Origin of the sequence: Pseudomonas poae (assembly GCF_001439785.1) — a bacterium.
GTDB lineage: Bacteria > Pseudomonadota > Gammaproteobacteria > Pseudomonadales > Pseudomonadaceae > Aquipseudomonas > Aquipseudomonas poae.
Genome location: NZ_JYLI01000013.1, coordinates 56511 through 113058, shown reverse-complemented (window position 1 = coordinate 113058; position 56548 = coordinate 56511). Strand labels below are relative to the sequence as shown.

Annotated in this window: 51 protein-coding genes and 1 pseudogene (1 of these 52 running past the window's edge); 28 read left to right on the top strand and 24 right to left on the bottom strand. The window is 62.6% G+C overall.

The annotated features are described in order from the left end of the window. Window positions 1–2751, bottom strand: the 5' portion of a protein-coding gene (locus TU75_RS16795) for a hypothetical protein (protein ID WP_083362200.1). The gene continues 819 nt to the left of window position 1, outside the view; 2751 of the gene's 3570 nt are visible here — the first part of the coding sequence; the start codon lies at window positions 2749–2751; the stop codon falls past the left edge of the window. 48 nt (window positions 2752–2799) lie between these two features. Here TU75_RS16795 and TU75_RS16790 point away from each other — a divergent pair, with 48 nt between their 5' ends. Continuing rightward, a complete protein-coding gene (locus TU75_RS16790; protein WP_003237052.1) occupies window positions 2800–3393 on the top strand; it encodes an LON peptidase substrate-binding domain-containing protein in 594 nt (197 codons plus the stop codon). Here TU75_RS16790 and TU75_RS16785 read toward each other — a convergent pair. Both TU75_RS16785 and TU75_RS16780 read right to left on the bottom strand, forming a co-directional pair. Further along, window positions 3387–4703, bottom strand: a complete 1317-nt coding sequence (locus TU75_RS16785; RefSeq protein WP_060549546.1) for a bifunctional DedA family/phosphatase PAP2 family protein — start codon at window positions 4701–4703, stop codon at window positions 3387–3389. The genes TU75_RS16790 and TU75_RS16785 overlap by 7 nt on opposite strands. Before the next feature lie 178 nt (window positions 4704–4881). Continuing rightward, entirely contained in the window at window positions 4882–5565 is a 684-nt protein-coding gene (locus TU75_RS16780) for a DNA-3-methyladenine glycosylase (protein WP_060549545.1), read from the bottom strand. Between the two features lie 175 nt (window positions 5566–5740). Here TU75_RS16780 and TU75_RS16775 point away from each other — a divergent pair, with 175 nt between their 5' ends. The 13 genes from TU75_RS16775 to TU75_RS16715 all read left to right on the top strand — a co-directional run bounded on the left by TU75_RS16775 (window position 5741) and on the right by TU75_RS16715 (window position 18222). After that, window positions 5741–7006, top strand: coding sequence for a glutamate-5-semialdehyde dehydrogenase (locus TU75_RS16775; protein ID WP_060549544.1), 1266 nt, complete (start codon window positions 5741–5743; stop codon window positions 7004–7006). Continuing rightward, a complete protein-coding gene (gene nadD, locus TU75_RS16770) occupies window positions 7006–7650 on the top strand; it encodes a nicotinate-nucleotide adenylyltransferase (protein ID WP_003237043.1) in 645 nt (214 codons plus the stop codon). The genes TU75_RS16775 and nadD overlap by 1 nt, the downstream gene beginning before the upstream one ends. Window positions 7651–7719: 69 nt before the next feature. Next, complete coding sequence (rsfS, locus tag TU75_RS16765; protein WP_003237041.1) at window positions 7720–8214, top strand: ribosome silencing factor; 495 nt, start codon at window positions 7720–7722, stop codon at window positions 8212–8214. A gap of 9 nt (window positions 8215–8223) precedes the next feature. Then, on the top strand, window positions 8224–8691 hold the full coding sequence (gene rlmH, locus TU75_RS16760) for a 23S rRNA (pseudouridine(1915)-N(3))-methyltransferase RlmH (protein ID WP_003237039.1): 468 nt from the start codon (window positions 8224–8226) through the stop codon (window positions 8689–8691). Window positions 8692–8706: 15 nt separating this feature from the next. Next, on the top strand, window positions 8707–10605 hold the full coding sequence (gene mrdA, locus TU75_RS16755) for a penicillin-binding protein 2 (RefSeq protein ID WP_060549543.1): 1899 nt from the start codon (window positions 8707–8709) through the stop codon (window positions 10603–10605). A gap of 31 nt (window positions 10606–10636) precedes the next feature. Further along, window positions 10637–11740: a rod shape-determining protein RodA gene (gene rodA, locus TU75_RS16750; protein ID WP_060549586.1), complete on the top strand. Its 1104-nt coding sequence runs from the start codon at window positions 10637–10639 to the stop codon at window positions 11738–11740. A gap of 17 nt (window positions 11741–11757) precedes the next feature. Then, entirely contained in the window at window positions 11758–12768 is a 1011-nt protein-coding gene (gene mltB, locus TU75_RS16745; protein ID WP_003237033.1) for a lytic murein transglycosylase B, read from the top strand. Beyond that, a complete protein-coding gene (locus TU75_RS16740) occupies window positions 12768–13778 on the top strand; it encodes a septal ring lytic transglycosylase RlpA family protein (protein WP_003237032.1) in 1011 nt (336 codons plus the stop codon). Before mltB ends, TU75_RS16740 begins: the two co-directional genes overlap by 1 nt. 177 nt (window positions 13779–13955) lie before the next feature. Beyond that, window positions 13956–15113 carry a D-alanyl-D-alanine carboxypeptidase family protein gene (locus TU75_RS16735; RefSeq protein ID WP_003237030.1) on the top strand — a complete coding sequence of 386 codons (1158 nt, stop codon included), beginning with the start codon at window positions 13956–13958 and terminating at the stop codon, window positions 15111–15113. An 85-nt stretch (window positions 15114–15198) separates the two neighbouring features. Then, on the top strand, window positions 15199–15474 hold the full coding sequence (locus TU75_RS16730; protein WP_003237028.1) for a DUF493 domain-containing protein: 276 nt from the start codon (window positions 15199–15201) through the stop codon (window positions 15472–15474). Beyond that, window positions 15474–16121, top strand: coding sequence for a lipoyl(octanoyl) transferase LipB (gene lipB, locus TU75_RS16725; protein WP_003237025.1), 648 nt, complete (start codon window positions 15474–15476; stop codon window positions 16119–16121). Before TU75_RS16730 ends, lipB begins: the two co-directional genes overlap by 1 nt. A gap of 26 nt (window positions 16122–16147) precedes the next feature. Continuing rightward, complete coding sequence (gene lipA, locus TU75_RS16720) at window positions 16148–17152, top strand: lipoyl synthase (protein ID WP_162276090.1); 1005 nt, start codon at window positions 16148–16150, stop codon at window positions 17150–17152. A 152-nt stretch (window positions 17153–17304) separates the two neighbouring features. Beyond that, window positions 17305–18222 carry a S66 peptidase family protein gene (locus TU75_RS16715; protein WP_060549542.1) on the top strand — a complete coding sequence of 306 codons (918 nt, stop codon included), beginning with the start codon at window positions 17305–17307 and terminating at the stop codon, window positions 18220–18222. 109 nt (window positions 18223–18331) lie between these two features. On the opposite strand, the gene TU75_RS16710 is transcribed toward TU75_RS16715, so the two are convergent. The 5 genes from TU75_RS16710 to leuS all read right to left on the bottom strand — a co-directional run bounded on the left by TU75_RS16710 (window position 18332) and on the right by leuS (window position 24364). Further along, on the bottom strand, window positions 18332–19657 hold the full coding sequence (locus TU75_RS16710; protein WP_060549541.1) for a lytic murein transglycosylase: 1326 nt from the start codon (window positions 19655–19657) through the stop codon (window positions 18332–18334). Window positions 19658–19718: 61 nt separating this feature from the next. Continuing rightward, the gene (gene arfA / locus TU75_RS16705; RefSeq protein WP_003237016.1) at window positions 19719–19883 is read right to left on the bottom strand and encodes an alternative ribosome rescue factor ArfA; all 165 of its coding nucleotides are present in this window, start codon (window positions 19881–19883) and stop codon (window positions 19719–19721) included. A 101-nt stretch (window positions 19884–19984) separates the two neighbouring features. Then, on the bottom strand, window positions 19985–21022 hold the full coding sequence (holA, locus tag TU75_RS16700; protein ID WP_003237014.1) for a DNA polymerase III subunit delta: 1038 nt from the start codon (window positions 21020–21022) through the stop codon (window positions 19985–19987). A gap of 39 nt (window positions 21023–21061) precedes the next feature. Then, a complete protein-coding gene (locus TU75_RS16695; protein ID WP_003237012.1) occupies window positions 21062–21667 on the bottom strand; it encodes an LPS-assembly lipoprotein LptE in 606 nt (201 codons plus the stop codon). A 90-nt stretch (window positions 21668–21757) separates the two neighbouring features. Next, the gene (gene leuS, locus TU75_RS16690) at window positions 21758–24364 is read right to left on the bottom strand and encodes a leucine--tRNA ligase (RefSeq protein WP_060549540.1); all 2607 of its coding nucleotides are present in this window, start codon (window positions 24362–24364) and stop codon (window positions 21758–21760) included. A gap of 262 nt (window positions 24365–24626) precedes the next feature. On the opposite strand from leuS, the gene TU75_RS16685 reads away from it, so the two are divergent. Continuing rightward, window positions 24627–24944, top strand: a complete 318-nt coding sequence (locus TU75_RS16685) for a hypothetical protein (RefSeq protein ID WP_060549539.1) — start codon at window positions 24627–24629, stop codon at window positions 24942–24944. A 72-nt stretch (window positions 24945–25016) separates the two neighbouring features. Then, window positions 25017–25778 (top strand): YdcF family protein, encoded by a 762-nt coding sequence (locus TU75_RS16680; RefSeq protein ID WP_060549538.1) that lies wholly within the window; start codon window positions 25017–25019, stop codon window positions 25776–25778. A 58-nt stretch (window positions 25779–25836) separates the two neighbouring features. Here TU75_RS16680 and lnt read toward each other — a convergent pair whose 3' ends face one another. From lnt to miaB, 5 genes are all read right to left on the bottom strand, one after another. Next, complete coding sequence (gene lnt / locus TU75_RS16675) at window positions 25837–27360, bottom strand: apolipoprotein N-acyltransferase (RefSeq protein WP_060549537.1); 1524 nt, start codon at window positions 27358–27360, stop codon at window positions 25837–25839. Window positions 27361–27368: 8 nt separating this feature from the next. After that, window positions 27369–28208: a CorC family transporter gene (locus TU75_RS16670; protein WP_015373027.1), complete on the bottom strand. Its 840-nt coding sequence runs from the start codon at window positions 28206–28208 to the stop codon at window positions 27369–27371. A gap of 45 nt (window positions 28209–28253) precedes the next feature. Then, complete coding sequence (gene ybeY / locus TU75_RS16665) at window positions 28254–28712, bottom strand: rRNA maturation RNase YbeY (RefSeq protein ID WP_003236998.1); 459 nt, start codon at window positions 28710–28712, stop codon at window positions 28254–28256. Next, entirely contained in the window at window positions 28705–29709 is a 1005-nt protein-coding gene (locus TU75_RS16660) for a PhoH family protein (RefSeq protein ID WP_003236996.1), read from the bottom strand. Before TU75_RS16660 ends, ybeY begins: the two co-directional genes overlap by 8 nt. Before the next feature lie 229 nt (window positions 29710–29938). Beyond that, complete coding sequence (gene miaB / locus TU75_RS16655) at window positions 29939–31267, bottom strand: tRNA (N6-isopentenyl adenosine(37)-C2)-methylthiotransferase MiaB (protein WP_003236994.1); 1329 nt, start codon at window positions 31265–31267, stop codon at window positions 29939–29941. 131 nt (window positions 31268–31398) lie between these two features. Between miaB and TU75_RS16650 the strand changes: the two genes are divergently transcribed. Then, window positions 31399–31725: a DUF1820 family protein gene (locus TU75_RS16650; RefSeq protein WP_003236992.1), complete on the top strand. Its 327-nt coding sequence runs from the start codon at window positions 31399–31401 to the stop codon at window positions 31723–31725. A 128-nt stretch (window positions 31726–31853) separates the two neighbouring features. Here the strand turns inward: TU75_RS16650 and TU75_RS16645 are convergent, their stop codons facing one another. The 4 genes from TU75_RS16645 to TU75_RS16630 form a co-directional block, all read right to left on the bottom strand. Continuing rightward, the gene (locus TU75_RS16645) at window positions 31854–32408 is read right to left on the bottom strand and encodes a tetratricopeptide repeat protein (protein WP_003236991.1); all 555 of its coding nucleotides are present in this window, start codon (window positions 32406–32408) and stop codon (window positions 31854–31856) included. Window positions 32409–32633: 225 nt separating this feature from the next. Next, window positions 32634–33917, bottom strand: coding sequence for a glutamate-1-semialdehyde 2,1-aminomutase (gene hemL / locus TU75_RS16640; RefSeq protein ID WP_060549536.1), 1284 nt, complete (start codon window positions 33915–33917; stop codon window positions 32634–32636). A gap of 17 nt (window positions 33918–33934) precedes the next feature. Beyond that, window positions 33935–34558: a thiamine phosphate synthase gene (gene thiE / locus TU75_RS16635; RefSeq protein WP_060549535.1), complete on the bottom strand. Its 624-nt coding sequence runs from the start codon at window positions 34556–34558 to the stop codon at window positions 33935–33937. Between the two features lie 44 nt (window positions 34559–34602). After that, window positions 34603–35400, bottom strand: coding sequence for a hydroxymethylpyrimidine/phosphomethylpyrimidine kinase (locus TU75_RS16630; RefSeq protein WP_003236985.1), 798 nt, complete (start codon window positions 35398–35400; stop codon window positions 34603–34605). 274 nt (window positions 35401–35674) lie between these two features. Here TU75_RS16630 and TU75_RS16625 point away from each other — a divergent pair, with 274 nt between their 5' ends. The 4 genes from TU75_RS16625 (at window position 35675) to TU75_RS16610 (ending at window position 42188) form a co-directional block, all read left to right on the top strand. After that, the gene (locus TU75_RS16625; protein ID WP_060549534.1) at window positions 35675–38068 is read left to right on the top strand and encodes a hybrid sensor histidine kinase/response regulator; all 2394 of its coding nucleotides are present in this window, start codon (window positions 35675–35677) and stop codon (window positions 38066–38068) included. Window positions 38069–38173: 105 nt separating this feature from the next. After that, window positions 38174–39826, top strand: coding sequence for an acyl-CoA dehydrogenase family protein (locus TU75_RS16620; RefSeq protein WP_060549533.1), 1653 nt, complete (start codon window positions 38174–38176; stop codon window positions 39824–39826). A gap of 182 nt (window positions 39827–40008) precedes the next feature. Beyond that, window positions 40009–41481, top strand: a complete 1473-nt coding sequence (amn, locus tag TU75_RS16615; RefSeq protein WP_162276120.1) for an AMP nucleosidase — start codon at window positions 40009–40011, stop codon at window positions 41479–41481. 71 nt (window positions 41482–41552) lie between these two features. Next, entirely contained in the window at window positions 41553–42188 is a 636-nt protein-coding gene (locus TU75_RS16610; protein ID WP_003236977.1) for a pseudouridine synthase, read from the top strand. A gap of 146 nt (window positions 42189–42334) precedes the next feature. Here the strand turns inward: TU75_RS16610 and TU75_RS16605 are convergent, their stop codons facing one another. Then, the gene (locus tag TU75_RS16605; protein ID WP_003194418.1) at window positions 42335–42814 is read right to left on the bottom strand and encodes an Lrp/AsnC family transcriptional regulator; all 480 of its coding nucleotides are present in this window, start codon (window positions 42812–42814) and stop codon (window positions 42335–42337) included. A 427-nt stretch (window positions 42815–43241) separates the two neighbouring features. Here TU75_RS16605 and TU75_RS16600 point away from each other — a divergent pair, with 427 nt between their 5' ends. Continuing rightward, a complete protein-coding gene (locus TU75_RS16600) occupies window positions 43242–44252 on the top strand; it encodes a DUF6515 family protein (protein WP_060549532.1) in 1011 nt (336 codons plus the stop codon). Here the strand turns inward: TU75_RS16600 and TU75_RS16595 are convergent. Beyond that, window positions 44249–45142, bottom strand: a complete 894-nt coding sequence (locus TU75_RS16595) for a cation diffusion facilitator family transporter (protein WP_060549531.1) — start codon at window positions 45140–45142, stop codon at window positions 44249–44251. The genes TU75_RS16600 and TU75_RS16595 overlap by 4 nt on opposite strands. 9 nt (window positions 45143–45151) lie before the next feature. Further along, a complete protein-coding gene (locus tag TU75_RS16590; RefSeq protein ID WP_003236969.1) occupies window positions 45152–45571 on the bottom strand; it encodes a hypothetical protein in 420 nt (139 codons plus the stop codon). Between the two features lie 191 nt (window positions 45572–45762). Here TU75_RS16590 and hrpB point away from each other — a divergent pair, with 191 nt between their 5' ends. Beyond that, window positions 45763–48273 carry an ATP-dependent helicase HrpB gene (gene hrpB, locus TU75_RS16585; protein ID WP_060549530.1) on the top strand — a complete coding sequence of 837 codons (2511 nt, stop codon included), beginning with the start codon at window positions 45763–45765 and terminating at the stop codon, window positions 48271–48273. A 65-nt stretch (window positions 48274–48338) separates the two neighbouring features. Here the strand turns inward: hrpB and TU75_RS16580 are convergent, their stop codons facing one another. Together TU75_RS16580 and TU75_RS16575 are read right to left on the bottom strand one after the other, a co-directional pair. Then, window positions 48339–49427 carry an endonuclease/exonuclease/phosphatase family protein gene (locus TU75_RS16580; protein ID WP_060549529.1) on the bottom strand — a complete coding sequence of 363 codons (1089 nt, stop codon included), beginning with the start codon at window positions 49425–49427 and terminating at the stop codon, window positions 48339–48341. 40 nt (window positions 49428–49467) lie between these two features. Next, window positions 49468–50127, bottom strand: a complete 660-nt coding sequence (locus TU75_RS16575; protein WP_015373017.1) for a DUF7847 domain-containing protein — start codon at window positions 50125–50127, stop codon at window positions 49468–49470. Window positions 50128–50307: 180 nt separating this feature from the next. On the opposite strand from TU75_RS16575, the gene TU75_RS16570 reads away from it, so the two are divergent. From TU75_RS16570 to TU75_RS16560, 3 genes are all read left to right on the top strand, one after another. Further along, a complete protein-coding gene (locus TU75_RS16570; RefSeq protein WP_060549528.1) occupies window positions 50308–51036 on the top strand; it encodes a DUF2076 domain-containing protein in 729 nt (242 codons plus the stop codon). 117 nt (window positions 51037–51153) lie between these two features. Then, window positions 51154–51630, top strand: a complete 477-nt coding sequence (locus TU75_RS16565; protein ID WP_003236960.1) for a LabA-like NYN domain-containing protein — start codon at window positions 51154–51156, stop codon at window positions 51628–51630. A 21-nt stretch (window positions 51631–51651) separates the two neighbouring features. Beyond that, complete coding sequence (locus tag TU75_RS16560) at window positions 51652–52263, top strand: 3'-5' exonuclease (RefSeq protein WP_060549527.1); 612 nt, start codon at window positions 51652–51654, stop codon at window positions 52261–52263. Window positions 52264–52462: 199 nt separating this feature from the next. On the opposite strand, the pseudogene TU75_RS28115 reads toward TU75_RS16560, so the two are convergent. Then, window positions 52463–52546: pseudogene (locus TU75_RS28115) on the bottom strand (DUF3077 domain-containing protein); the annotation flags it as partial. A gap of 368 nt (window positions 52547–52914) precedes the next feature. On the opposite strand from TU75_RS28115, the gene yedA reads away from it, so the two are divergent. Next, entirely contained in the window at window positions 52915–53811 is an 897-nt protein-coding gene (gene yedA / locus TU75_RS16555; RefSeq protein WP_003236955.1) for a drug/metabolite exporter YedA, read from the top strand. A 48-nt stretch (window positions 53812–53859) separates the two neighbouring features. Then, window positions 53860–55197 (top strand): RNA helicase RhlE1, encoded by a 1338-nt coding sequence (gene rhlE1, locus TU75_RS16550; protein ID WP_060549526.1) that lies wholly within the window; start codon window positions 53860–53862, stop codon window positions 55195–55197. A gap of 119 nt (window positions 55198–55316) precedes the next feature. Here rhlE1 and TU75_RS16545 read toward each other — a convergent pair whose 3' ends face one another. Further along, window positions 55317–56543: a TIGR03862 family flavoprotein gene (locus tag TU75_RS16545; RefSeq protein ID WP_060549525.1), complete on the bottom strand. Its 1227-nt coding sequence runs from the start codon at window positions 56541–56543 to the stop codon at window positions 55317–55319. Between the last annotated feature and the right edge of the window lie 5 nt (window positions 56544–56548).

Genomic DNA, 56548 nt, shown 5'->3' with positions numbered 1-56548 from the left:
CCTGTCGGTTTTAGTGACCGGGTTTTCTATCATCGGGTTATGGATAAAAAGCAAACTGTCATTCAAGCGGATCCTGTAGGAAAGGCTTGAATAACTGAGAGCGGTATTGAGGTGTTTTTTTACGTCCACCGTGTAAGTGGCGTCGACGCCCTGAATTTCGCTGCTATCGAAGTCCAGATAAAGGGTGCAGGGTGGCGCGGCAGATGCTTGGTTGACTCGCAGGTGCCTGCTCGTCGTGCCGCGATCCATAAAATATTCTGCGGCGTTGATCTCACGACTGTCGTTGAGTAACACCGGCGAGGGTTTGGCAGTGCCTTGCACAATCACCAGCACCTCAATCCCGACATCCTCGGTGCCTGCAATTTCGCCGGGCAAGTCCGGTTGAAGGTAATAACCGTCCTCGGTGATGAATAACCATTTGGCATTGAGCAATGAGCGCTTGCCTTCGCGCTGTTCGTAGACATTCTTGATGAGCACTTCTCGTTGGGGCGACTCCAGCGCAGCATCCCGCAACGAATGAATCACCAGGGCTTGCCCCTGGATCTTCCAGGCTTGCACCAGCTCCAGCGGCACCCCCAGATACACCAGGCTTTCGCTTTTTCCGTCTTCGCTGATAGCGATATGGCGGCTGGCCTTGTGCAAGTAGTAGGTATCCAGGCCGGGACCGCCCTCGGCCCTGCAGTCAGTGCCGCGCAGGCTGATGTGGTCGTTGCCATCACCTGCCTGGATAGCGTCATCTCCGTTGGCCATTATCACATCGGCCTTATCGCTGCCGACCACCGTATTGCTTGCCCCGGCCAGGGTCTCGACTTTCTCGATAGAGGTCATGCGAGTGTGCAGCACCGGTTCGGCATTCTTGTCCACAGGCATCAGCTCGAGGCGTTGCGCCTGTAGATCAATGTTGTAACCCCGGTAAGGCGTGGGGTCCGTCCCGTGAACGATCGCCTGGTGCTTTCCCTGTAACCACAACAGGTCGGCGCCATTGCCGCCGTCCAGGGCGCCCGGTGCTTGCTTATAGCCGTCGGTGAGTGTCTGGGCCGCGGACTGAAAGACGAAGGCATCATCTTTATTGCCACCCTTGAGTTGCTTGCGTCCTGAGCCGAGACTGAAATGATTGGGCTGAGCACCCACGCCTATGACGTAGTCGTTACCGTCCCCAAGCTGCCAGAACACACCTTTTGCAGCGTCGCGATGGCCGAAAACCACACGGTCCTTATCATTGGGGGCGCCGTCCCAGGCGGCGAGCACATCGTCGGTTTCCCTGACGGTGGGGCTATTGACCGGATCATAGGGTTGTTCACCGTCTTTCCAACTGAAGCGGTGAATCCTGCGTGGCTCAAGTGTTACCTCGAAGCGACCGAGGTAGACGGCTTCAAAACGATCCTTGAACTCGTTTTCGAGCCATTGGAGGCTCCGGCTCTTGAGCAGTTTTTCGTAGTCGCTGTAGGTTTTGGCCGCTTTGAAGCGATCCATGAGTGCTGTGTCCTGCTCCACTGCCCAGAAGGCCAGCCAGCCTGCGCGCCAGCGCTCGCCTACCGTGAGCTCGATGTAGTCGTCGATATCGTCGACCACGCGCACTGCCTGGTAGATAGCGGCCCCGGCGATCATCAGGCCGGCCGCGACAAGCCCGATGGGGCCGGCGTACTGCAAGCCCATCAGCGCGGCGACCCCGAGTGCCAGCGAGATGCCGGCGCTGGCCACACTCAAACCGCCGGTGACGTACAGGTCCTGGGCTTTTTTTCCCTCTGCACTGGCGGCGTCGTTGAACGATTTGATTGCGGTGTACACATCAAATGGCAATGTGAGGACCGCAGCGACCATCCCGGAACTGCGCGCCAGCCACTTGCCGGCGGCGGTCTTGCGAAAGAGCTCCAGGTTCTGCGAGCCTTGCTGGATCATGTGCTGGCCGGTTTTGCTCATTGCGTACTCGATGCCCATCGAAGCGACTTCCGTCACCCCGCCGCCCAGATTGAGCGCCACTTCGCCCGCATCACCTCGCTTGAGCGCCTCTATCGCCCCCCGGTAAGCGCTGTATAACCCATACAGCTGCATACCGACGCCGACGACACTCATGGCGCGGGTCTTTGCTCGATTGACCCAATGCGGCAGCGAGTCGGACCGTGCCGTGCGGGTGATGTCCATGCGCTGTACCGAGCCTAAAACCTTGCTGACCGCATCCATGTCTGCGTCGGCAATGCTTTGCGTGGTCTCGCCAAACAGCGGCGTAGCGCCAGGGGACCGACGGGTGGCGATTTCATACATCAAGGTGGCGACAAGCTGCGCATCCTGGGCAACTGCTGACGTCATGCGGCGTTTTATCTCACCCGGATCGAACACCAGTGCATCAATGAAGCCTTGCTCGGCATCGGCAAAGTAAGTATTGGCGCCCGTGATTTCCTTGCCGTTGAGGGTCGCGCTCATGGCGTGGAGTTCTTTTCGGCTCACTGTGCATTCACCGAACTGCAAGGGGCCGAACAAGGCGTCCACATCGCCAAGGCCGGGCGTGGTTTTAGCGGAAGAATTTGTTACAGAATTTGATAAATGACTGGCATCGATAATGTCAGTGATGAGTACCGGATCTGCCGAAGGGGTGTCTATGCTGACGTCAATGAAGGGTTTCGCCACGTTGTTGCTCTCGTCTTGTGAACAGTGTTTGCGGTCGTCGCGTTGTTGATTGTGTGTGCGGTGTGCGAGAGGGTGGCGGTGAATATGTACGGCGGCGTAGCCGTAAAAGCCGAACAGATCAGGCATGATGGCCGCCTGTCGGTAATCGTTTAAATCAGGGTTGAGGAAACCTTTATGAGTTTGGCGCTGTTCCCGCTCAATACCGTGCTGTTCCCCGGCTGCACGCTCGATCTGCAGTTGTTCGAGGCACGCTACCTGGACATGATCAGCCGCTGCATGAAAAAGGGCGAAAGCTTCGGCGTGGTGTGCATCCTCGACGGCCGGGAAGTCGGCATGGCGCCGGACGGCTATGCGCTGATCGGCTGCGAGGCCTTGATTCGCGACTTCAAACAGCAGGACAACGGCTTGCTGGGGATTCGCGTCGAAGGCGGGCGCCGGTTTCGGGTACGCGAAGCGGGTGTGCAGAAAGACCAGTTGCTGGTAGCCGACGTGCAATGGCTGGACGAGCAACCGGACCTGCCACTCGAAGAAGAGGACGCCGACCTGCTGGCGCTGCTCCAGGCCCTGGCCGAGCATCCGATGGTCGCTTCTCTGGACATGGGCGGCAATGCCGAAGGCCAGCAGGCGCTGGGTAATCAGCTCGCGTATCTATTGCCGTTCACTGAAGCGGACAAGATCGACCTGCTGCAAATCGACGACCCGCAGCAGCGTCTGGACGCGATCCAGATGCTGCTCGATGAGTTGCAGGGCGAGCTGTTCACTCAATAGGCGTAGCGCAACAGCGCATGAGGTGTGCCGGTGAGGGCGATAAAGCTCATCACCGCCGCCAGCGCTGGCAACAGCAACCACCAGGTTCTGCGCGACAGGGCCGGCAGGGGGCTGCGGTATTCGCTGATCGCAAGGGAGAACGCACACACGGTCATGGCCAGCAGCGTGCCGGCAAGAATGTCCGATGGCCAATGAGCGCCCAGGTACACCCGCGACAACGCGATGAACGCGGCCGGAATGCAGCCCATCAGCATCCAGGTCAGGCGCAGCCGCGCAGGCTGGCCGCGCCCTGCCAGCACTGCCAGCGCGAGGAAAAACGCGAAGGCGCCGGAAGCATGTCCGCTGGGCATGCTGAAACTGGTGAGCGGTTCGGTGAGTATTTCCGGGCGGCCTCGGGCAAAGAACAGCTTGGTGCCGGTATTGACCACGGCTGCTCCGGCCAGCGTGGCACCGACGAACAGCGCATGGCGCCATTGTCGCGCCAGTAACAGCAGGCCGGTGAACACCGCACTGGCGACGAACATTTTCTTGAACTCGCCCAACTGCGTGATCCGCACCATCACCTCGTCCAGCCACTCGCTGCGATGCTCCTGCACCAGTGCGCTCAGGCCCTGATCAAAGTGATTGAGGTGTGGGTAGCCGATAAACATCGCGACCAGTAGCACCAGGCTCGCGCAGCCGATCCAGAGCGTTGCGCGGCGATGGCCGCGCAGGCTGCTGTTCAAGCTCAGGCCGAGCAAGACAGCCAGGCATCCTGCGACGACCGCCGCCTCAGGCCAGAAGCCTTCCGGCAATGGCAGGCGGAACGCGGCGCCCGTCGCCCAGCCCGGCAGCAGGTAAGCCACCGACCAGCCTGCCGCCGCCACAATGCTCACGGCGGCAAAACGTGGGAAGGGCATGTCGCACATGCCGGCCACCATGGGCAGCATCGGGCGCAACGGGCCAATGAAGCGTCCGACCAGCAGGCTGGCGATGCCGTATTTGTGGAAGTAGGTTTCGGCGCCGTTCATCCATTCCGGGTGGTGACGCAAGCCGGGCAATCGCCGGATATTCTGGTGGAAATGTCGACCCAGAAAGTAGGAAACGCCGTCGCCCAGCAGCCCGCCGAGAAACCCCAGCAGCAACGTCTCGCTCAGCGACAACGCCCCGCTGCCAGCCAGCGCGGCAATGGCGAACAGCAACACCGTGCCCGGCACGATCAGCCCGGCAATCGCCAGGCACTCCACGCACGCGACGATAAACACCGCCACGGCCAGCCACTGCGGATTTACAGTCAGCCAGCCGGTAATGCTATCGAGCCATTGGCCCATACACTTCACTCCCTCTATGCACTACGTAAACCGGAACACTAAAGATCAACTGTGGGCGCGGGCTTGCCCGCGAAGACGTCGGCCCAGCAAACATTGACGTTGACTGATCCACCGCTTTCGCGGGCGGGCCCGCTCCCACAAAGGGCTGCGGCGATATAAGCGCTCATGCCCGGTCGGCTCAAATCAAAAAATAATCCCGGCCTTCGACCTGGCCTCGGCGCAGCGGGTTCCGCGTGCAATAAGGCGCATAGCCTGCATCGACAAAACGGTACATCAAGTGCTCATCGCGTCCGCTCGGGATGCCCAGGCGGGTGGTCTGGATAATTTGCGTGGGCGTCTGTCCCACGTCCTGCACATAAAGCAGCTCCTGATCGAACCGCTTGGCGTCCCACATCGGCACCTTCAGGCCCAGTGCCTTGCACAGCAGCGTCTGGCCGGCGCAGAGCTTTTGCGAGGCGCGCGGGCTGCCGTCGGGGTTCGGGTTATTGAGCAGCATCTGCGCCAGGCTCGCGGGGCCCGAGACCTCGTCCACCCACGGATAGGCCGACTTGATCAGCACCGCGTTGCCCGGGCCATGGGCGCTGAAGTTCAGCGAATCGCCGCCGCGCGCGTAATACATGTAGATATGGCCACCATCCAGAAACAAAGCCTTACGCTTTTCTGTGTAGCCAAGTGACGCGTGACTGCCTTTTTCTGCCACGTAATAGGCTTCGGTTTCAATAATTCGCGCAGAAAGCCAGAGATCGCCCACGCGATGGCGTATGACTTTTCCGAGCAGATCCCGTGCGAGCAATTGCGCGTCGCGGTCGAAGAAGCGGTCGGGCAGGGCGCTGGCGGGGAGTTGGGGCGTGACGCTTGGCATAAGAGGTCAGGGGAATACAGGTAAATGTGACCGAATAATAACAACTCCCCGCTTAATTACCGCTGAACACCTGTTTTTTACAGTTCATTTCGACCATCCGCCCCTCACCGCTGTCAGTCGGGCGGCGTCACAGCTATAATCTGCCGCTTTCCTCTTTGGCCAAGTCTCCCTGACCATGACTGAGTCCGTTCTCGACTACATGACCCGCCTGGGTCGCGCAGCCCGCCAGGCCTCGCGGTTGATCGCCCGCGCGAGCACTGCGCAGAAGAACCGTGCCCTGCTGGCCGCCGCCGATGCGCTGGATACCTCGCGCGCAGCGCTTGCGGCCGCCAACGAACAGGATTTGGCCAACGGCCGCGCCAATGGCCTTGAGCCAGCCCTGCTGGACCGTCTGGAACTGACCCCGGCCCGTATCGACGACATGATCGAAGGCCTGCGTCAGGTGGCCAAGCTGCCTGACCCCATCGGTGAAATCCGCGATATGCGCTACCTGCCGTCCGGTATCCAGGTCGGCAAGATGCGCGTGCCCCTGGGCGTGATCGGCATCATCTACGAGTCGCGCCCGAACGTGACCATCGACGCTGCGAGCCTGTGCCTCAAGTCCGGCAACGCCACCATCCTGCGCGGCGGTTCCGAGGCCATTAATTCCAACCGTGCCATTGCCGCCTGCATCCAGCAGGGCCTGGCCGTGGCCGAGTTGCCCACCGAAGTGGTGCAGGTGGTGGAAACCACTGACCGCGCCGCCGTCGGCGCGTTGATCACCATGCCCGAGTTCGTCGACGTGATCGTGCCACGCGGTGGCAAGAGCCTGATCGAGCGCGTCAGCCGCGAGGCCAAGGTGCCGGTGATCAAGCACCTGGACGGCGTGTGCCACGTGTTCATCGACGTGGCCGCCGACATCGACAAGGCGATCCGCATCGCGGACAACGCCAAGACCCATCGCTACGCCCCGTGCAACACCATGGAGACACTGCTGGTGCACGCCGGCATTGCCGAGCGCGTGCTGCCGCCGCTGGCTGCCATCTACCGCGACAAGGGCGTGGAACTGCGAGGCTGCGAACGCACCCGCGCGCTGCTGGGCGCAGACGTGATCGAAGCCACCGAGCAGGACTGGTACACGGAGTACACGGCGCCGATCCTGTCGATCCGTATCGTCGACGACCTGGACCAGGCCATCGAACACATCAATACCTACGGCTCCAAGCACACCGACGCGATCGTCTCCGAGCATTTCAGCGATGCCCGGCGTTTCCTCACCGAGGTGGATTCCGCGTCGGTGATGATCAACGCCTCGACGCGCTTTGCCGATGGCTTCGAGTATGGCCTGGGGGCAGAGATCGGCATCTCCACCGACAAACTCCACGCACGCGGCCCGGTCGGCCTGGAAGGCCTGACCAGCGAGAAGTACGTAGTGTTCGGCGACGGTCACGTGCGCACTTGATGGCTAAACGCATCGGGCTGCTCGGTGGCACCTTCGACCCCGTGCACATCGGCCATTTGCGCAGTGCACTTGAGGTTGCCGATGCGCTGGGGCTGGACGAGATGCGGGTGATGCCCAACGCGCGGCCGCCCCATCGCGACATGCCGCAGGTGTCGCCGCAGCAGCGCCTGGAAATGGTGCGCGTGGCAGTGGAAGGCATCGCACCGCTGGTGGTGGACGACCGCGAACTCAAGCGCGATAAACCGTCCTACACTGTCGACACCCTGGAGCTGATGCGCGCCGAGTTGGCCGCTGATGACCAGTTGTTTCTGCTTTTGGGCTGGGACGCATTTTGCGGCCTGCCCTCTTGGCATCGCTGGGAGGAACTCCTCCAGCATTGCCATATCCTGGTGCTGCAACGCCCGGATGCCGACAGCGAACCGCCGGATGCCCTGCGCAACCTGCTGGCCGCGCGGTCGGTAAGTGACCCCTTGGCCCTGACCGGGCCGAACGGGAATATTGCATTCGTCTGGCAGACCCCGCTTGCGGTGTCTGCCACCCAGATCCGTCAACTGCTGGCCAGCGGGAAGTCGGTACGTTTCCTGGTGCCTGACGCGGTCCTGGCCTACATCGATGCGCACGGGCTTTACCGTGCGTCGAACTGAAAAGGCGCGCTTGACCGCACGAACTGTCGTGCAGCAAGCGCCCGAACATATGAGCAAAACGAGTTTTTTATGACGAACAAAGACGTAAGCAAAGTTAAGCGCAAAGGCACCTTCAAAAGCGCCCCGCTGCCGGTTGAAGCCCACGTTGGCCCGGAGCTGGCTGGCGAAGAGCTGGTGAAAGTCGCGGTTGCCGCGCTCGAAGACGTGAAGGCCCAGGACATCCAGGTGCTGGACGTGCGCGATAAGCAGAGCATCACCGACTACATGATCATCGCCACCGGTACCTCCAACCGCCAGATCGGCGCGATGCTGGACAAGGTTCGCGAAGCCGTCAAAGCCCAGGGCGTCAAGCCGTTGGGTGAAGAAGGCAAGGGCGACAGCGACTGGGTGCTGTTGGACATGGACGACGTGATCGTTCACATGATGACGTCCAACGCCCGCCAGTTCTACGACCTGGAGCGTCTGTGGAAAGGCGCCGAGCAGAGCCGCGCCGCCGACGGCAAGCACCACAGTCCGGAAGTGGGCCACGCGCACTTCGACAAGCTCAACAAAGACCAGGAATAAGGAACGGCTGTGCGCCTGCGTCTGATCGCTGTCGGTTCACGCATGCCCAAGTGGGTGGAAGAGGGCTGGCACGAATATGCCAAGCGTCTGCCCGCCGAGCTGTCGCTTGAGCTGGTGGAAATCCCGCTCAACACCCGGGGCAAGAATGCCGACGTGGCGCGCTTTATCCGTCAGGAAGGCGAAGCCATGCTGGCCAAGGTCGGTGCCAACGAGCGCATCGTCACCCTGGAAGTGCACGGCAAGCCCTGGAGTACCGAGCAGTTGGCGGTGGAACTGGACCGCTGGCGCCTGGATTCGCGCACGGTCAACTTCATGGTCGGTGGCCCCGAAGGGCTGGCGCCGGAAGTGTGCGCGCGGGCCGATCAGCGTTGGTCGCTGTCGGCGCTGACGTTGCCGCACCCGTTGGTAAGGATTCTGATCGGTGAACAGCTGTATCGCGCCTGGACAGTTCTGTCCGGGCACCCTTACCACAAATAATCTGCGCCGCGCCCGATGACTCAGCCGATCCGCATCAAGGACCACGAGAAAGACGCACGTCTGGTACGCGCTCGGGTCGTGTTTGGTGCTTTTCTGGTGGTGGGGTTGATCGGCGTGCTGGTCGCGCGCCTGTATTTCCTGCAGGTGATCCAGTACGACTATCACTCCACGCTGTCTGAAAACAACCGCGTGCATGTGCAGCCGATCCCGCCGACCCGTGGGCTGATTTTCGACCGCAATGGCGTGGTGGTCGCCGACAACCGTCCCAGCTTCAGCCTGAGCATGACCCGCGAGCGCTCCGGCAACTGGCAGCAGGTGCTCGATGTGATCGTCGAGGTGCTGCAACTGACGCCGGAAGACCGGATGATCTTCGAAAAACGCATGAAACAGGGGCGTCGGCCGTTCGAGCCGGTGCCGATTCTGTTCGAGCTGACCGAAGAGCAGATCGCGCGTATCGCGGTGAACCAGTTCCGCCTGCCCGGCGTGGAAGTGGTGGCGCAGCTGGTGCGGCACTATCCGCAGGGGCCGCACTTTGCCCACTCGGTCGGCTACATGGGGCGCATCAACGAGAAAGAGCTGAAAAGCCTCGATCCGGTCAATTACAGCGGCACCCACCACATCGGCAAAACCGGCATCGAACGGTTCTACGAGCCCGAGCTGCACGGTCAGGTGGGTTACGAAGAGGTCGAAACCAATGCGCGAGGCCGCGTGCTGCGCGTGCTCAAGCGCACCGACCCGATACCCGGCAAGGACATCGTGCTGAGCCTGGACATCAAGCTGCAGGAGGCCGCAGAGATGGCCCTGGGCGGTCGGCGTGGCGCGGTGGTAGCGCTCGATCCGAGTACTGGCGAGGTGCTGGCGATGGTCAGCCAGCCAAGCTTCGACCCCAACCTGTTCGTGACCGGCATCAGCTTCAAGGCCTATGCCGAGTTGCGCGATTCCATCGACAGACCGCTGTTCAACCGCGTGCTGCGCGGCCTGTACCCGCCGGGTTCGACCATCAAGCCGGCGGTAGCGATTGCCGGCCTGGACGCGGGCGTGGTCACCGCCTCCAGCCGTGTGTACGACCCGGGCTACTACATGCTGCCCAACTACGACCACAAATACCGCAACTGGAACCGCACCGGCGACGGCTATGTCGACCTGGACACCGCAATCATGCGCTCCAACGACACCTATTTTTACGACTTGGCCCACAAGCTGGGCATTGACCGTCTGGCGGCCTACATGGGCAAGTTCGGCCTCGGTCAGAAAGTCTCCCTGGACATGTTTGAAGAATCCCCCGGCCTGATGCCGTCGCGCGAGTGGAAGCGCGCGACCCGTCGCCAGGCGTGGTTCCCGGGTGAAACCCTGATTCTCGGCATTGGCCAGGGCTACATGCAGGCCACACCGCTGCAGTTGGCGCAGGCCACCGCATTGGTGGCCAATAAAGGCGTGTGGAATCGCCCGCACCTGGCCCGCACCATCGAAGGCGAAAAGCCGGTGGATGAGAACCCGATTCCCGACATTGTGCTGCGCGACCCGTCCGACTGGGCCAAGGTCAACCATGGCATGCAGCAAGTGATGCACGGCGCTCGGGGCACCGCGCGCAAGGCGGCACTCGGCGCGCAGTACCGCATTGCCGGCAAGAGCGGTACGGCGCAGGTGGTGGCGATCAAGCAGGGCGAAAAGTATGACCGCAGCAAGGTCCAGGAGCGTCACCGCGACCACGCCTTGTTTGTCGGCTTTGCGCCGGCCGATGCGCCAAAAATCGTGGTGGCGGTGATGGTCGAGAACGGCGAATCCGGCTCCGGCGTGGCCGCACCGGTGGTGCGCCAGATCATGGACGCCTGGCTGCTGGCCGATGACGGCAGGCTCAAGCCCGAGTATGGCGGTCCCCCTTCAACTCCCGAGGTGACGGCCCGTGAAGAGTAACTTTGACCGCATCCTCTCCAGCGAGGACGTGATGCGTCGTCGCGCGACGTTGCTGCAGCGCATGCACATTGATGGCCCGCTGCTGATCCTGCTATTGACCTTGGCGGCCGGCAGCCTGTTCGTGCTGTATTCGGCCAGTGGCAAGGACTGGGACCTGCTGATCAAGCAGGCGTCGTCGTTCGGCCTGGGCATGCTGTCGATGGTGGTGATCGCGCAGTTGGAGCCACGCTTCATGGCGCGTTGGGTGCCGCTGGGGTATGTCACCGGGGTGTTGCTGCTGGTGGTGGTGGACGTGATGGGCCACAACGCCATGGGTGCGACGCGCTGGATCAACATTCCCGGGGTGATTCGCTTCCAACCGTCGGAATTCATGAAGATCCTGATGCCGGCCACCATTGCCTGGTATCTGTCCAAGCGCACGTTGCCGCCACAGCTCAAGCACGTGGGCATCAGCCTGATTCTGATCGGTATTCCGTTCATCCTGATCGTGCGCCAACCCGACCTCGGTACTTCGTTGCTGATCCTTGCCGGCGGCGCCTTCGTGCTGTTCATGGGCGGCCTGCGCTGGCGCTGGATCCTCAGCGTGCTGGCGGCTGCGGTGCCGGTGGCGGTCGCAATGTGGTTCTTTTTCATGCACGACTATCAGAAGCAGCGGATCCTCACGTTCCTCGACCCGGAAAGCGACCCGTTGGGCACCGGCTGGAACATCATCCAGTCCAAGGCTGCCATCGGTTCCGGTGGCGTGTTCGGCAAGGGCTGGTTGCTGGGCACCCAGTCGCACCTGGACTTTTTGCCCGAAAGCCACACCGACTTCATCATCGCGGTGCTGGGCGAAGAGTTCGGCCTGGTGGGTATCTGTGCGCTGCTGCTGATCTATTTACTGCTGATCGGGCGGGGCCTGGTCATCACCGCGCAGGCGCAGACGCTGTTCGGCAAATTGCTCGCCGGCGCCCTGACCATGACTTTTTTTGTTTACGTTTTCGTCAACATCGGTATGGTCAGTGGCCTGCTGCCGGTGGTAGGGGTGCCGTTGCCGTTCATTAGCTACGGCGGAACTTCGCTGGTGACATTGCTGTCAGCGTTTGGGGTTTTGATGTCGATTCATACGCATCGCAAATGGATCGCACAGGTTTGAATAAGGTGAAGATGTCAATGCAAGTAATGCGCGGCTGGGCGACTCGGCATGCGTCCTGGATGGGCCTGATCGGGCTGCTGGGTGCATCGCAGGACACGCAGGCCGGTGACTACGATGGCTCTCCCCAGGTCGCCGAATTTGTCGGCGAAATGACCCGCGACTACGGTTTCGCCGGTGAACAGCTGATGGGCGTGTTCCGTGAGGCGCAGAAGAAGCAGGCGATCCTCGACGCCATCTCGCGCCCGGCCGAACGCGTGAAGCAGTGGAAGGAATATCGACCGATGTTCCTCACCGATGCACGCGTGGCCCGGGGCGTGGACTTCTGGCGTCAGCACGAGGCGACACTCGCCCGCGCCGAGCAGGAGTATGGCGTGCCGGCCCAGGTGATTGTCTCGATCATTGGCATCGAAACCTTCTACGGGCGCAATACCGGCAATTATCGGGTGATCGATGCCTTGTCCACCTTGGGCTTCGATTACCCGCCGCGCGCCGACTTCTTCCGCAAGGAACTGCGCGAGTTCCTGCTGTTGGCCCGCGAAGAGCAGGTCGACCCGCTAACCCTCAAGGGCTCGTACGCCGGTGCCATGGGGCTGCCGCAGTTCATGCCGAGCAGCTTTCGCGCCTACGCGGTGGACTTTGACGGCGACGGCCACATCAATATCTGGAGCAACCCGGACGATGCCATCGGCAGCGTGGCCAGCTACTTCAAGCAGCATGGCTGGGTAGCCGGCGAACCGGTGGTGGTGCGCGCCACTGTCAGCGGCGAACGCGCCGACGAAGGCTTGACCCAGGGCATCGAACCGGCCAAGACCGTCGGGGAGTTGCGGGCGCTGGGCTGGTCGAGTCAGAATGCGCCGGGCGACGAGCTGCCGGTGACGGCGTTCCGCCTGGAAGGCGAAAACGGCCCTGAATACTGGATGGGGCTGCAGAATTTTTACGCAATCACGCGTTATAACCGCAGTGTGATGTACGCCATGGCCGTGCATCAGCTGTCAGACATGCTGGTCCAAGCACGGGGCACCAAGTAATGCGGGCATCGCCGTTTCATAAACCGCTCAAGCTGGTGGCGTTTGCCGCGTTGTCCTTGCTGGTTGTCAGTTGTTCCACGTCCACTCCCACCAGCCGCGGGCCGGTGCCCAAGGCCGGTGGCGCCATTGTGCGCGCCCAGCCGGGCCTGGACATCAACCGTGCGCACAAGGACGGCGCGCCGTGGTGGGACGTGGATGTGTCGAAGATCCCGGATGCCACGCCGACCCTGCACACCGGTCCCTACAAGGCCAACCCCTACACCGTGCTGGGCAAGAATTACTTCCCGCTGCAGGAATCCAGAACCTACGTCCAGTCGGGCACGGCGTCCTGGTACGGCACCAAGTTCCACGGCCAGAACACCGCCAATGGCGAGGTCTATGACCTGTACGGCATGAGCGCGGCCCACAAGACATTGCCGCTGCCCAGCTATGTGCGGGTGACCAACCTGGACAACAACCGCACGGTAATCCTGCGGGTCAACGACCGTGGGCCGTTCTATTCCGACCGTATCATCGACTTGTCCTACGCTGCCGCGAAGAAACTCGGCTATGCCGAAACCGGCACCGCGCGGGTCAAGGTCGAAGGCATCGACCCTGCGCAGTACTGGGCTCAGCGCGGCAAGCCGGCGCCATTGATGCTCAACGAGCCGCGCACCGCGCAGCCGCCAGTGACTGCCTCCACCGGCAAGATCGAACAGTGGACGCCACCGCCCGCGCAGCATGCGCCGGACACCGTGGTCGTGCCCCATGCCGCACCTGGCGCGTCCATGGCTGGCGGGCAATTCCTGCAGGTGGGCGCTTTCGCCAACCCGGATGCGGCAGAACTGTTAAGGTCCAAACTCAGCGGCATGGTCAACGCACCGGTTTTCATCAGTTCCATTGTGCGTAACCAGCAGACCCTGCACCGTGTACGCATGGGGCCGATCGGCTCGCCGAGCGAGGTCGCGCAGGTGCAGAACAGCGTACGCCTGGCCAACCTGGGGCAGCCCAAGCTGGTTACCGCCGAATAAACCCGATTGAAGGTTCAGGCTCCTGCGGGGCTCGAACCCTGGTTGCTGGCTCGTTGAACAACAAAACCCAGGGGCAAGGGGTGAGCGGGCAATCGAACACGCGACAGTCTGGCAACGGGCTGTCTGAATAAGTTTTGCCCGCGAGGGCAAGTTTCCATACGCAATTTCGAGAGACGGATGAACATCACCACCTTAGCCAAACGCACGTGTCTGCTTATCTCGCTGATCATCACCCCGGCCGCCTGGGCGGTTGAAATGGTGCCGGCTTCCCCGCAACTGGCCGCCAAGGCCTGGGTCCTCATGGATGCCGCCAGCGGCAACGTGCTGGTCGAGAACGGCGGTGACGTGCGCCTGCCGCCCGCCAGCCTGACCAAGCTGATGACCGCCTACATCGCGACCCTGGAAATCCGTCGCGGCCAGATCGGCGAGAACGATCCGGTTACCGTCAGCGAAAACGCCTGGCGTACCGGCGGTTCGCGGATGTTCATCAAGGTCGGCTCGCAAGTCACCGTGAGCGACCTGCTGCACGGCATCATCATCCAGTCGGGTAACGACGCCAGCGTGGCCCTGGCCGAACACATCGCCGGCAGCGAAGACGCGTTCGCCGACATGATGAACAAGACCGCCGGCGACCTGGGCATGACCAACAGCCACTTCATGAACCCAACCGGCCTGCCGAACCCGGAGCACTACTCGTCGGCTCACGACATGGCGATCCTGGCGCGCGCAATCATCCGCGTCGACCCGGTGCACTACGCGATCTATTCCCAGAAGGAATTCTTCTGGAACAACATCAAGCAGCCCAACCGCAACCTGTTGCTGTGGCGTGACAAGACCGTCGATGGCCTGAAAACCGGCCACACCGACGAAGCCGGTTACTGCATGGTGTCGTCCGCCGTACGTGATGGCCAGCGCTTGATCGCCGTGGTGTTCGGCACCAACAGCGAGCAGGCCCGTGCGGCCGAAACGCAAAAGCTGCTGACCTACGGCTTCCGTTTCTTCGAAACCCAGACCTTCTACCAGAAGGGCACCGAGCTTGCGACTGCACCGGTGTGGAAGGGCGCGACCTCGCAGGTCAAGGCCGGCCTGGCTGACGACCTGACCCTGACCATGCCTAAAGGCCAGTTGAAGAAGCTCGCTGCCAGCATGACCATGAACCCGCAACTGGTTGCGCCTATCGCCAAGGGCGATGTGATCGGTAAAGTCGAAGTGAAGCTGGACGACAAGGTGGTGCACAGCGCCGACCTGATCGCGCTGGACGCCGTCGACGAAGGTGGAATCTTCCGCCGCGTGTGGGATAGCATCCGTCTGTTCTTCTACGGCTTGTTCAACTGATTGTGCGCACCTGCAAAGCCCCGCGTTGATCCGACGCGGGGCTTTGCCCGTCGCCACGGCTTACCGCTTACGAGGCTGTTCTGCCATGACCGATAAAGAAGTAAAGGCGCCAAAGATCGAATTCCCGGTGACGGACTACCCCGTCAAGGTGATCAGCGATACCGGTGCAGGCAACAAGGACAAGATCCTCGAGATCGTGCGTAAACACGCGACGATCAACGACAACCGGGTGGACGAGCGTTCGAGCACCAACGGTAAATACACCACGATCCAGTTGCACATCGTTGCGACCGGTCAGGAACAACTCTACGACATCAACAGTGAATTGCGGGCCACCGGCTTCGTGCACATGGTGTTGTGATGCCCGCCGTACTGGGCTTTCGCGAGCTTGGCCAGATGGCCTATGAGCCCGTATGGCATGCCATGCAGCGTTTCACCAACGAGCGCGGCACCTCGGCACCGGACGAGATCTGGCTGGTGGAACACCCGCCGGTGTTCACCCAGGGGCAGGCCGGCAAAGCCGAGCACCTGCTGGTGCCGGGTGATATTCCAGTGGTGCAGGTCGACCGAGGTGGTCAAGTGACTTACCATGGTCCCGGCCAACTGGTGGCTTACCTGCTGCTGGATGTGCGCAAGCTGGGCTTTGGCGTGCGCGATCTGGTCAGCCGCATGGAGGCGTGCCTGATCGAGCTGCTGGCCAGTTATGGCGTGAGCGCCGCCGCCAAGCCCGATGCCCCCGGCGTGTATGTGAACGGCGCGAAAATCGCCTCGCTGGGGTTGCGCATTCGCCATGGTTGTTCCTTTCATGGCCTGGCGCTGAATGTGGACATGGACCTGGCGCCATTTCGTCGCATCAACCCCTGTGGTTATGCGGGGCTTGCGATGACGCAACTGAGCGAGCATGCCACACCGATTAAATTTGCCGAGGTAAGTGCCCGGCTGCGCGCGCAGCTCGTCAAACACCTCGACTATGCTGAGCAGACGACCCTCACGGGCGGAATCGACTGATTATGACTACTGATGCAGTGCAAACCATGATCCCGACGCTGGACATCACCGAGCGTCCGGCCCCGGCCCCGCGTGCCAAGGTGGAAGCCGGCGTCAAGCTGCGTGGCGCCGAAAAGGTTGCACGCATCCCGGTCAAGATCATTCCCACCACCGAACTTCCGAAGAAACCCGACTGGATCCGCGTGCGCATCCCGGTCTCGCCGGAAGTCGACCGTATCAAGGCGCTGCTGCGCAAACACAAGCTGCACAGCGTGTGCGAAGAGGCGTCCTGCCCGAACCTGGGTGAATGCTTTTCCGGCGGCACTGCCACCTTCATGATCATGGGCGACATCTGCACCCGTCGCTGCCCGTTCTGCGACGTGGGCCATGGCCGTCCGAAGCCGCTGGACGTGAACGAGCCGGAAAGCCTGGCCATCGCCATCGCCGACCTCAAGCTCAAATACGTGGTGATCACCTCGGTGGACCGCGACGACCTGCGTGACGGCGGTGCCCAGCACTTCGCCGACTGCATCCGCGAAATCCGCAAGCTGTCGCCGAACGTGATGCTTGAAACCCTGGTGCCGGACTACCGTGGCCGCATGGACGTGGCGCTGGAAATCACCGCCGCCGAGCCACCGGATGTGTTCAACCACAACCTGGAAACCGTGCCGCGCCTGTACAAGGCCGCGCGTCCGGGTTCGGACTACCAGTGGTCGCTGACCCTGCTGCAGAAGTTCAAGCAGATGATGCCGCATATCCCGACCAAATCCGGCCTGATGCTGGGCCTGGGCGAAACCGATGAAGAAGTGATCGAAGTCATGAAGCGCATGCGCGAACACGACATCGACATGCTGACCCTCGGCCAGTACCTGCAACCGTCGCGCAGCCACTTGCCGGTGCAGCGTTTCGTGCACCCGGACGTTTTCGCCTGGTTCGCCGAGGAAGGCTACAAGATGGGCTTCAAGAACGTGGCATCGGGCCCGTTGGTACGTTCGTCGTACCACGCCGACGAGCAGGCCAAACTGGTCAAGGCCAGCCTGGTTTCCGCCTAGAGCGCTGAGTAGCACCGCAGGCCCGAAGTGCAGGAAGGGCCAATGTGGGAGGGGGCTTGCTTCCGATAGCGGTGTTTCAGTCACCTGATGTATTGACTGTCACACCGCTATCGGGAGCAAGCCCCCTCCCACTTTTTGCATGGAGAACATGGATGAACGCCGCCGTACCCGCATTACGCCCCGAAGGCACCATCGCCCTGATCGCTCCGGCCGGGCCTGCCGCGCTGGACGTCGAAAAAGCCGAACAGTGGATGCGCAATCGCGGCTATGGTCTGCGCATCTACCCGGGTGTGTACGGGCGTGACGGCTACCTCGCCGGCAGCGATAAAACCCGCCTCGCTGACCTCCACGCCGCCTTCGCCGATCCCGATATCGACGCCATCTTCTGCCTGCGCGGCGGCTACGGTACGCCGCGCCTGCTCGACAGCCTGGACTTCGGCCTGCTGCGCGCCAACCCCAAACCCTTTGTCGGCTACAGCGACATCACCGCCTTGCACCTGGCGATCAACCGGTATGCGGGCTTCGTGACCTTCCACGGGCCGATGCTCAATGCCGATCTGCTGGGCGACAAGCAGCCGCCCACCGAATCATCGTTGTTCAGCCTGCTGCGCGGCCAACTGGGCGTTGGCGGCGAGTTGGCGCACCCGGTGGCCTTCCCGCTGACCACTCTGGAGCCTGGCATCGCCCGTGGGCGCTTGCAGGGCGGAAACCTGTCGATGATCGCCGCAGTGATGGGCACGCCGTTCGAGATCGACGCGCAAGGCATCATCCTGTTTATCGAGGACGTCAACGAGCCGATCTACCGCATCGACCGTCTGCTGACGCACTTGCGCCTGGCCGGCAAGCTGGCGCAGGTGGCAGGCGTATTGGTAGGGGATGTGGCAGGGGTGGACAGCATGGCGTTGGAGCGGCTGTTGAAGCAAACCTTCGCGCCGCTGGGCGTTCCGGTACTGTCCGGCTGGCGCAGTGGGCACTGCGATCCGAATCTGACCTTGCCGCTGGGCGCATTGGTTCGCCTGGATGCGGGGGAGCAGCGGGTGGTGCTGGAGCAGGAGGTGGTCTTTAAATAGTCGTCACCTGTGAGGCCTTCATCGCGGGCAAGCCAGCTCCCACAGTTGAAATGCATTCCCCTGTGGGAGCTGGCTTGCCTGCGATAGCGATAGTCGCCTTGAGACAGATCTACCTGTTTTGCAACGATTCCAGCAACTTCACCGTCGCATACCCATCCGCCGGCCAGCCCAGCGCCTGCTGCGCCGCGCGAATCGCCTTGCGTGTATTCGCACCGATGATCCCGTCCGGGTTGCCTGCGTCATAGCCCTTGGCGGTCAGCGCCGCCTGCAGGTCGATGCGCTGGGAACGGCTCAACGGCAATTCGTCCTTGGGCCACTCTCCGCGAATCACCCCTGCGCCAGCGAACCGCTCCGACAGCAGACCCACCGCGAGCGCGTAGGAAGAGGAGTTGTTGTACTTGAGGATCGCGCGGAAGTTATCCAGCACCAGGAAGGCCGGGCCACGGTAACCGGCCGGCAGCAGCAGGGCGGCGGACAGTTGGTCGACGTTGGGCGGCATGCTCGCCCCCGGTGGCAATTGAATGCCAAGTTTCAACCATTCGGCCACGCTTTTGCGCACGCTGCCGTCGGCCAGGGCGTAATCGAAGTTGACCGGCAGTTGTTTTACCTCGAAACCCCATGGCTGGCCTTTCTGCCAGCCGGAGCTCTGCAGGTAATGCGCGGTGGAGGCGAGGGCATCGGCCGGGCTGTTCCAGATATCGCGGCGACCGTCGCCATCGAAGTCCACGGCATGGGTGTTGTAGGTGGTCGGGATAAATTGGGTCTGGCCCATGGCGCCGGCCCAGGAGCCTTTCATCTGGTCGGCCTGGATATCGCCATGCTGGATGATCTGCAGCGCGGCGAGCAATTGCGCCTGGGCAAATGCCGGGCGACGGCCCTCATAGGCCAGCGTGGCCAGGGAGCGGATGACCGAGTTATTACCCTGGAACGCGCCGAAATTACTTTCCATGCCCCATACCGAGACCAGCGCCTGACGGTCCACGCCATAGCGTTGCTCGATGCTCTGCAGGATATCGGCGTACTTGATCAGCAGCGCCTGACCATTGCGCACGCGCACTGCCGACAGGGCGCCGTCGAGGTATTCCCAGACTGGCCGGGAAAACTCCGGCTGGCTGCGGTCGGCGCGAATCACCGCCATGTCGGGGGTGACGTTGGCGAAGGCATTATCAAAGACGGCGGGGGTGATCCCGGCTTTCAGCGCGTCCACGCGGAACCCGGCCTGCCATTCGGCAAAGGTCTGGGTGGGCTGGATATCAAGATTGTCCACCGCCAAAGGTGCAACCACGGCAGGCGCAACGGCCGGCACGCTCTGGATTTTCGGCAAAGGCTGGGCGTCGGCGGCGGTGGGTTTCTCGGCGCAGGCGACAAGCAGAACAAGGCTGGAGGCAGCAATCAATTGGCGCAGGTGCCAACGACGGGAAAGGCTAGAGGGCATGCACAGGTCCAGGGGTTACAAATCAAGTGCAGACCTTATCATGCCGGAGGGGCGCTTGCCTTCAGGCAGCCAGAAAGTAAGAAGCCTCCCAGCTGTCAGACTGGAAGGCTTCGCGGCGGTAGCTGCCTTTGCCCTTGCCGGCGCGTTCCTGTCGGCTGCGGAACAATGGCTGGGCGATGATGGATTTGGCCTTGTTGGGGCCATGCTTGGATGGCTTTTTGCTCATGATGAGTACTCTCAATGGACGGGTGGAACGGCGCAAATAATCGGCCGAATCGGCGGGGCTGTAAAGCCTGAGAATTGTAAATACAGATCAAATGCGGGAGGTTATTCGGCGGGCAGTGTGAGGCGCTGGCCGGCCATCAACAGCGACAAACGGCTCAAGCTCATCCAGGGCGAGCCTGCCGCCTGGCCCTTGATCTGCGCATCGATACGCTGCGCCTCCAGCAACAACTGCGCCCAGCGTTGCGCCGTGTGCCGTTGCAGGGCTTTGCTCATCAGGGGCTTGCGCTTGTCCCACACCGGTGGACGGGCCTGGCTGAAGCATTTGTCCAGCGGCGTGCCCTGGCTGTATTGCAGGGCGATATTAGCCAATACCCGCAGCTCCCGGGCCAGGGCCCATAGAATCACCGGCGGCTCCACCCCTTCGCCGCGCAAGCCTTCGAGCATGCGCAGGGCATGGGCCGGCTCGCCGTTGAGGATCGCGTCCACCAGCCCGAATACGTCAAAGCGCGCGCTGTCGGCCACCGCACCTTGCACGGTTTCGACGGTAATTTGCCCGTCTTCGGCCATCAACTTGAGCTTTTCGATCTCCTGGGCGGCAGCCAGCAGGTTGCCCTCCACCCGCGCTGCGATCAGCTCCACAGCGTCCTGCGTCGCCGACAGCCCTGATTGGGACAGGCGTTGACGAATCCATTGCGGTAGCTGATTGCTGTCCACCGGCCAGATCTGAATGAACTGGGTTTGTGCACCCTCGACCAGCGCCTTGCCCCACTTGGTTTTCTGCGCACTGCCGTCGAGCTTGGGCAGGCTGATCAGCAACACCGTGTCTTCGGCAGGCCGTGCACAGTATTCCATCAACGCCGCCGCACCCTTGTCGCCGGGCTTGCCCGAGGGCAGGCGCAGTTCCAGCAGGCGCTTTTCGGCAAACAGCGACATGCTGGCGCCGGCTTGCAGCAGCGTGCCCCAGTCGAAACTGGCATCGGCGCTGAACACCTGGCGTTCATCGAAACCTTGCTGGCGCGCGGCGCTGCGAATGGCGTCCGCCGCTTCCTGGCACAGCAGCGGGTCGTCGCCGCTGACGATGTACACAGGCGCGAGGCCGCCTTGCAGGTGCTTGGCGAGTTGGGCGGGGGCGAGTTTCATAGGCGGGGCTAACGGGGCGCCTGGGGCGCCCCGTCTGGCTTACTCGACAGGAACTTCAACAGGCGATTGTTTCGGCGTGTTGTTTTCGTACTCTTGCGCCGCTTTCAGCGCATCGGCGTCAGCCTTGGCCTTGTCGTCAGCGCGTTGCTGCAATGTCTCAAGTTGTTGCGGAGTCAGCAGCGACAGGCGCAGGACCATGCGCTGGACCAGATCACGCCGCATTTCCTTGCGTACCTGAATGATTTGCGAGTCAGAACCTACCAGGTTATTGCCGTCGTGGCTGACGACCTTCTGCACCTGGATCTTGTCACTCATCAACGGCAGCTTGTCACGGCCCTGGATTTCAAAGGTCAGTTCGGTGCTCAGCTCGATGTCCGAGGCACGGCCGGCGCTGGCGTAGCTCAGGTTACGCTGGGTGTCGCGCTCGTCGGCCAGGAACAGCTTGTAGGGCGCGCCGGTGTAGATGCGCGCGCCGCTGCCTTCCAGCACCTGACGCAGTTGTGTCACGGTTTCGCCGTAGGCGTTGCGGGCGCTGACGTCCCATTCCTTGATCGCCAGTTCATTGGTGCCGGTGCCGCGCAACTGGAAGCCGCATGCGCTCAGCAGCACGGCAAGGCCCATCACCAGCAAATTGCGTTTGATCATTTTTGTTGCTCCCCTTGAAACCAGGCGGGCCTTATCGAGGCCCTGAAGGTTTAGTTCGGCGCAAGGCTCAAGCCTTGCGCCCGATCCGATTTAGCTGGCGACGATATTGACCAGTTTGCCCGGCACTACGATCACTTTGCGGATCGTCAGGCCTTCGGTAAAGCGCAGCACGTTCTCGTTGACCCGCGCCGCTGCGTCAACCTCTTCGCGGCTGGCACTGGCGGGCATGTCGATCTGGCCGCGCAGTTTGCCGTTGACCTGGATGACCAGTTGCAACGTGTCCTGCACCAGGGCGCTGTCATCCTGCACCGGCCAGCGCGCATCGATGACCGCTTCGCTGTGGCCCAACCGGCTCCACAATTCATGGCTGATGTGCGGCGTGATCGGGGCGAGCAACAGGGTAACCGTTTCCAGGCCCTCCTGGATCAATGCGCGGTCCTGCTCGGTGGCTTGCGGGGCTTTTTCCAGCACGTTCATCAGCGTCATCACCTGGGCGATGGCGGTGTTGAATTTGTGGTGCTGGCCCACGTCCTGACCGGCTTGCTTGATGGCCAGGTGGGTGCTGCGGCGAATGGCTTTCTGCTCGTCATTCAGCGCGGCCACGTTCAGCGTGCCGGGCAGGCCCTGGCTGACATGGGCGTGGGCCAGGCGCCATACGCGCTTGAGGAAGCGGTGCGAGCCTTCGACGCCGGAGTCGGACCATTCGGCGCTCATGTCGGGCGGCGAGGCGAACATCATGAACAGGCGGCAGGTGTCGGCGCCGAACTGGTCGATCATCGACTGCGGGTCGACGCCGTTGTTCTTGGACTTGGCCATTTTCTCGGTGCCGCCGATTTCCACCGGCAGGCCGTCGGATTTCAGTTTGGCGCTGATGACCTTCGCCTTACTGTCGCGCTCGAGTTCCACGTCCGCCGGGTTGAACCAGGTGTAGGCGCCATTGGCTTCGCGGCGATAGTAGGTCTCGGCGATCACCATACCCTGGGTCAGCAGGTTCTTGAACGGTTCATCGGAGCTCACCAGGCCTTCGTCACGCATCAACTTGTGGAAGAAGCGCGCATAGAGCAGGTGCAGGATGGCGTGTTCGATACCGCCGATGTACTGATCCACCGGCAACCAATGGTCGGCTGCGGATTTTTCCACCAGGCCGCCTTGATAGTGCGGCGAGGCGTAGCGGGCGTAGTACCAGGACGACTCGACGAAGGTGTCCATGGTGTCGGTTTCACGCTTGGCCGGCGCCCCGCATTTGGGGCAGGCGCACTCGTAGAACTCGGGCATGCGGGCCAGCGGGGAGCCTGCGCCATCGGGCACCACGTCTTCAGGCAGCACGACCGGCAACTGGTCTTCCGGCACCGGCACGTCGCCGCAGGTGTCGCAGTGGATGATCGGGATCGGGCAGCCCCAGTAGCGCTGGCGGCTGATGCCCCAGTCGCGCAGGCGGAACTGGGTGCGCGAGGCACCGAGGTTTTTCTTGATCAGCGCGACTTCAATGGCGTCGAAGGCGCCGGCAAAGTCCAGGCCGTCGAACTCGCCGGAGTTGATCAGGGTACCGTGCTCGCCGTAGGCGTCTTGCCATGGCGTGGGGTTGGTATCGCCCGAGCTGGTGCGCACCACCGATTTGATCGGCAGGTCGTACTTGGTGGCGAATTCGAAATCACGCTCGTCGTGCGCCGGTACGGCCATTACGGCGCCGTCGCCGTAGTGCATCAGCACGTAGTTGGCGACCCACACCGGCAGTTTTTCACCGGTGAGTGGGTGTTCGACGAACAGCCCGGTCGGCAGGCCTTTTTTCTCCTGGGTGGCGACGTCGGCCTCGGCCACGCTGCCGCCTTTGCATTCAGCGATGAACGCCGAAAGCTCAGGGTTGTTCTGTGCGGCCTGGGTGGCCAGCGGGTGTTCGGCGGCTACGGCGACGTAGGTCGCGCCCATCAGGGTGTCGGGGCGGGTGGTGAAAACCTTGAGCGCGCCCGCTTCGCCGATGGACTCGACGTGGTACGGGAACTGCACTTCCATGCCCTTGGATTTGCCGATCCAGTTGCGCTGCATGGTCTTGACCTGTTCAGGCCAGCCCGGCAGGTCGTCGAGGCTCGACAGCAGCTCATCGGCGTAGGCAGTGATCTTGAAGTAGTACATCGGGATCTGGCGCTTTTCGATGACCGCGCCGGAACGCCAGCCGCGACCGTCGATCACCTGCTCGTTGGCCAGTACGGTCTGGTCGACCGGGTCCCAGTTCACGGTGCCGTTCTTGCGGTAGATCACGCCTTTTTCGAACAGGCGAGTGAACAGCCATTGTTCCCAGCGGTAGTAGTCCGGCTTGCAGGTGGTCACTTCACGGGACCAGTCCACCGCCAGGCCCAGGCTGCGCAGCTGGGTCTTCATGTAGGCGATGTTTTCGTAGGTCCACTTGGCGGGCGCTACGTTGTTCTTCATCGCGGCGTTTTCCGCCGGCATGCCGAAGGCGTCCCAACCCATGGGTTGCAGGACGTTTTTGCCGAGCATGCGCTGATAGCGCGAGATCACGTCGCCGATGGTGTAGTTACGCACGTGCCCCATATGTAGCTTGCCGCTGGGGTAAGGGAACATCGACAGGCAGTAGTAAGTCTCCTTGCCTGGTTGTTCGCTGACTTCAAAGGACTTTTGCGCGTCCCAGAAGGTTTGTGCGGCATTTTCGATTTCACGGGGCTGGTAATGTTCGTGCATGGCTACTTTTGAACTGAATAGGGGTGGCCTAATCCTCTTCGGTGCAGCGTTCAAGTCGAGCGACACCAAAAAGCGGCGTGTCCGTGCCCAAACCCTGCGGGAAGTGGAGTTACAGGAAGCGCCGTAGCATACATGAGCCCACTCTATCGAGGGAAACCCTGATTGCGCAGGCCTGGCCGTCTGTCGCGGCGTCAGGCAGGCCCGGCCACTGGGTCTACGCTGTTGAGTGGGGAGCGAGTCTTATCTTCAATGAGGTGAGGGGATGGTCAAATCGCAGCGAATGTTAACCAAACCGGATGTCTACCAGGGACTGATCGACCGCCTGGGTCGTGCGTTGGACGCCGCCAGCACTGCGGGTCGATTGCGTGATGAACGACCCGTCGAGCTGGAGCTGCGTGGCTTGAGCCGCGCAGAGCTGGAACTGATCAAGGCTTACCTGGAAAAAAACGAACGCTCGACGCCTCGCGGTGTGGCTTCCCCGCCACCCAGCGCGCCGACACAATCGGCCAACGTGGTGTGGCTCAAGGATGCAGCGCGCGGGCGCGGTCCGGCTACCCATCGGGCCGAACGGTTCAAGTGATGCACGCGCCGTGTAAAGCTTGGCGCTGACCCCTGATACACCTTAGGCTTCGGGCATCCATGGAGATGCTCGATGCCTATTCGCTATTTCATCAAACAATTGTTGCTGCCGCCCGGCATTCTCTTGCTGTTGCTGGCCCTTGGCTGGTGGTTGCGACGCACCCGCCCGCGCCTGGCCGGTTGCTGTTTTGCCCTGGGCTTGGGCGGGTTGTGGCTGATGAGCCTGCCGGTGGTGGTGGAGTGGAGCGCGCGGGCGCTGGAGACCGTGCCACCGTTGGCCCGTGAGGACTGGTCTACCCTGGCCCAGCGTGCAGATGCCATTGTGATATTGGGTTCGGGCCGCGAACGCGGTGACCCTGCCTGGGGCTCGGACCAGCCGACCGGTATCGGGCTGGAGCGTCAGCGTTATGCGGCGCGATTGGCCAAGGCATCCGGGCTGCCGGTGCTGACCACCGGTGGCCTGCACTACGGCACGCCGCCCAGCGAGGCAGAGCTGATGGCCGTGTCGATGCAGGATGATTTCGGCGTCACCGTGCGTTGGAAAGAAGAGCGCAGCCGAACCACCTGGGAAAACGCGCAGATGAGCGCCGAGATTCTGTTGCCTCAAGGTATCAAGCGCGTGGTGGTGGTGACCCAGGCCTGGCACATGCCGCGCTCGGTGTGGAGCTTTGAAAAGGCCGGCTTTACCGTGGTGCCGGCGCCGGTCGGCTTTCTCGGCGTGGACAATGCGCGGCCGTTGGGTGGCTGGATGCCAGAGTTCAAGTCGATATGGCAGAGCGGGTATTTGTTGAATGAGGCAGTGGGGCAGGTGGGGTATCGGTTGTTTTACAAGTAACACCACCAATCTGAATGTGGGAGGGAGCCCCCTCCCACATTGGTTTCGGGTTGGTCAATTAGACGGTTTTGGACATTCGGCCCGCCAGCAACGCCCAGCCAAACAGCATCAGGCACGCAATGATCAACGGCCACGAACGCCATTGCAGATACGGCGTGAGCTGGTGCATTGGCACCACTTCGCCATAAAGAATGCCGCGTTCGAACTGCGGGATCTGCGCGGTAATCTGCCCGAAGGGGTTAATTAGCGCGGTCACACCGTTGTTGGTGGCGCGGATCATCCAGCGACCGGCCTCCAGGGCGCGCATCTGCGCCATTTGCAGGTGCTGCAGTGGGCCGATGGAACGGCCAAACCAGGTGTCATTGCTGATGGTCAGCAGCAAGTCGCTGCGGGCCGACAGGCCGGCGGCAAATTCCGGGTACACCACTTCGTAGCAAATGAACGGCGCAATCTGGTAGCCCTTGGCCTGTAACAGCGGCTGGTCCGTCGGGCCACGGGCGAAATCCGACATCGGCAGGTCGAAGAAGGCAATCAGCCCGCGCAGCATGTCCTGCAGCGGCACGTACTCGCCGAAGGGCACCAGTTTCTGTTTGAGATAAGTACCGTCGCCTTCGCCCACCACGGTGATGCCATTGAAATAGCGCTTCTCGTGACGCACTTCCTGACGAATCGGCACCCCGGTGATCAGCGCGGTGTGCCGATCGGCAGCGAACTTGCCCATCATGTCCAGATAGCCTTCGACGGATTCCTTGAGCACTGGCACCGCCGTTTCCGGCCATACCAGCAAATCAACCGGCTTGGAGCTCAAGCTCATGTCGCGGTAGAGCGCGAGCTGGGCGGTCAGCTGTTGCGGGTCCCACTTCATGCTTTGTTCGATGTTGCCCTGGATCGCGGCCACGCTCAGCGGCGCACCGGAGGGCGTGGTCCAAGCGTGATGTTTGAGTGCCAGGCCGATCGCCCAGGGCGCGACCAGCAACGCCAGGCCCGCGCCGATGAAGGCGTTGCGCTTGGTCGCCAGCAGGCGCGGCAGGTTGCACAGCAGCGCAGCGGTCAGCGCCAGCGCAAACGAAATCAGCCACATCCCACCCATGGGCGCCAGGCCGGTCAGCGGGCCGTCCAGTTGACTGTAGCCGGAGTAAAGCCACGGGAAGCCGGTGAGGAACCAGCCACGAAACGCTTCCTGGCCGACCCATAACGCGGCAAACGTCAGCGCATCCGCCAGGGGCGCCTCATTGCGACGCAGCCAGCGTGCCCACAGCCAGGCGGGCAGGGCGAAGAACCAGGCGATCGCGGCGGTGAACAGCAGCATCAAAAAGCCCGCCAGCAGCACTGACGCGCCGCCGAAGTGGTGGATGCTGTAGTAGATCCAGCTGGTGCCGGCGCCAAACAGGCCGAAACCGAAGCACCAGCCTCGGCCCAGGGCCTGACGAGGCGTCAATTCCCGCAGGCCGACATAGAACAATCCAACCGCCACCAGCGCCAGCGGCCAGATGTCGAACGGCGCCAGCGCCAGGGTGGTGATGGCGCCGGCCACCACGGCCAGCAGATTACCGGGCCAGCCGGGAGCGGTGAGACGGCGCATGTCAGTCCTTAGCGGGCAATAGGTGTCAGGCGAATCAAGTGGATACGGCGGCTGTCGGCATTCAGGATGCGAAAGCGGTAAGCGCCAATCTCGGTGGTTTCGTTACGCTTGGGCAGGTGCCCGAACGCGCTCATCACCAGACCACCGACGGTGTCGAATTCATCGTCGGAGAACTCGCTGTCGAAGAACTCGTTGAAGTTCTCGATGGGCGTCAGCGCCTTGACCAGGAAATCGCCGCTGGGCAGCGGCTTGATGTAGCTGTCTTCTTCGACGTCGTGTTCGTCTTCGATGTCGCCGACGATCTGTTCGAGCACGTCTTCGATGGTCACCAGGCCCGCCACGCCGCCGTATTCGTCGATCACAATAGCCATGTGATTGTGGTTGGCGCGAAACTCGCGCAACAGCACATTCAGGCGCTTGGATTCAGGCACGAAGGTGGCCGGGCGCAGCAGGTCCTTGATGTTGAAGTTGTCGCCGTTCTCCTTGAGGATCAGCGGCAGCAGGTCCTTGGCCAGCAGGACACCCATTACGTCGTCATGGCTTTCACCGATCACCGGGTAGCGCGAGTGCGCCGAGTCGATCACGGCCGGGAGGAATTCCCGTGGGGTCTGGGTCGCCTTGATGCTGATCATCTGCGAGCGCGGCACCATGATGTCGCGAACCTGCAGGTCAGCCACCTGGATGGCGCCTTCGACGATGGCCAGCGCTTCGCTGTCCAGCAACTTGTTCTGGTGGGCCTCGCGCAGCAGCTCCAGCAGCTCCTGGCGGTTTTTCGGCTCGTGGGCAAAAGCCTGGGTCAATTTACCCAGCCATGACTTCTGCCCGTTGCTCGATCGGTCTTCGCTCATAGCGATTACTCTGAATCCTTTATCGTTACAGTTAGTAGGTGATGTTCAAGCTTCGTCATCTGCATAGGGGTCAGGATGACCCAACTCTGCAAGCAACGTTCGTTCCAGTGCTTCCATTTCTTCGGCTTCGTCATCGTCTATATGGTCGTAACCCAACAGATGCAAGCAGCCATGAATGACTAGATGGGCCCAGTGGGCCTCAAGTTCCTTGCCTTGTTCCTGCGCCTCACGCTCGACCACCGCGACGCAAATCACCAGATCGCCCAGCAATGGGATATCCAGCAGTTCGTCGGGCACGTCGGCGGGGAAGGACAGCACGTTGGTCGCGTAGTCCTTGTGTCGCCAGGTGTGATTCAGCTCGCGGCCTTCGGCCTCGTCCACCAGACGGATGGTCAGTTCCGAATCAGCGGTGCGCTGGCGCAGGGCCAGGGCGCACCAGGTGCGAAATTGCGCTTCGCTGGGGGCGGGCGCGTCGGTCGCCAGTTGCAGGTCCAGCTCAAGCATCGCGGCGCACGTCCCGGGTCAGGCCGTCGTCGCGGTGTTCGAAGCGCTCGTAGGCCTCGACGATGCGCTGCACCAGCGGGTGACGCACCACGTCCTTGGGCATGAAATGCGTGAAGCTGATGCCGGGCACGTCCTTGAGCACTTCGATCACCTGACCCAGGCCCGACTTGGTGCCCTTGGGCAGGTCGACCTGGGTGATGTCGCCGGTGATCACGGCGGTGGAGCCGAAACCGATACGGGTGAGGAACATCTTCATCTGTTCAACGGTGGTGTTCTGGCTTTCGTCGAGGATGATGAAGCTGTTGTTAAGAGTGCGCCCGCGCATGTAGGCGAGCGGGGCGATCTCGATCACCTGGCGTTCGATCAGCTTGGCCACGTATTCAAAGCCGAGCATTTCGTAAAGCGCGTCGTAGAGCGGGCGCAGGTACGGGTCGATCTTCTGTGCGAGGTCACCGGGCAGGAACCCGAGCTTTTCGCCGGCCTCGACCGCCGGGCGCACCAGCAGGATGCGGCGCACTTGCTCGCGCTCCAGGGCGTCGACGGCGCAGGCCACGGCCAGGTAGGTCTTGCCGGTGCCGGCCGGGCCGATGCCGAAGTTGATGTCGTTGCCGAGGATTTCCTTGACGTACTTCTGCTGATTCAAGCCGCGCGGGCGAATCATGCCTTTTTTGGTACGCAGGGCCACGCTGGCTTCGGCCACCGGATTGTTGGCCAGGTCTTCCACCGCCGATTCCTGCAGGTACAGGTGCACGGTTTCCGGCGACAGCTCGCTGCCTTTGGTCTCGCGGTAGAGACGGCGCAGCAGGTTTTCTGCCGAGGTGGTGTGCTGGGGTTCACCAATGAGCTCGAACTGATTGCCGCGATTGCGGATCTCGATGCTCATGCGTTGTTCGATCAGACGCAGGTGCTCGTCGAACTGTCCGCACAGATTGGCGAAGCGGCGAGCCTCAAACGGCTCGAGGATAAAACGATGGGGTTCTACTGTAGGTGCGTTCAAGGTCGCTTTTAGCCGCCCTTTGGCTGTTGAGGTGAAGGAGAGGATAGCGCCAGTGCTCGGCGTGCGAAAGCACTTATATAGGCTGGCTTAATCTCAAGAACCATGAAAATCCACTGTGGGAGCTGGCTTGCCTGCGATTGCGGTGTGTCAGTGCCAATAGTGTTAACTGGCCCACCGCTATCGCAGGCAAGCCAGCTCCCACATTTTGATCTTCATCAGGTCAGGGCAATCAGTTCACCAGCGATCCGCGCAACGAGTGTGGTTGCGCCGCATCAATGTGCACATCGGCGAACTGGCCGATCAGCATCGGGTTATCGCAACGGAAGTTGACGATCCGGTTGTTCTCGGTGCGGCCCTGCAATTCGCCCGGGTCTTTTTTCGAGTAATCGGTGACCAGAATCCGTTGGGTGGAGCCGACCATTTGTCGGCTGATCTCAAAGCCCTGCTGGTTGAGCCGATGTTGCAGCGCATTCAGGCGTTCCTTTTTCAGCGCTTCCGGGGTTTCGTCGAGCAGGTCGGCGGCCGGGGTGCCGGGGCGCTGGCTGTAGACGAACGAGTAGGAGAAGTCAAAACCCACGTCCTCGATCAGCTTCATGGTCTGCTGGAAGTCTTTCTCGGTTTCGCCGGGAAAGCCCACGATAAAGTCCGAGCTGATGCAGATGCCTGGCACCGCCGCGCGCAGTTTGCGCAGTTTGGATTTGTATTCCAGAGCGGTGTGGTTGCGTTTCATCGCCGACAGGATGCGGTCCGAGCCCGATTGCACCGGCAGGTGCAGGTGCTTGACCAGTTCCGGCACCTCGGCGTGAGCCTGGATCAGGCTGTCGGAGAACTCCAGCGGGTGCGAGGTGGTGTAGCGAATGCGCTCGATGCCATCCACCGCCGCCACAACGCGGATCAGTTCGGCAAGGTCGGCCAGGCGTCCGTCTTGAGTGTGGCCGCGATAGCCGTTGACGTTCTGGCCCAGCAGGGTCACTTCGCGCACGCCGTTTTCCGCCAGGTGGATGATTTCCGCCAGCACGTCGTCAAAGGGCCGGCTGACTTCTTCACCGCGGGTGTAGGGCACCACGCAGAAGGTGCAGTACTTGCTGCAGCCTTCCATCACCGACACATAGGCGCTCGGCCCGTCGATGCGCGGCTCGGGCAGGTGGTCGAATTTTTCGATTTCGGGAAACGACACGTCCACCTGCGGCAATTTGGTGATGCGTGCCGCGTCGATCATTTCCGGCAGGCGGTGCAAGGTCTGCGGGCCGAACACCACGTCGACATAGGGCGCGCGGTCGCGGATCGCCGCGCCTTCCTGGCTGGCCACGCAACCGCCGACGGCGATCACCATGTCCGGGTTGGCCAGTTTCAGTTCGCGCCAGCGGCCCAGTTGCGAGTACACACGGTCCTGGGCCCTTTCGCGGATCGAGCAGGTATTGAGCAGGATCACGTCGGCATCTTCGGCGCGGGCGGTGACTTCCAGGGCCTGGTGTTCGCCCAGCAGGTCGACCATGCGCGAGCTGTCGTACTCGTTCATCTGGCAACCGTGGGTTTCGATATAAAGCTTCTTGGCCATGGGAATCGTCAACTGGTGGTAAAGAACCGCGCATTATAGGGGGCATGTCCATTGGTTCCTAGCGTTGTGCATCGGGTGCCATGCTATAGTTCGCGCCCTCTTTTATATCCGCGATGTGTTGCTCGCCCACCATGACCAAACGTGAAGCTCCAATCTACAAGGTGATTTTTCTCAACCAGGGCCAGGTGTTCGAAATGTACGCCAAGCAGATCTATCAAAGTGATCTGTGGGGTTTTCTGGAGGTGGAAGAGTTCGTCTTTGGCGAGCGCACGCAGTTGGTCGTCGACCCGGGCGAAGAAAAGCTCAAGGCTCAGTTCGAAGGCGTGGTGCGCAGTTTTGTGCCAATGCATTCGATCGTGCGCATCGATGAAGTCGAGCGCCTGGGTACGCCGAAGATCAGCGAGGCGCGAGGCGTGAGCAATGTGATGCCGTTTCCGATGCCGATGCCTGAGAAGTAGGGCTTTAAATCCAGTGGTGCCTATCGCAGGCAAGCCAGCTCCCACAAGTGACTGCATTCCAGGGCTGGAACTCGGTCAACTGTGGGAGCTGGCTTGCCTGCGATAGCGGTATAAGGGTTCAGCAAAAATCAGGGCAGCGGTGAAAACGGCGAACGCCCATCGGCACTCTGCAGTTCCTGCAAATAGTTGCGGAAAATCTGCCCCAGCACCTGGGTCGCCACTTCCAGTTCATCGCGCTGCATGTGCTCGGCCACCTCGTCGGCGGTGTCCAGCGCATCTTCGGCGCCGTTGACCGCCGCCATCTTCAGCACGATATACGCCTGAATGTTATTGGCCGGCACGCCTTCACCCTTGAAGAACATGTTGCCGAGCTGAAACTGCGCCTGGGCGTGGCCTTGCAGCGAGGCTTTCTCGAAGTAGCTCAAGGCTTTGTTGAGGTCCACGGCAGGGTTTTTGCTGTCGTGGTAAAACTCGCCCAACTCGTATTGCGCTTGCGCGTCCCCGTCCTCAGCCTGTTTTTGGCACGCGCTCAGGGCTTCGGCCTGGCCGTCTGGCTGGGTATTGAGGGTGCAACGACCCATCGCTGGAATTAACAACGAGTTGCCGCCTGCCTGGGCATGTGCCAGCAGCGGCTGAAGGAGCAACAGGCAGCCCAGAACCAGGGTGCGGCCGGTGCGTTTCATGGGAATCGACTTACCTCTGACGGGGCGCGCGGACCCTCGTGGGATCCAATAAGCGCGCATTATGAAATAAGCAGGCCTCTGCTTACAAAGTCTTTACTCGTTTTTCTGCTGGTTGGGCAAGTTATCTGCCGGATTGCAGGTTAAATCTCGAAAAAAGTAAGAAATCTCTGTAGGCAAAGTAGCAATCCGACGCCGCTGTGGGCAACGTCAGACGGCTGTGCGGATTTATTTCAGGGCCGCGAAGGCGCGCTCGGCAGCATCCAGGGTGAGTTTCAACTCCGCGTCACCGTGGGCAATCGAAGTGAAGCCCGCTTCGAAGGCGCTCGGCGCCAGGTACACGCCACCTTCGAGCATCAGGTGGAAGAAGCGCTTGAACAGATCGGCGTCGCTGCCCATGACGTCATCAAAGGTGACGATATCGTCGGCGCCGCTGAAATACAGGCCGAACATGCCGCCGGCCTGGGTGGTGACGAATGGAATGGCAGCGGCATCGGCGCGTACTTGCAGGCCGTCGAGCAGGCGAGTGGTGTAGTCGGTCAGCTCGGCGTGGAAGCCCGGACGGCTGATCAGGCGCAGGGTGGTCAGGCCGGCGGCCATGGCCAGCGGGTTACCCGACAGCGTACCGGCCTGGTACACCGGGCCCAGCGGCGCGATGTGCTGCATGATGGCGCGCTTGCCGCCAAAGCAGCCCACCGGCATGCCGCCGCCGATGATCTTGCCGAACGTGCTCAGGTCGGGCGTCACGCCGTAATGGGCTTGGGCACCGCCGAGGGCCACGCGGAAACCGGTCATCACTTCGTCGAAAATCAGCACCACGCCGTGCTTGTCGCATTGCTCGCGCAGGCCTTCGAGAAAGCCCGGCGCCGGCGGCACGCAGTTCATGTTGCCGGCCACCGGCTCGACGATGATGCACGCCACTTCCTGGCCGACTTCGCTGAGCATCTGCTCGACAGCGCCGATGTCGTTGAACGGCAGGGTCAGGGTGTGTTTGGCAAACGCCGCCGGCACACCGGCCGAACTTGGCACGCCCTGGGTCAATGCCCCGGAGCCGGCCTTGACCAGCAGGCTGTCAGAGTGGCCGTGGTAGCAGCCTTCGAACTTGATGATGCTGTCGCGGCCAGTGAAACCACGGGCCAGGCGGATCGCGCTCATGGTGGCTTCGGTGCCGGAGCTGACCATGCGCACCATTTCCATCGACGGCACGATGGAGCAGACCAGATCGGCCATCTCGGTTTCCATGGCGGTCGGCGCGCCGTAGGACAAACCGTGTTGCAACTGCTGGCGCACCGCGTCAAGCACATCGGGGTGACTGTGGCCGAGGATCATCGGACCCCACGAACCCACGTAGTCGACGTAGCGCTTGTCATCTTCGTCGGTGACGTAGGCACCTTCGGCGTGCTTGAAGAACAACGGCGTGCCGCCCACGCTCTTGAACGCACGCACGGGGGAGTTCACACCGCCGGGGATGTGTTTCTGGGCATTGGCAAACAGGGTTTCGGAACGGGACATGGTGAGTCTCTCTGCAATCAAATCTTGAGAAGGGCGTTGAACGCACGGGCGCGGCGCGTGACTTCCTGGGTGCTGTCGGCGCCAAACAGGCCATGGACCACGGCCAGCAGGTCGGCCCCATGGGCCACCAGCGGTTCGGCGTTGTCGAGGGTCACGCCGCCGATCACGCAGATCGGCAACTGCAGACGCTTGCGCGCCTGGGCGAGCATGTCGACGCTGGCGGACGGGGCGCCGGGCTTGGTGCTGGAATTGAAGAAGCGGCCAAAGGCGACATAACTGGCGCCTTCTTTGGCGGCCTGCTCGGCCAGTTCGATCTGGCTGTGGCAGGTGGCGCCGATGATCGCTTTGGAGCCGAGCAGGGCGCGCACCGGGGCCAATGGGCCGTCGGTCTGGCCCAGGTGCACGCCCACGCTCAAGCGTGCGGCCAGTTCGGCGTCGTCATTGATGATCAGGCGGGTCTTGTAGCGCGAGCAGAGCTCGTGGAGTTTCTCCGCTTCGCGCAGGCGCCGGGCCTCGTCGCTGCTTTTGTCGCGGTACTGCAACAGGGTCACACCGCCCTCCAGCGCCGCTTCGACGTAGGCGAGGAATTTACCGGCCAGCAATTGGCTGTCGGTGATGGCATAAAGGCCACGTAGTTTCATCGATCAGGCCTCTCGGTGTTGCGAGTTGATGTTGCGCGTTGAGGTTACGAACAGAAATCCAGTGGCAACCGGCGCGGTACGAACTGGCCTTGGCCGAGTTGTTCGGCGTCCCGCAGGGTGCGCCAAGTGTAGTTGAGGGCCGACTGCACGGCGCTGACCAGGCCTTCGCCGTGGGCCAGCCGACCGCTGAGGGCGCTGGCCAGCGTGCAGCCCGAACCGTGATAGCTGCCGGGCAGGCGCTGGCAGGTAAAGGTCCGGCGTGTGCCGTCCCGGCTGTACAGGCGGTTGTGTACCTCATGCTCGTCGCCATGGCCGCCGGTGATCAGCAGGTGCCGGATAAACGGCAGCAGCTTCTCGGCGCAGTCGTCGGCGCTGCCATCCGGCAGTTCGGCGAGGATGCGCGCTTCGGGCAGGTTGGGCGTGGCGATCAGCGACAGCGGTAACAGGCGCTCGCGCATCGCGTAGCCGACTTCGTCCTTGCCCAGGCTACCGCCGCCGCCAGCCCGCAACACCGGGTCGCAGACCACCGGCAGGTGCGGGTGCGCCTGCAGCAGCTCGACGACCGTGTCGACCATCGCAGTGGAGCCGAGCATGCCCAGCTTCACCGCCGCCACTTCAGAGTCGCTGAGCACGGCGTTGGCCTGGGCCAATACCCACTCGCGGTCGAGCACGCGGAAATCGCTGACGTTGACCGTGTTCTGCACGGTCAGGGCCGTGACGGCCGGCGCCGCATGGCAACCCTGGGCGAGCAGGGCTTCGATATCTGCCTGCAGGCCGGCGCCACCACTGGGATCATGGCCGGAGAGACAGAGAACAACAGGGCGAGAGCTGTAGATATTCATGGTGCGCGAGCTTACCACCAAACGCTTTTTGCGTGGCTGCTCGGCGATGGCTGAATTTTGCGCGAGAGCGTCGTTTTTCTGGCGCTTAATGCGCCTGAAAAATGGCTGAAAAGCCCGTCCCAGAGCCTTTCAAAATAACCTTCCAATAGTGTCCAATGGCCTTTAGCGGCTATGCTAGAGTGGATTCAAACAACTTACTGTATTGCCGGTATGCGTCTACTCAAAGGGATGGGGGGGCTTATTGACCTGACCGGACAGGCCACGCTGGGGCTCTATGCGCTATTTGCTGATTGTATTGTTATGCGGGCTACCGATGCTCGCCAGCGCCATCGAGTTCACTCAGGACACGCGCAGTCTGCCGCTGGGCAGGGCCATGCAGGTACTCGAGGACCCCACCGACGCCCTGACCATCGCCGATGTCAGCGCGCCATCTGCAGCCCTGCGGTTCAAACCCCATGACCAGGACACGCTGAACGCCGGCTATTCGCGTTCGGTGTTCTGGCTCAAGGTCGACCTGCACTACATGCCCTGGCTCGCCGATGCCCAGCGCACCTGGCTGCTGGAACTGGCCTATCCGCCCCTGGATCACCTTGACCTCTACCTGCCCGACCGCACCGGGCAGTATCGTCTGGCGGGCCGCACGGGCGACGCGTTGCCGTTTTCCAACCGCGAAATTCGCCAGAACAACTACCTGTTCAAACTTGACTTCATTCCTGGCGAGCAGAAGACCGTCTACCTGCGCCTGCAAAGCGAAGGCTCGATCCAGGCGCCGCTGACGCTGTGGTCCAGCACCGCGTACCTCGAGCAACAGCCGCTGCGCCTGTATGTGCTGGGCCTGATCTACGGCGTGCTGCTGGGCATGCTGGTGTACAACCTGTTCATCTACCTGAGTGTGCGCGACACCAGCTACCTCTATTACATCCTCTATATCGCCTCGTTCGGCATGTATCAGCTGTCGGTGAACGGCGCAGCGGTCGAATATTTCTGGCCGAACAGTCCGTGGTGGGCCAATGCGGCGACGCCGTTTCTGATCGGCTGCGCGGCATTGTTCGGCAGCCTGTTCACGCGCAGTTTCCTCAGCACCGCCGAGCATAGCCGCTGGATCAATCGCCTGTTGCTGGCCCTGGTGGGCTGTGGCGCGGTGGTCATGCTGCTGTCGCTGATGACCAGCTACGCCCTCGCGCTGCGCCTGGCCACTGGCCTGGCGCTGGTGTTCACCGTGACCATCTTTGTCGCGGCCATCAAGGCCTGGTACTGCGGCCAGCGCGTGGCGCGCTATTTCATCATCGCCTGGTCGGCGTTCCTGCTGGGCGGGGTAGTCAATACGTTGATGGTGCTGGGCTATCTGCCCAATGTGTTCCTCACCATGTACGCCAGCCAGATCGGCTCGGCCATTGAAGTGGCCTTGTTGTCCCTGGCCCTGGCCGACCGCATCAATGCCATGCGCGAACAACAGGCGCAGATTCTGCTGGACGCCAGCCAGACACTCGAAGGGCTCAACCAGCAATTGGCCCGCAGCAACCGGCTCAAGGATGAATTCCTCGCCACCTTGACCCACGAACTGCGCACCCCGATGAACGGCGTGATCGGCTCACTGGAACTGATGCATACCCAGCCGCTGACGGATGAACTGGCGCACTACCATCAAACCGCCGCCGGATCGGCGCGGGACATGATGCGTATGGTCAATGGCATCCTCACCCTCACCGAGCTGCAGGCCGGGCGCCTCAGCCCGCAGCCCCGGGCATTCAGCCTGCGTGGCACGCTCGACACCTTGCGCCAGCAGTTCAGCGCCAGTGCGCAGAGCCGGGGCCTGGCGTTTACCATCGACGTGGCCGATGAACTGGCGGACCGGGTGATCGGCGACCCCGACAAACTAATGCAGTGCCTCGATTGCCTGCTGGACAACGCGTTCAAGTTCACTCACCACGGCTCTGTGCGCCTGCGCGTAGTGGGCGTGCCCCTCAGCGACGGCCGCCTGCGCCTGAGCTTTATCGTCACCGACACCGGCATCGGTTTCGCCTTTCTCGAAGAGGCCACCCTGTACCAGCGCTTCTTCCAGCTCGACGGCTCGATGACCCGTGAGTACGGCGGCCTGGGCATCGGCCTGGCGATCTGCCGGCAACTGGTCGAATTGCAGGGCGGGCGCCTGACCCACCATTCCGAGCCGCGCAAAGGCAGTCGCTTCCAGCTGGACGTGGAAATGGACAGCGTGAGGCCCGACCCCCACGCCGTGCGCTCGGGCAAGGAGCGCTCCGCCAATGAGTGCGCGGTGTTGCTGGTGGACGACAACAGCGCCGGCCAACTGGCCGTGCGCGGCATGTTGCTCAAGTTGGGTTATCGGGTGAAAACCGTGGACAGCGGGCCGACGGCGCTGGCGGCCTTGCAGGCCGAGCGTTTTGACGCGGTATTGCTGGACGTGCCTGAAGGCGGTTTCTCGTTGTGCTGTCAGATCCGCGCACTGCCAGGCTGCGGCGAGCTGCCGGTGATTGCCCTGGGCGGTGCAGTGAATAGCCCTGAGCGCGAACATTGTCATGGCGTCGGTATCACTGAGCGACTGGTCAAACCGGTGCGTTTCGACGTGTTGCAGACGGTACTGGAGCGCCGCGTGCTGCGCGTGCAAGAGGGCGAAGGCGCCGTGCAATCGGCGGGTATGCCACTTTTTTAAGCGCAGTGACGATGCTTAACTGAACGCATTCGGCCTCATCGAGCTGCCTCTTGAATTGCCGGAGGGCTGCACTCGACATCGGCCTTTTTTTCCAGGAGGCCCGTCATGAACCTGCATCAGTTTGCCGAAACCCACGACGTCACCAACCAGCCACCGTCTCTGGATGGCATTAACCTGTACCGCATCGACCTGCCCCTGCAAGACTGGTCGCGCCGCTTTGGCGCTGGCTGGGCTCAGCCGCGCATCGATGCCTACGGCGCGTTGGCTGGCGGGCCGTTGATGGAGGCCGGGTTCCTGGCGAACCAGAACAAACCAGTGTTTAACAGCCATGATCGCTATGGCCATCGCATTGACCTGGTGGAGTTTCATCCGGCCTATCACCAATTGATGCGCACCGCCGTTGAACACGGCCTGCCGTCGCTGCCGTGGGCCCACCCGCAGGATGGCGCCCACGTGGCCCGCGCGGCGATGACCTACCTGCACACCCAGGCGGAGGCCGGCACCGGTTGCCCGCTGACCATGACCTTCGCCAGCGTCCCGGCCCTGCGCCTGCAGCCGGAACTGGCGCAGTCCTGGTTGCCGAAAATCCTCAGCACCGAATACGACGGGCGCAACGTCTGCATGGCCCACAAGGCCGGCGTCACCCTCGGCATGGCCATGACCGAAAAACAGGGCGGCACCGACGTGCGCGCCAACACCACCCACGCCTATCCGGTGGGCGCCGGCGGTCCCGGGCAAGCCTATGAGCTGGTGGGCCACAAGTGGTTCTGCTCGGCGCCGATGTGCGATGCCTTCCTCACCCTGGCCCAGACCGACAAAGGCCTCAGCTGTTTTTTGCTGCCACGCCACCGTCCGGACGACACGCGCAACGCGTTCTATATCCAGCGCCTGAAAAACAAGCTGGGCAATTGCTCCAATGCATCCAGCGAAGTGGAGTTTCGCGGCGCGCTGGCGTGGATGGTCGGCGAGGAGGGGCGCGGCGTGCCGACCATCATCGAGATGGTCGCCATGACCCGCTTCGACTGCATGGTCGGCTCCAGCGCCCTGATGCGCCAGGCGCTGACCCAGGCCAGCCATCATTGCGCTCATCGCCGAGTGGGCGGCCGCGTACTCAGTGAGCAACCCCTGATGCAGAACGTGCTGGCCGACCTCGCCCTGGAAAGCGAGGCGGCCCTGGCCCTGAGCCTGCGCATGGGCCGCGCCCTGGATCACCTGGGCGATGAACACGAAGCCCGCTTCGCCCGGCTGGTAACGGCGGTGGGCAAGTATTGGATCTGCAAACGCGCGCCGGCGATGATCAACGAAGCGGCGGAATGCATGGGCGGTGCCGGCTATGTGGAGGACAGCATCCTGCCGCGTCTTTACCGTGAGGCACCGGTGAATTCGACGTGGGAAGGTTCCGGCAACGTGCAATGCCTTGACGTACTGCGCGCACTCTCCAAAGAGCCGGGTGTGCTGGAGACGCTGTTTGTCGAACTGGGCGACGGGCATGGCGACAGGCAGTTGGCGCGGCACATCCACCAATTGAAGACCGCGTTTATGGATACTCAGGACATTCAGTACCGCGCGCGGCAATTGACCGAAGACATTGCCGTGGCGTTGCAGGCCAAGTTGCTGCTGGAGGCGGGGAATTCGGCGGTGAGTGACGGGTTTATCGTTAGCCGCTTGGGTGAGTCCTCCGGGCGGGTGTATGGCACATTGCCGCGCGGGGTGGACGTAGAAGCGATTGTTGCGCGCTCAACCCCCCAATCGGCCTGACGGCAGGCGGTCAAAGTAAGGGAGGGGGCTTGCTCCCGATAGCGGTGCATCAGTTGCAGCCAGGCTGATCGACACACTGCAATCGGGAGCAAGCCCCCTCCCACATTTACAGCATTCCAATTCCGGTGTTTCAGTGCAGCCGGGTTACAGGCAAGATAAAGGCCTGCAAGTCAGCACACAGGATGCTTACCGTGACCGAAGCTTTTGTTGTCGTTCAAACCGCCGAAGAAGCCGTGGACCGGCTGGCCGCTCTGCATGAGCGTGCGACCGGCGCGCTCAACCAGGCCCTCAAGCAATACCTCAAGGACCGCGTCGAGCCCGATGCCGACCAGCGCGCGCTGTTTCGCTACCCGGAACTGCGCCTGACCTACCACTGCCACGGCGAAGTCCCACAGACCACCCGGGCCTACGCCAAGGTGCAGTTGCCCGGCACCTACAGCGTGACCGTCACCCACCCCGCAGCCTTCCGCAAATACCTGCTGGAACAGCTCGTGCCGCTGATGCACGACTTTACCGTGACGGTGGAAGTGGGCGTCAGCCAGCAGAACATCCCGTACCCGTACGTGGTGGAGCAGGGTGACGAGCTGGCCGGCTCCGGCGTGACCGCCGCAACCCTGGCGCGCGTGTTCCCCAGCACCGACCTGTCGGCCGCCACCGATGGCATCGCTGACGGTCTCTACGACTGGGAAAACACCGACCCGCTGCCGCTGGCGCTGTTCGATGCGGCCCGCGTGGACTTTTCCCTGCGCCGTCTGGTGCATTACACCGGCAGCGACTGGCGCCATGTGCAGCCGTGGATCCTGCTGACCAACTACCACCGCTACGTTGACCAGTTCATCCTGCATGGCCTGGAACAACTGCGCAGCGACCCGCGCTTTGTGCGCATGGTGCTGCCGGGCAACGTGATCATCGACAAGAACATGGACCACGGCGAAGCGTCGGCGATTGCCGCAGGCGTGGTGTGGCACCGCTACCAGATGCCGGCTTATCACCTGCAGGCCACCGACGGCCACGGCGTGACCCTGGTGAACATCGGCGTCGGCCCGTCCAACGCCAAGAACATCACCGATCACCTGGCGGTGCTGCGCCCGCACTGCTGGCTGATGATCGGGCACTGTGGCGGTCTGCGCCAATCCCAGACCATCGGCGACTATGTACTGGCTCACGCCTATATGCGCCGCGACGGGATCCTTGACCGGGTAGTGCCGCCGAATATCCCGATTCCGGCCCTGGCCGAAGTGCAGATGGCCTTGCAGCAGGCGGCCGCCAGCGTCACCGGCGAACAAGGCGAAGAGCTGAAAAAACGCCTGCGCACCGGCACGGTGCTGACTTATGACGACCGTAACTGGGAGCTGCGCTGGGCGCAGGAGCGGCCGCTGATCAACTTGTCCCGCGCCGTGGCCGTGGACATGGAAAGCGGCACCATCGCCGCGCAAGGCTACCGGCTGCGTGTGCCCTACGGCACCTTGCTGTGCGTGTCGGACAAGCCGTTGCACAGCGAAATCAAATTGCCGGGTTCGGCCAACGCGTTCTATGAGCGCGCGGTCAGCCAGCATTTGAAAATCGGCATCGAGGCGGTCGACCTGCTGCGTACCGAGCTCAACTCGCTGCATTCGCGCAAACTGCGCAGCTTCGACGAGCCGCCGTTCCGCTAAGCGGTTGGGATGGTCATTTGGCGGTCAGGCCACTAGCATTGTCGGCCCTGACCGTTAGATGTTCCTTCGCCATGTCCCGTCCCACCCGTCCCGATTCGCGCCGCCCTGGCGTGAAACCTTCGCAGGCTGCCCCTCGTCGTGTCGCCAAGGCGCCGCCGGCCGAGCCGAAACTGATCCTGTTCAACAAACCCTTCGATGTGCTGACCCAGTTCAGCGACGAGGGCGGGCGCGCGACCCTCAAGGATTTTATCAACATCCCCGGCATCTACCCGGCGGGCCGCCTGGACCGTGACAGCGAAGGCCTGCTGCTGCTGACCAATGACGGCCAACTGCAGGCGCGCATTGCCGACCCCAGGCACAAGCTGGCGAAAACCTATTGGGTGCAGGTGGAAGGCGAGCCGACTGACGCGCAACTGCAACGCCTGCGCGACGGTGTGGAACTCAATGACGGCATGACCTTGCCCGCCGAAGCCCGGCAATTGGACGAGCCAGAGCTGTGGCCGCGCAACCCACCGGTGCGGTTTCGCAAAAGTGTGCCCACTCACTGGCTGGAACTGGTGATTCGCGAAGGGCGTAACCGCCAGGTACGGCGCATGACGGCGGCGGTGGGTTTACCGACCTTGCGCCTGGTGCGGGTGCGGATTGGGGAGTGGTCTATCGAAGGGCTGGATCAGGGCCAGTGGAAGGCGGTGCCGGCGCGTTTATAAGGCGCGGGACTCGATCAGGCCGAGCGTTCCCGAGGTTGCAGGTGTGGGAGCTGGTTTGTCTGCGATGCAGTCAACTCGGTGTGTCAGTAACACCCGGGGGATGCTATCGCAGGCAAGCCAGCCTCCACCTTTGATCCTCTGTGATCTCAGGTACGCAGGTGCGTCAGCGGCAGTTCGGTGCTGTTGAGCACCTGGTTGAGTACAAAGCTTGAGCGCACGCTGGTCACGCCTTCGATGCGGGTCAGATGGCCCAGCAGCAATTTTTGATAGTGATCCATGTCCGGCACCACCACTTTGAGCTGATAGTCCGCATCCATCCCGGTCACCAGGCTGCATTCCAGCACCTGGGGCAGGGTGCGGATGGCGGCTTCAAAATTCTCGAAACGCTCGGGGGTGTGCCTGTCCATGCCGATCAATACATAGGCGGTCAGGCTCAAGCCGAGCATCTTGCGATCGAGCAGGGCGACCTGGCGGGCGATATAGCCGTCGTCTTCCAGTTGCTTGACCCGGCGCGAGCAGGGCGACGGCGACAGGCCAATACGCTCGGCCAGCTCCTGGTTGGAGATCCTCGCATCGCGCTGCAATTCCGCCAGAATACTCAGGTCGTATCGGTCAAGCTTGCTCATCGGGTTAGCCTTTGTCGTAACTATTGCGGTGAATTATCCATGAAGGGTTAAAAATTGCGCAAGCACTGTTTATTGACGCAATCTTCGCAATCATCCATCGGGCCTGGGCGGGTATCGTTATCAACAGAATCACCGCCTGGACAACAGTCCACAGCGGCTCGCCCAATCAGGCGTGCCGCGGCCGCCACCCCAGCAGGGTTGAGCCGGCCTCCAGGCTGCACACTGTCGACACGACGGCGTGAGGTGAGCCAACGCCAAAAGCGTTGCGCCAGGACGAAATTCTCAAGGGGTGGCCGACGGGTCGCCCCTTTTCTTTTGTCTGGGTTTTTACCTGCGATGAAACTTCTTGTGACTGATAACCTGTGCCAGAACCGGGCGAGGCTTTCCCAGTCTCATGTTCAAGCCCTAATCCGCAGTGAGGAATAGCATGAAGCGCATCTGGCGTATGGCAGGTGTTGGTTTGCTGGTGGCAAGCGTCGGCGCGCAGGTGCTGGCCGATGAGCGCGATGGCGCGCCGGGGCCTGGTCCCGGGCCAAGGCCTCAGGGCGGCGGGCAGCATGAGCGCGGGCCACAAGGCGGCGGGCGGCCGGAGAACAATCAGCCGCGCCCGGAAAATCAGCGCATCGAGCGCGGCGGCCCGAACGGTGGCGGCCAATGGCAGGGGCGTGCGCCGGGCAACGAGCCGGGTCGGCCTGCGCCGCCGTCCACCCAGCTGCCGATTCAGGGACGCCCGGATACCGTGCGCCAGACCGAGGAACCGCGCCAGGGCTACTACCGTGACATCCCCCGGCGCAATGACGACAACCGGCATTGGGAGGCCGGCGGCCCCGGCTCGCGTCCCGGCTTCAACGGCCGTCCCGACGACAATCGCTGGCCAGGCCGCCCTGACGGCCACGGCAACGGCTGGGGCCCGGGCCCGCAACATCGTCCGGGTTACGTTATCGACCGTTTCCCCGACCGCAATTACCGTGTGCCTTACCGCGGCCAGGATTATTTCTTCTCCGGCGGCTACTGGTATCGCCCCCAGGGCCCGCGCTATGTGGTGGTGACGCCGCCTTACGGCATCCGTGTGCAATATTTGCCGGACTACGCGCGCGAAGTGCGGGTAGGCGGTTCGCTGTTGTTTCTTGCCGCCGGCGCTTATTACGCCTACGAGGAAAGCACCCGGCAATACGTGGTGGTGCAACCGCCGGCAGAGGCGCCCCCACCGCCGCCGCCGCCTCAGGGCGAGGGCTATGACGTGGTGGCCTACCCGGCCAACGGCCAGTCACCGGCTCAGGTGCAACAGGACGGCTACGACTGCTATCGCTGGGCGGTGCAGCAGAGCGGCTTTGACCCGCGCACCGTCACCTACGCCCCGGACCCTGCGGTGGTACAAGCCTACCGTCAGGCCCAGGGCAACTGCTTGAGCAGTCGCGGCTATCAGGTGCGGTACTAGGCCTTGGCGCCGGTGACCACTTCCTGCGGGTCGGCGTGCACCAGCACTTCGGCGCGTGGGTAGGCCTGGTGAATGGCATCGGCGGCCTGATCGCTGATGCCATGGGCCACTGACAGGGTCAGCTCCCCCGGCAACTCCAGGTGCAGTTGCACAAACCAGTGGTTACCCGACACCCGCGTGCGCAAATCATGTGCCCCCAGCACTCCCGGCACGCCACGAGCCAGCTCGAGCATGTGCTGGCTGACGTCGGTGGGCAGTTCCTCATCCATCAGCACCGCGAAGCTTTCCCGCGCGATCTGAATGGCACTCCACAGGATATAAGCCGCGATGCCCAGACCGAACCACGCATCCACCTGATGCAAGCCCATGCCTGCCAGCACCAGCGCCACCAGAATGCTGCCGTTGAGCATCAGGTCGGAGCGGTAATGCAGTGAATCGGCGCGCACCGCGTTGGAGCCGGTTTCGCGGACCACCCGGTGTTGCAGCATCAGCAACGCCACGGTCAGCACCAGGGAAAACACGATCACGCCGATGCTCAGCCAGGGCGCGCCGACCGGTTCCGGGTGCTGCAGGCGGTGGTAGGCCTGGAACGCGATCAACACCGCACTGCCTGCGATAAACAGCGCCTGAGCCATGCCCGACAGGGATTCCGCCTTGCCATGGCCATAACGGTGGTCGTCATCGGCCGGGCGCAGGGCGTAATGCACCGCCAGCAAATTGAGCAGCGACGTCACACCGTCGAGCAGCGAATCGGTCAACCCGGCGAGCATGCTCACCGAACCGCTGAACCACCAGGCGATGGCCTTGGTGACGATCAGCGCACAGGCCACCGCCACCGAGGCGCGAGTGGCCAGGCGCAGGAGCCTGGCGTGTTCGGGACTGCTGGTCATGGGCGATCCTCAGGCGGCAGGTTGCAGGCCCAGGGAGGCCAGTTGCTGCACGCTGCCCTTGAACTGGATCAGGCGCGGGTCATCCAGCGGCAGGTTGCGGCCGGTTTCCTTCTCAATGATCGATTGCAGCTTGAGGTTGTCGACCTTGCCATCGGCCCCTATGGCTTCGTGGAGTTTCTGCGGGTCGACCTGGGCGGTCTTGCCTGGTTCGAAGTAAATCGCGCCGGTGGCGAAGTCGACGCCAAAGGCGATCAGGCCGGGGATCACATAGAACAACAGACCGATGGCATCGAGCACGGCGATGGTCGGGTCGATCTTGCCGTCGAGCTGACCACGGCGATCCGGGTAAATGATCGACCCGCAGGCGGTGAGTTGGCTCAACAGGGTGACGGCCAGAACACCGCCGATGACACGGGAAGCAATACGCATGGAAAAATCTCCTCAACACATTTGAAAGTGACTTTAAGCCCATTCTGTTGAACGACGCCGACCAATGTGGGAGCAGGCAAGCCAGCTCCCACCTTTGACCGTGTTCCCAGGCAAGGCCAGTGGCGTTTCTCAGACCCGCGTCGGCAGTGGGCCGTTCGCCGTTATACTCGCCGCTCTGCTTTGGAGCCAGTATGAATTCGTTGCCCATCGATGATGTTTTACCCGCCCTGCGTGACGCCTTGGCGATTCGCCATGAAGCCGTGCTGGAAGCGCCGCCCGGCGCCGGTAAAACCACCCGCGTGCCGCTGGCCTTGTTGAACGAACCCTGGCTGGCCGGGCAAACCATCCTGATGCTCGAGCCCCGGCGCCTCGCCGCCCGTGCGGCGGCCGAACGCCTGGCCAGCGAGTTGGGTGAAAAGGTCGGCGAAACGGTCGGTTACCGCATCCGCCTCGACAGCAAGGTCGGCCCCAACACACGCATCGAAGTGGTTACCGAAGGCATCCTCACGCGGCGCTTGCAGGACGACCCGGCGCTGGAGGGCGTGGGGCTGCTGATTTTCGATGAATTCCACGAACGCAGCCTGGACGCCGACCTGGCCCTGGCCCTGAGCCTCAACGGGCGTGAGCTGTTTCGCGACGAGCAGACGCTGAAAATCCTGCTGATGTCCGCCACCCTCGAGGGCGAGCGCCTGGCCAGCCTGCTGGATGATGCACCGATCCTGCGCAGCCAGGGGCGCATGTTCCCGGTGCGGATGCGTTGGGGGCGGCCGTACCAGGCCGGTGAATTCATTGAGCCGCGTGTGGTGCAGACCGTCCTCGACGCCGTGCATGACGAGACCGGCAGCGTGTTGGTGTTCTTGCCGGGGCAGGCCGAGATTCGCCGCGTGAACCAGCAACTGGCCGACGCGCTGGGCGATCGCGTCGATATCCTGCTGTGCCCGCTGCACGGCGAGCTGGACCTCAACGCCCAGCGCGCCGCCATCGACCCGGCGCCCGCCGGCAAGCGCAAAGTGGTGCTCGCCACCAACATCGCCGAGACCAGCCTGACCATCAATGGCGTACGCGTGGTGATCGACGCCGGGCTGGCGCGGGTGCCGCGTTTCGACCCCGGCAGCGGCATGACCCGCCTCGATACCCAGCGCATCTCCCGTGCCAGTGCCACCCAGCGCGCTGGCCGGGCAGGGCGCCTCGAACCTGGCGTGTGTTACCGGCTTTGGTCCGAGGATCAGCACGAAGGCCTGGCAGCCTATGGCAGCGCGGAAATTCTCGCCGCCGACCTTGCCGGCCTGGCCTTGCAACTGGCGCGCTGGGGCGTGACGCCTGCGCAGTTGGTATGGCTGGACGTGCCGCCAAGCGCTGCGTATGCCCAGGCCCAGGACCTGCTGGTGCGCCTGGGTGCTTTGAATGAAGATAAATTGACCGCCCATGGCCAGAAAATGGCTGAGTTGCCGGCTCATCCGCGCATCGCCCACCTGCTGTTGCGCGGGCAGGACCTGGGGCTGGCGGATACCGCCTGCCATGTCGCCGCGCTGCTGGGCGAGCGCGATATCCTGCGCGGCGCCGGTGCGGACCTGCACAGCCGCCTGGCGCTGCTGTCTGGCGAAGAACGCGCCCGTGGCACCCAGGGCGGCGTGCAACGGGCCCGGCAACTGGCGCGGCAGTATCGTGGCTACTTAAGGGGCAAGGCGACCCACGCCGTGGCCGATCCCGACCATCCGCGCTGGCTCGGCGCCTTGCTGGCGCTGGCCTACCCGGACCGTGTCGCCCAGCAACGCCGTGCCGGTGGCGCCGAATACCGCCTGGCCAATGGCCGTGCTGCGCTGTTCGCCGAGGCCGACAGCCTGATGAAACAGCCCTGGCTGGTGATCGCCGACCTGGGCAGCCGTCAGGGCCAGCGTGAGGAACGCATCTACCTGGCGGCGGACTTCGATCCGGCGCTGTTCGACACGGTGCTCGCCGAGCAGGTGCGCACGGTCGATCAACTGGACTGGGACGAACGCGAAGGCGTGCTGCGCGCCGAACGCCAGCGCAAGGTCGGCGAGCTGGTACTCAGCCGCGAGCCGCTCACCGGCCTGGATGAAGGCGCGCGCAGCCAGGCGCTGGTCAATCTGGTGCGGCGCAAAGGCCTGGAGTTGTTGCCCTTTACCCCGGAGCTGCGCCAGTGGCAGGCCCGCGTCATGCTGCTGCGCGAGCTGGACAAGGGAGCGCCCAGCGAATGGCCGGACATCAGCGACAAGGCCTTGCTCGCCAGCCTGGAACACTGGCTGATGCCCTACCTGGGCAAAGTCTCGCGGCTGAGCCATTTCGCCCATCTGGACATCTCCAGCTACCTGCACAACCTGTTGCCCTGGCCGCTGCCGCAACGCCTGGACGAGCTGGCGCCGCAGCATGTAAAGGTGCCCTCGGGGTCGTCGGTGCGCCTGGACTACAGCGAACAGCCGCCGATTCTGGCGGTGCGCTTACAGGAGTTGTTCGGGTTGGCGGACACACCGCGCATTGCCGGCGGGCGCCAAGCGGTCAAGCTGCATCTGCTGTCCCCCGCGCGGCGTCCGGTGCAGGTGACCCAGGACCTGGCAAACTTCTGGCGCAGTACGTACGCCGAGGTGAAGAAGGATTTGAAGGGGCGGTATCCGAAGCATTATTGGCCGGATGATCCGTTGGTGGCTGAGGCTACGGCCCGCATCAAGCCTCGCAAGCCTTAACGCTGAGGATCAAAAAAATGTGGGAGGGGGCTTGCTCCCTCCCACATTGGGTTTTGTTGGGTTTGTTATGGCGAGGCGGGCAGTAGAAAGCGGGCAATCACCGGTAAATGATTGGAGATACGCAACGTATCCGCCTGTCGTACCTTCGCCTCCACTCGCTTGATTCGTGGGCTGTAAAACAGGTAATCGAGTGTACGGTCCGGGCCGTCGATGCCTGGGTCGTTGGGGAAGTGCGTCAGCCATTTTTCACGGTCGATGCCGCTGGATTCGCTGTTGCTCGGGATCATCGGGTATTTGTCCCACAGCAGATGCAGCTCGCTGTCTGGCGAATACTGCCCGCGTTTGCCCGCGTCCAGACGCAGGTATTGCCCCAGCGGCAACAGGTTGAAATCCCCGCCGATCAACCAGGGTGTGCCCCGGCCTTCGAATTTATCCAGCAACTTCACGGTGGCCTTGGCCTGCGCCTGCACCGCACTGTGCCCGGGTGTATCGCCGTCCAGACGGGTGTTGAGCACCGCCAGTTGGCCGCCGTCGCTCAGGGGCAGGTAGGTTAGCAGCAAGGCGGGCCTGGGCTGGAACTGGCGGCTGATGAAGTTGGCGTCCGAGGTGGGCAGCTGCAGACGTTCGGCGTGTTCGATCTGGTAGCGGCTGAGGGTGGCGAGCTTGCGGCCAACGCTGCCAAAGACGTGCAGGCTGGGGACGAAGTCGGCCTTCCAGTCGAAGGCCTGGGCGCTGCAGGGGTAGAGATCGGCCAGACGTTCCTGTAGCAGGGCCAGTTGGTCCTGGTAATGGGAGGGCTTGGCGTTTTCGTCGATTTCCTGCAACAGCAGAAGGTCGGGTTGTTCGTCGCGGATGACCCGTGCCACTTCGTCGAGGCTGAAGGCCATGTCTTCGACGGTGGGGCGCTCGTCCGGGCCGTTGCCGTCGCTGCGGTCGTACCAGAACACGTAGTTCTTGCCGGCCAGGTATTGCACGTTCCAGGTCATCACCTTGAGCGCCTGCCCAGGCAGCAGGGTCGGCGCACGGGGCGCGACGCAACTGACGGGCAGGGTCTGCCTGGCGGCAGGGCGCCAAGTGAGGTGGTAGATCAGGGCGGTGAGCAGGCCGGCAACGATCAGCAGGCCCAGCAGGGTGATGCGCAATAAACGGGTCATCGGCTCGGCTTATGGCGTTTCAGAAGTGGCCGTGAGCATATCACCGCGCGTCGGCATCGCCACCGATCAACATGAATAAACGGAACAGCACCACACTGGTAAACAGCTGCAGAAAGCTATGCGCGCTGTCCATCAACAGCCCCAGCAGTGGCGCCGGCTCAGGGTAGGCCGCCACGCTTGCGCCCTTGAGCAGCCACAGCGGCGTCATCACGCACAGCAGGCACACCAGGATCCGCCAGAAATGCCCACGAGTCAGGCGCAGGCTCTCCTTCATCGCCTCCAGTGCCGACATCCCGCGCAACACCAGCAGGTATTCGGCGAATGCCAGCACCACCATCAGCCACAGCCCCGGCAGGAAATACAACGACAGCCCCGCCAGTATCAGCAGCGTGCTCATGGCAGTCAGCAGGGCGAAGCGCGGCCACAAGGCCAGGGCCATGGCCCACACATCGCGGGTGCGCGGCGACTCGCCACGGGTGCGGGCGTCGAGAAACAGGATCAGCGCCCCGGTGTACAGCGGGTACACCAATAAACCCACCACCACGCTGTAACCGGCAAACGCATCCGCGCCCAGCGTGTGGTCGAGTATCTGTTGCAGCAAGGCTTCGAGGATCACCAACGGCAAACACAATTGCACGATGGCGCCGAGGTTATGCCGGGTAAAGCGGAAAGAGTCGCGCAGTACGTCTAACGGATTCATCAGGGTTATCGCAGGCCTGTAAATAAAGGCAACACTTTAACCGATCAGACTCGCAGCGACGCAAACGTAAACCTTGCGTAAAGACCATTGAAACAACTCGTAACACCCCCATAACTAGCACGCACCTGGCCTGATCACAGGCAGGACCCTGATTTCTACCGGCAATCTAACGAGGTCGCCATGAACAGCGAAGAGCAAACCCTGATCGATGGACTGTTTTCACGGTTGCAACAAGCCGAAACGGACTCAGCCCCCCGCGACGCCCAGGCCGAAGCGCGGATCAAGGAGCACATGACTCGCCAACCGGCCGCCGGGTACTACATGACCCAGTCGATCCTGGTGCAGGAGCAGGCGCTGAAAAGCCTGGATGCGCAGAACAAGCAGCAGGCGCAGCAGATCCAGCAACTGCAGGACGAGTTGCAGCGGGCCAAATCCGCGCAACCGGCGCCGGCGAGCGGCGGCGGTTTCCTGTCGAGCATCTTTGGCGGCAGCTTGCGGGATACCCAGCCTGCGCCGTCCAGCACCGGCGGTGGCTGGCGTGAACCGGCGCGGCCTGCGTTCGGCCAACCTGCGCCACAGCAGAACTACCAGCAACCGCCCCAGGCGGCGGCTGCCGCGCCCGTGGGCAGCGGTTTTCTGGGCGGCGCGATGAAAACCGCCGCTGGCGTGGCCGGTGGTGTATTGATGGCCGAAGGCATCAGCAGCCTGTTCCACCACAACCAGCAGCCGCAGGTGGTGGAGGAAATCATCGAACAACCGGCGCCGGCCAGCGATCAAGGCAACTGGGGCAACGACGACCAGAAATTCGCCGGCAATGACAGCTGGGGTGGCAACAACGCGGACAGCTTCGCCGACAACGATTATGTCGACGACTCCTCTTCCTTTGGCGACGACGATACCTTCGTCTGACACGCCGGAGCCGGGGCGCGCTGTCGCCCCGGTCTGATTTTTTCCGGAAATTTTCCTGTGGCTGGCATACTGGCACCCTTTCCGGGCCCTGACGCCTGGCTGCCATGAGGAAGTGCGGTGAAGAAAATTGCAGTGTTCGCCGATGTACAAAACCTCTACTACACCGTGCGCCAGGCCTATGGTTGCCATTTCAACTATGCCGCGCTGTGGGCTGACATCAGCGCGCGCGGGCAGATCGTCGAGGCGTATGCGTATGCCATCGACCGTGGCGACAGCAAGCAGCAGCAATTCCAGCAGATCCTGCGCAACCTGGGCTTTACGGTGAAGCTCAAACCCTACATCCAGCGCAGCGACGGCTCGGCCAAGGGCGACTGGGACGTGGGTATTACCCTCGATATCATGGACGCCGCCGACCACGTCGACGAAATCGTGCTGGCCTCCGGTGACGGCGACTTCGACATGCTGCTCGACCGCGTCATCAATAAACATGGCGTTGAGGCCGTGGCCTACGGCGTACCCGGCCTGACCGCCAATTCGCTGATACGCGCCGCCAGCCGCTACGTGCCGATTGAAGGCGCGTTGCTGCTCAAATAAATAGACGGAGTGCAAACAGGTTTGGAACGTATAGCGGTCATCGACTTTGAAACCACCGGCATCACGCCGAGCAGCCATTGCCGCGCGACGGAAATCGGCGTGGTCATTCTTGAACGTGGGCAAATCGTCGACCGTTATCAGAGCCTGATGAACGCCGGCGTGCGCGTGCCCGGCTTTATCGAACAACTCACCGGCATCAGCAATGCCATGCTGCGCAGCGCACCGCCGGCCGAGCGCGTGATGAATGAAGTCAACGATTTCGTCGGCACCACGCCGCTGCTGGCCCACAACGCCGCGTTCGACCAGAAGTTCTGGGACTTCGAGCTGGGCTTGATCCGCCGCACCCGCCTGCAGAAATTCGCCTGCTCCCTGCTGCTGGCGCGGCGCCTGCTGCCGGCTGCACCGAACCACAAACTCGGCACTCTCAACAGCTACGCGCAACTGCCCCACACCGGCAAGGCTCACCGGGCGCTGGCGGATGCGGAGATGGCGGCGAACCTCACGGCGCATCTGGCCCAGGAGTTACGGCGCACCCACGGCTTGCGCGAACTGTCCCATGATTTGCTGTGCACCTTGCAGAAAGTGCCGGCGGCGAAGATCAATGAGCACCTGAAGAAACATCGCGGGTTTTGAGCCAGAGAAGCTGTTTAGTCTGAGGACACTGTGGCGAGCAGGCTTGTCCTGCGCTGGGCTGCGCAGCAGCCCCAAAACCAGGCGCAGAGCCATATCAGGTACACCGCGCTTTGCTGGATTGGGGGCGCTTCGCACCCCAACGCGGGGCAAGCCCGCTCGCCACAACAAGCCGCTTCATCACACATGTGTGCGCTTGCGCCTACCGCGGTTGCACACACTCCAACGCCTGATCCACCACCCCTTTCGCCATTTCCACCAAATGCATCACTGCCCGCTGTGGTGACTTTGACCATGGTGAAACTCCTTGCTGGAAGAAGTTGGCACCGTCCGCTTGCACGCGAAGAGGGTGGCAACTGTGCGTAGGTGTGCAAGACCGGGGCAAGAAGTAAAACCCAGCAGACCCGAAGGTCTCCCACGCACAGCTGCCATAACTGGCAAGCACCAAGCAAAAGCTGAGCGCGACTCAGGATGATTGGGATCACATCACGACGATCGGGCAGGTTATCGATTTAATCGTTCAGCGCTCGGCTATTCAGTAGACCAGCACCCCCTTCCGAAAAGTGTACGGCCCGTTTAAACAGGTTTTGTAACTTATGTTTAACAATCCGCCTTCCTAAAATAAGCCTCCCTCTCCTGCCATAGAGCCGCCCCATGCCTGGCCCCCGTCGCTTTCCCTTGCCCTTGATCGCTGCCTTTTTCGCGCTGTACGTTATCTGGGGCTCCACTTACCTGGTGATTCGCATCGGCGTGGAGTACTGGCCGCCGTTGCTGCTGGCGGGCATTCGGTTCTGTACGGCGGGCGCGTTGATGTATGGCTTTCTCAGATGGCGTGGCGTGCCGGCGCCGACCTGGCCGCAGTGGAAGGCCGCCGGCATGATCGGCCTGTTGCTGCTTACGGTGGGCAATGGCGGCGTCAGTGTGGCGGAGCATATGGGCGTGTCGTCCGGGGTGGCCGCGCTGGCGGTGGCGACGGTGCCGCTGTTCACCTTGCTGTGCGGCTACTTCTGGGGCGCGCGCAATACCCGGCTGGAGTGGGCAGGGGTGATTCTCGGGATTATCGGCATTGCCATGCTCAACATGGGCAGCACGCTGCAATCAAGCCCCATGGGCGCAGTGCTGCTGCTGATGGCAGCGGCCTCCTGGGCGTTTGGCTCGGTGTGGAGCCGGCAACTGTCGCTGCCCCAGGGCGCCATGGCCAGTGCTGCGGAAATGCTGGTGGCGGGTGTGGCGCTGTTGCTCGTCAGTGCGCTGTCCGGCGAGCACCTCAACGCCCTGCCGCCGCTGGAAGGTTGGCTGGCCCTGGCTTACCTGACTGTGTTCGGTTCGATCATCGCCTTCAATGCCTATATGTACCTGCTCAAGAACGTGCGCCCGGCGGCAGCCACCAGCTATGCCTATGTGAACCCGGCCGTCGCCGTGCTGCTGGGGATTGTCTTCGTGGGTGAAACCATCGGCCTGGAAGAGGCCTTTGCGATGCTGGTGATCATCAGCGCCGTGTTGCTGATCAGCCTGCCCCAATGGCGCAAGCCCAAACCGGAAATAAGGTAAACTGCCGCGCATTACGCCCTTGCGCTGAATTTTTCCTACGGTAACTACATGACTTTCGCCACCCTTGGCCTGATCGAACCCTTGCTGCGCGCCCTTGAGACGCTTGGCTACCAGACCCCGACGCCGGTGCAGGCGCAAGCCATTCCAGCGGTGCTGGCCGGCCGCGACCTGATGGCAGCCGCCCAGACCGGCACCGGCAAGACCGCAGGGTTCGCCCTGCCGCTGTTGCAACTGCTGACCCTGGAAGGGCCGAAAGTCGCCGCCAACTCGGCGCGCGCGTTGATCCTGTGCCCAACCCGCGAGCTGGCCGAGCAGGTTCACGCCAGCGTTGCCGAGTACGCGCAGAACCTGCCGCTCACCACCTACGCGGTGTACGGCGGCGTGAGCATCAACCCGCAGATGATGAAGCTGCGCAAGGGCGTCGACATTCTGGTCGCCACGCCCGGCCGCCTGATCGATCTGTTCCGCCAGAACGCGCTGAAACTCAACCAGTTGCAAACCCTCGTGCTGGATGAAGCCGACCGCATGCTCGACCTGGGCTTCTCCGAAGAGCTGGCGAACATCTACCGCATGCTGCCGAAAAAGCGTCAGACCCTGCTGTTCTCCGCGACCTTCTCCGATGAGATTCGCACGCTGGCCGGGCAGATGCTCAACGACCCGCTGAGCATTGAAGTCAGCCCGCGCAACGTCGCCGCCAACACGGTGAAGCAGTGGGTGGTGCCGGTGGACAAGAAGCGCAAGGCCGAGCTGTTTGTGCACCTGATGCGCAAGGGCCGATGGAAGCAGGTGCTGGTGTTCGCCAAAACCCGCAACGGCGTGGATGCGCTGGTGGACAAGCTGCAAGGGTTGGGCATCAACGCCGACGGCATTCATGGCGACAAACCCCAGGCTACCCGACAGCGCGCGCTGGACCGCTTCAAGAGCAGTGACGTGCAGATCCTGGTGGCCACCGACGTGGCGGCCCGTGGCCTGGACATCGAAGACTTGCCGCTGGTGGTCAATTTCGACCTGCCGATCGTTGCCGAAGACTACATTCACCGCATCGGCCGTACCGGGCGTGCGGGCAATACCGGGGAAGCGATTTCCCTGGTGTGCGCCGATGAGGTGAACATGCTGTCGGCCATCGAGATGCTCACGCGTCAGACGCTGACCCGCACGATGGAGCCGGACTTTGAACCCGAGCACCGCGTGCCGGACACCGATGCCAGCGGGCAGGTGGTGAAGAAACCGAAAAAACCGAAGAAGCCCAAGGCTTCCGGCGGTGGTGGTGGCAAGCGCAATTTGGGCAAGTGGGTGGAGAGCGGAGACTCGGCGCCGGTTGAACCGTCGATCAAGCCGGTGCGCAAGGTGCCGGTGTTCAATACCGGGCCGCGCAAGAAGAAGTGATTTTGCGGCGCTGCTGATGGCCTCATCGCAGGCAAGCCAGCTCCCACATTGACGGTGTTCACCCATCAAAATGTGGGAGCTGGCTTGCCTGCGAAGGCGGCCTGAATTCACCACAAATCTCAGCGCTTAAGCCATTCCAACAGGCCAAACCCAGCCGCTCTGCCACTGGCGAAACATCCGGTCAGCAAATACCCTCCGGTCGGCGCCTCCCAATCCAGCATCTCCCCGGCACAAAACACGCCCGGCAATTGCTTGAGCATCAAGCGCTCATCCAGCGCCTCAAACGGCACACCGCCTGCGGTGCTGATGGCCTCATCGAGTGGGCGCGCCCTCACCAGGGTCAACGGCAACGCCTTGATATCCACGGCCAACTGCGCGGGGTCATTGAAGTGCTCAGTCGGGGTCAACTCGCGCAACAGCGCCGCCTTGACGCCGTCGATTCCCAGTTGACTGTGCAAATGCTTGCTCATCGAGCGCGAACCGCGCGGCTTGGCCAGTGCCGCCTGTACGGTGTGCAGCGGCCTGCTCGGCAGCAGATCAATATGCACGGTGGCCGCGCCGTCACGGTTGATGGCCTCACGAATCGGCGCCGACAGCGCGTAGATCAGGCTGCCCTCGATGCCCGTGGCGGTGATCACGCATTCGCCCAGCCGGGGTTTGTCGTCGCCCAGCCCGATGGCGATATTCTTCAACGGCGCGCCAGCGAATTTGTTGACCATCAAGTCGCTCCAGGCCGACACCTCAAACCCACAGTTGCTCGGTTGCAGACGAACGTAGGGCACGCCCATGTCTTCCAGCACGTTGAGCCAGGCGCCATCGGAGCCCAGGCGCGACCAGCTGCCACCGCCCAGGGCCAGCAGCACGGCATCGCTGCGCACGGTTTTCTCGCCGTCCGGGCTGTGGATAAGTAAATCTCCCTCACTGTTCCAGCCCAGCCAACGGTGCCGGGTGTGGATAACCACGCCCTGCTCACGCAGGCGCTTGAGCCAGGCGCGCAGCAACGGCGCGGCTTTCATGTCGGTAGGAAATACCCGGCCGGAGGTGCCGATAAAGGTCTGGATGCCCAGGCCATGGATCCATTCGCACAACGCCTGGGCACCAAATTCACGCAGCAACGGCGCCAGGTGCGGCGCGCGTTCGGCATAGCGGGCCACGAAGGCCGGGTACGCTTCGGAATGGGTGATGTTCATGCCGCCCACGCCTGCCAGCAGGAATTTGCGCCCCACCGAGGGCATGCCGTCGTACAGGTCCACGCGCACGCCGGCCTGGCTCAGAACTTCGGCGGCCATCAGCCCGGCTGGGCCGCCGCCGATGAGGGTGACGTGGTGAGGTGGGGTCTGAGGCATGGGCA

Excerpts from the sequence above, each read along its gene's own strand:
- amn (WP_162276120.1), top strand. The coding sequence starts at position 40,009 with ATGCTTACCGTGACCGAAGCTTTTGTTGTCGTTCAAACCGCCGAAGAA.
- TU75_RS16545 (WP_060549525.1), bottom strand. The coding sequence starts at position 56,543 with ATGCCTCAGACCCCACCTCACCACGTCACCCTCATCGGCGGCGGCCCA.
- TU75_RS16685 (WP_060549539.1), top strand. The coding sequence starts at position 24,627 with ATGGTCAAATCGCAGCGAATGTTAACCAAACCGGATGTCTACCAGGGA.
- holA (WP_003237014.1), bottom strand. The coding sequence starts at position 21,022 with ATGAAACTCGCCCCCGCCCAACTCGCCAAGCACCTGCAAGGCGGCCTC.
- TU75_RS16650 (WP_003236992.1), top strand. The coding sequence starts at position 31,399 with ATGACCAAACGTGAAGCTCCAATCTACAAGGTGATTTTTCTCAACCAG.
- TU75_RS16590 (WP_003236969.1), bottom strand. The coding sequence starts at position 45,571 with ATGCGTATTGCTTCCCGTGTCATCGGCGGTGTTCTGGCCGTCACCCTG.
- lipA (WP_162276090.1), top strand. The coding sequence starts at position 16,148 with ATGATCCCGACGCTGGACATCACCGAGCGTCCGGCCCCGGCCCCGCGT.
- lnt (WP_060549537.1), bottom strand. The coding sequence starts at position 27,360 with ATGCGCCGTCTCACCGCTCCCGGCTGGCCCGGTAATCTGCTGGCCGTG.
- nadD (WP_003237043.1), top strand. The coding sequence starts at position 7,006 with ATGGCTAAACGCATCGGGCTGCTCGGTGGCACCTTCGACCCCGTGCAC.
- ybeY (WP_003236998.1), bottom strand. The coding sequence starts at position 28,712 with ATGCTTGAGCTGGACCTGCAACTGGCGACCGACGCGCCCGCCCCCAGC.
- TU75_RS16575 (WP_015373017.1), bottom strand. The coding sequence starts at position 50,127 with ATGAATCCGTTAGACGTACTGCGCGACTCTTTCCGCTTTACCCGGCAT.
- TU75_RS16570 (WP_060549528.1), top strand. The coding sequence starts at position 50,308 with ATGAACAGCGAAGAGCAAACCCTGATCGATGGACTGTTTTCACGGTTG.
- lipB (WP_003237025.1), top strand. The coding sequence starts at position 15,474 with ATGCCCGCCGTACTGGGCTTTCGCGAGCTTGGCCAGATGGCCTATGAG.
- TU75_RS16785 (WP_060549546.1), bottom strand. The coding sequence starts at position 4,703 with ATGGGCCAATGGCTCGATAGCATTACCGGCTGGCTGACTGTAAATCCG.
- TU75_RS16715 (WP_060549542.1), top strand. The coding sequence starts at position 17,305 with ATGAACGCCGCCGTACCCGCATTACGCCCCGAAGGCACCATCGCCCTG.
- TU75_RS16625 (WP_060549534.1), top strand. The coding sequence starts at position 35,675 with ATGCGCTATTTGCTGATTGTATTGTTATGCGGGCTACCGATGCTCGCC.
- TU75_RS16620 (WP_060549533.1), top strand. The coding sequence starts at position 38,174 with ATGAACCTGCATCAGTTTGCCGAAACCCACGACGTCACCAACCAGCCA.
- rodA (WP_060549586.1), top strand. The coding sequence starts at position 10,637 with ATGCGTCGTCGCGCGACGTTGCTGCAGCGCATGCACATTGATGGCCCG.
- TU75_RS16670 (WP_015373027.1), bottom strand. The coding sequence starts at position 28,208 with ATGAGCGAAGACCGATCGAGCAACGGGCAGAAGTCATGGCTGGGTAAA.
- mltB (WP_003237033.1), top strand. The coding sequence starts at position 11,758 with ATGCAAGTAATGCGCGGCTGGGCGACTCGGCATGCGTCCTGGATGGGC.
- TU75_RS16740 (WP_003237032.1), top strand. The coding sequence starts at position 12,768 with ATGCGGGCATCGCCGTTTCATAAACCGCTCAAGCTGGTGGCGTTTGCC.
- TU75_RS16695 (WP_003237012.1), bottom strand. The coding sequence starts at position 21,667 with ATGATCAAACGCAATTTGCTGGTGATGGGCCTTGCCGTGCTGCTGAGC.
- rhlE1 (WP_060549526.1), top strand. The coding sequence starts at position 53,860 with ATGACTTTCGCCACCCTTGGCCTGATCGAACCCTTGCTGCGCGCCCTT.
- TU75_RS16600 (WP_060549532.1), top strand. The coding sequence starts at position 43,242 with ATGAAGCGCATCTGGCGTATGGCAGGTGTTGGTTTGCTGGTGGCAAGC.
- arfA (WP_003237016.1), bottom strand. The coding sequence starts at position 19,883 with ATGAGCAAAAAGCCATCCAAGCATGGCCCCAACAAGGCCAAATCCATC.
- hrpB (WP_060549530.1), top strand. The coding sequence starts at position 45,763 with ATGAATTCGTTGCCCATCGATGATGTTTTACCCGCCCTGCGTGACGCC.
- TU75_RS16775 (WP_060549544.1), top strand. The coding sequence starts at position 5,741 with ATGACTGAGTCCGTTCTCGACTACATGACCCGCCTGGGTCGCGCAGCC.
- TU75_RS16610 (WP_003236977.1), top strand. The coding sequence starts at position 41,553 with ATGTCCCGTCCCACCCGTCCCGATTCGCGCCGCCCTGGCGTGAAACCT.
- TU75_RS16605 (WP_003194418.1), bottom strand. The coding sequence starts at position 42,814 with ATGAGCAAGCTTGACCGATACGACCTGAGTATTCTGGCGGAATTGCAG.
- TU75_RS16630 (WP_003236985.1), bottom strand. The coding sequence starts at position 35,400 with ATGAATATCTACAGCTCTCGCCCTGTTGTTCTCTGTCTCTCCGGCCAT.
- miaB (WP_003236994.1), bottom strand. The coding sequence starts at position 31,267 with ATGGCCAAGAAGCTTTATATCGAAACCCACGGTTGCCAGATGAACGAG.
- rsfS (WP_003237041.1), top strand. The coding sequence starts at position 7,720 with ATGACGAACAAAGACGTAAGCAAAGTTAAGCGCAAAGGCACCTTCAAA.
- mrdA (WP_060549543.1), top strand. The coding sequence starts at position 8,707 with ATGACTCAGCCGATCCGCATCAAGGACCACGAGAAAGACGCACGTCTG.
- TU75_RS16790 (WP_003237052.1), top strand. The coding sequence starts at position 2,800 with ATGAGTTTGGCGCTGTTCCCGCTCAATACCGTGCTGTTCCCCGGCTGC.
- yedA (WP_003236955.1), top strand. The coding sequence starts at position 52,915 with ATGCCTGGCCCCCGTCGCTTTCCCTTGCCCTTGATCGCTGCCTTTTTC.
- TU75_RS16580 (WP_060549529.1), bottom strand. The coding sequence starts at position 49,427 with ATGACCCGTTTATTGCGCATCACCCTGCTGGGCCTGCTGATCGTTGCC.
- TU75_RS16710 (WP_060549541.1), bottom strand. The coding sequence starts at position 19,657 with ATGCCCTCTAGCCTTTCCCGTCGTTGGCACCTGCGCCAATTGATTGCT.
- TU75_RS16595 (WP_060549531.1), bottom strand. The coding sequence starts at position 45,142 with ATGACCAGCAGTCCCGAACACGCCAGGCTCCTGCGCCTGGCCACTCGC.
- thiE (WP_060549535.1), bottom strand. The coding sequence starts at position 34,558 with ATGAAACTACGTGGCCTTTATGCCATCACCGACAGCCAATTGCTGGCC.
- leuS (WP_060549540.1), bottom strand. The coding sequence starts at position 24,364 with ATGCACGAACATTACCAGCCCCGTGAAATCGAAAATGCCGCACAAACC.
- TU75_RS16680 (WP_060549538.1), top strand. The coding sequence starts at position 25,017 with ATGCCTATTCGCTATTTCATCAAACAATTGTTGCTGCCGCCCGGCATT.
- TU75_RS16730 (WP_003237028.1), top strand. The coding sequence starts at position 15,199 with ATGACCGATAAAGAAGTAAAGGCGCCAAAGATCGAATTCCCGGTGACG.
- hemL (WP_060549536.1), bottom strand. The coding sequence starts at position 33,917 with ATGTCCCGTTCCGAAACCCTGTTTGCCAATGCCCAGAAACACATCCCC.
- TU75_RS16645 (WP_003236991.1), bottom strand. The coding sequence starts at position 32,408 with ATGAAACGCACCGGCCGCACCCTGGTTCTGGGCTGCCTGTTGCTCCTT.
- TU75_RS16780 (WP_060549545.1), bottom strand. The coding sequence starts at position 5,565 with ATGCCAAGCGTCACGCCCCAACTCCCCGCCAGCGCCCTGCCCGACCGC.
- TU75_RS16735 (WP_003237030.1), top strand. The coding sequence starts at position 13,956 with ATGAACATCACCACCTTAGCCAAACGCACGTGTCTGCTTATCTCGCTG.